Below are 57671 nucleotides of genomic sequence, written 5' to 3' on the forward strand. Positions count from 1 at the left end.
CCCTGAAGCGTTGACGATTGCAGATGAGCCCACAGTCAGCGATACACCGCTCAGGGTTTGAATGCCGCCGGTTTCGCCGCCGCTGCTATCGAGCTTGCCTTGAATGTCCAGTGCGCCATCTTCAGCTGCAACGGTCAGATTGCCTCCTGTCTCGCCCCCTGAAACGTCTACGGTGGCAGACGGGCCCACAGTCAGCGATAAACCGACCAGGGTTTGAAAGCCGCCGGTTACGCCGCCGCTGCTATCGAGTTTGCCTTGAATGTCTAGTGCGCCATCTTCAGCCAAAACGGTCAGAGTGCCTCCGGTCTCGCCCCCTGAAATGTCTACGGTGGCAATCGGGCCCACAATCAGCGATAAACCGCTCAGGGTTTGAATGCCGCCCGTTACGCCGCCGCTGCTATCGAGTTTGCCTTGAATGTCCAGTGCGCCATCTTCAGCCACAACGGTCAGGGTGCCTCCGGTCTTGCCCGCCGAAGCGTCTACGGTGGCAGAGGAGCCCACAGTCAGCGATAAACCGGTCAGGTTTTGAATGCCGCCGGTTAAGCCGCCGCTGCTATCGAGTTTGCCTTGAATGCCCAGTGCGCCATCTTCAGCCCAAACGAACAGAATGCCTCCGGTCTCGCCCCCTGAAGCGTCTACGGTGGCAGACGGCCCCACAGTCAGCGATGAACCGCTCAGGCTTTGAAAGCCGCCGGTTACACCGCCGCTGCTATCGAGTTTGCCTTGAATGTCCAGTGCGCCATCGCCCGCACCCACTGTTAAGGTTCCGCCATCTCTGCCCCGAGCCGACATGGAACCTGCTATTAGCACGTCACCACTTTCCGACCGAATATTGATATCGCCGCCGATATTAGTGGCTGGCTCAACTGCATTGGTACTGGTTTCACTGCCAGTCTCGAGGGTCACATTTCCTTTACTTACGATATTGACTGTGCCGAGTGCATTCAGACTTTCGGCCCGCACGATTCCCCGCTGATTAACGATCCCGCCGTGCAGATCGATCTTTCCGTCTACGGCCAGCAAGGTGCCGGAATTTTCAGTCGTCTCTCCCGTCGCGCTAACTCGAAGAGTAATGTTCGGCAGCCCCGAATCAACGATCTCGACACTGTTCCCTGCAGCCATCACGACGCTGCCTTCCGGCGCGCTAATCGTTCCTGTATTGCGGACGGCGTTCCCCACCAGCCAGACGCGGCCACCGAAGGTCGTACTAATATTGCCTTCATTGCGTACCTCGCCATTGCGGCCACCTGCGCCATCGAACCGCGCCCGTCCAGCCTCGAAATCCGCATTCGATAATGCCATCGTAGAGGCCACAAGCCCTCCAACATCAATCCGGGCGCCATGGCTGAAGAGGACGCCGTTCGGATTGATCAGCCACACGCTGCCGTTCGACGACAGTGCGCCCAGGATTTGGGACGGATCGTTCCCAACTACCCTGTTAAGCACTTTGCTCGCCGCGCTGGCTTGTTCAAATCGCACGGTATTCTGTGATCCGATTGAAAAGCTCTGCCAGTTCAGCACGGCGTTTGGCGAGTTCACAATAGTCATCTGGCTGCCGTTGGTATTAATGCTTGCCTGGCCGCTCACGACCTGTGCCCCAGTCGGTAACTGGGCCCAGGACGGAATCGCGCAGGTGCCGAAGGCGGCGGCGAGCGATGCGGCAATGGCATGCAGCGCGAAGCGGGCGCATGGTGCAGGACGTGCGGCACGCGAAACTGAAAGCTGTGTCATGGTTTGGCCTCGTAGGATCGGTGGCGTAAATAGGGCGTTACTTAAAACGAGAGGTTGATGGCGACATGGCCGCGGACGTCGCCCGATGACGTCGACGAGCCGCGCCGCAGTGCTCGCCCGATGTCGACGCTGGCGCTGAGTTTGCGGTTCCAGCCGAAGCGGGAGCCCAATCCAACGCTGCTCAGTGCGCAGGAAGAGTTGCCCAGGAGGTCGCACGATGCCCCTCCGTGGTTGCGCGTGTTCCCGTAATCGACAAAGAGATAGGGCCGGATGCGCAGCTTGTCTGCCAGTTCGGGCACGCTCGCGGATAGCTCAAGCCGGGCCAGCAGGCCAAGGTCACCACTGACTTCACGCTCGCGGTAGCCACGAACGCTGTTCACGCCGCCCACTCCGTAGGTTTCGGCTGGAATGAGCCGATGCGGGCTGTACTGCAGCTCCATGCGGCCGTTGATCGAAAACGTCTCGCCCAGGCGCTTCTCGGCAAAAGCAATGAGGCGCGTAATGACGTAGTGACGCTTGCCACCAGCGCGCGCCGCCTCATACGCGGCGCGTCCGCTGCCACCAGCGTTGACCGTTGCGGACACGTTTAGGCCGTAAGCCAGGTCAGAACCCTGTTTGTGGCCTACGTAGGCAAGGCTGAGCGGCATCGTCGTAACGTCCACCTGACTCCTGGAGCAGTCCGCGCCTGGAAGTTCAAGGAGCGCACATTGGTCCTTGTAGTCGCGCCAGTCGGCGCCCAGCGTCACCTGGTGATCGTATTCGCCGATCCGGTCCAGGTAGCGGTTCAATCGCACGCCGGCCATCGTTCCACGGCCATTGAAGTCCAGCGGTCCAAGTGCCAATACGGTAGTCGCAACGTTCACGCTCGAATGCGCGACATACGCATCGACCGACGCCGCCTGCGCATACAGTGGCACCCGGTAGCTGGCGCTGAAGATCTTGACCTTGTCCGGATCCTCGGGCGAGGTCTGGAATTGCAGGGTCCCTACGTGATCCCGCCCGAACAGGTTGGCGTGCTGGACCCCGAGGCTGAGCCGGTGGCGCCCGGTGAGCGGCGTGCCGGTATTGTTGTAGCCGACCAGGTACTGCAGCGGATCGACGTCGGTCACGTCCACGCTGGCGTCGATCTCGCCGCTGCGCGCGCCGGCGGCCAGCGTCACCTTCAGGTGCTTGGCCGGATTGTCGTTGGCCAGCTGGATGTCGCGGTCGATCGCGCGCACCATCGGCGTCGTGCCCTCGCGCAGGTGGGGCAGGCCGGCGCGCACGTTGGCGGTGTCGAAGTGCTGGTTGCCTGTCACCCGCACATTGGCCAGCTTGCCCTCGACCACGCGCATGACGATCCGGCCGTCGCCGCCCTGCTGCGGCGGGATGAACACCACCACGCCGCCATAGCCCGCATCGCGGTAGGCCTGCTGGATGCGCGCCGCCGCCGCGTTCAGCTCGTCGAGCGAACGCGGGGTACCGGCCAGGTCGGCGGTCAGGGCATTGACGGTCTGCTCGGGCAGCAGGGTATTGCCTTCGACCCGCACGCTGGCCACCGCCATCTTCTGCGGCTCCTGCGCCGCCGCGCCACCTAATGGGCATAGCAGCAGCATGGCGCAGGTGGCGCCGCGCAGCAGGCCGGGAGAATGTGCGGGAACAGGGGGAGGGGAGGAACTGGCCGGGCGGAAGGCATGGGCGAGCAGCGACACAAGCGTGCGCAGGCGTTGAGTCATCGTTATCCCCTTCAGAGCGTACTGGACATATGGCCGGGCCGGCCCGGCAAGCCGGACGCCCGCTATGCGCATCGCATGCCCCGCGCCCACACGAACCCCATGGCCGGACGTGGCCATCGAAAAACTTGAGTGCAGGAAAGAAGCAGTTGAGCGCTATTGCCGCGATTAAACTATTATTTAGAGCTATTTATCGCAAGACTCAGAAGCTGGATAAATACTACTCCTTCATTGCGCTTTGATAAAAAAATTTTAACTTGTGGTGTGCATACAACCACAACCGTAACGCAGGCGCGGCCTGCGGCCGCAGCCGCCTGCGGCAAGGCGTCGGCCTCGCTGCTGCAGCGGGCGCACACACCGGTTATGATTGGCGTTCATTCAACACAGGAACCGACGCTCCATGACGACTTCCAGCTATCCCGATACCCGCCTCCTCATCGCCAACGAATGGCGCGACGCCACGGGCGGCAAGACGATCCCGGTGCTGAACCCCGCCACCGGCCAGGCCATCGGCACCGTCGCCCATGCGTCCATCGCCGACCTCGATCGCGCGCTGGCCGCGGCCCAGCAGGGCTTCGAGGCCTGGCGTGCGGTCAGTGCCGCGGAACGCGCCGCGACCATGCGCCGCGCCGCCAGCCTGCTGCGCGAGCGCGCCGCCGACATCGCGCGCCTGCTCACCCAGGAGCAGGGCAAGCCGCTGGCCGAAGCCAAGGTGGAAACCATGGCCGGCGCCGAGATCATCGACTGGTTCGCGGCCGAGGGCATGCGCGTGTACGGCCGCATCGTCCCGGCGCGCAATCCCGCCGCGCAGCAACTGGTGTTGAAGGAACCGGTCGGTCCGGTGGCCGCCTTCACCCCCTGGAACTTCCCGATCAACCAGATCGTGCGCAAGCTGTCGGCCGCGCTGGCCACCGGCTGCTCCTTCCTGTGCAAGGCGCCGGAGGAGACGCCCGCGTCGCCGGCCGCCCTGCTGCAGTGCTTCGTCGACGCCGGCGTGCCGCCGGGCGTGGTGGGCCTGGTGTTCGGCGACCCGGCCGAGATCTCGGGCTACCTGATTCCGCATCCGGTCATCCGCAAGGTCACCTTCACCGGTTCGACCCCGGTCGGCAAGCAGCTGGCGGCGCTGGCCGGCGCTCACATGAAGCGCGCCACCATGGAGCTGGGTGGCCACGCGCCGGTGATCGTGGCCGAGGATGCCGATGTCGCGCTGGCCGTGAAGGCCGCTGGCGCCGCCAAGTTCCGCAATGCCGGCCAGGTGTGCATCTCGCCGACCCGCTTCCTGGTCCACAAGGCGATCAAGGACGAATTCACGCGCGCCATGGTCAAGCATGCCGAAGGCCTGAAGCTCGGTGACGGCCTGCAGGAGGGCATCACCCTCGGGCCCTTGGCCAATGCGCGCCGGCTGACCGCGATGGCGAAGGTGGTCGAGGACGCGCAGGCCAAAGGCGCCACCGTCGCCCATGGCGGCCAGCGGGTGGGCGAGGCGGGCAACTTCTTCGCGCCCACCATCCTGGCCGACGTGCCGCTCGAGGCCAGCGTGTTCAACGACGAGCCCTTCGGACCGGTGGCGGCGATCCGCGGCTTCGACACGCTGGAGGAAGCGATCCAGGAAGCGAACCGCCTGCCTTACGGGCTGGCCGGCTATGCCTTCACGCGCTCGATCAAGAATGCGCAACTGCTGATGAACCGGATGGAGGTGGGCATGCTGTGGATTAACCAGCCGGCCACGCCGAGCGCGGAGCTGCCGTTCGGCGGCATCAAGGATTCCGGCTATGGGTCGGAGGGCGGGCCGGAAGCGCTGGAAGCCTATCTGAACACCAAGGCGGTGTCGATGATGGGGGGGTAGGCGGCCCGCGCTACCGGGTTGCCCCTTCCCGCGCCGCGCCGGGCCGCATGGGCGCCGGCGAACGCCGATTCAGGGCACACTGGCGCCTGATTCCACAAGCTTGAAGGAGCGGGGATGGCGGCACAGGGCGCGACGGTCGAACAGGGCATACGCCTGGCGGGTGTGGGCAGGTTCCAGTACCGGCTGTTCGCGATCTTCGGCCTGGTCTGGATGGCCGATGCGATGCAGGTCCTGTCGATCGGTTTCACTGCGCCCTCGATCGCCCGGACCTTCGGCATCGGCGTGCCGCAGGCGCTCGAAACGGGCACCGCCTTCTTCATCGGAATGTTGCTCGGGGCCTTCGGCTTCGGGCGCCTGGCCGACCGCATCGGGCGCCGGCCGGTGCTGATGGCGGCGGTGCTGGTCGACGCCTGCTTCGGCGTGGCCTCCGCCTTCGCGCCCGATTTCCACTGGCTGCTGGCCTTGCGCTTCCTGACCGGCATCGGCGTGGGTGGCACGCTACCGGTCGACTACACCATGATGGCGGAATTCCTGCCCAGCGACCGGCGCGGACGCTGGCTGGTGATGCTCGAATCGTTCTGGGCGGTGGGCACCATCGCGCTGGCGGTGCTGGCCCTGGTGGCGCTGCGCTGGGGTGCCGATGCGTGGCGCCTGATCTTCTTCGTGACCGGACTGCCGGCCCTGGTGGGCGTGGTGCTGCGCCTGTACGTGCCCGAGTCGCCCATGTACCTGAACCGCAACGGCAAGGCGCAGCAGGCGCGCAGCGTGCTGGAACGGGTGGCGCGCACGAATGGCAGCGCGCAGGCGATTCCGCCGCTGCTGCCGGAAGCCCCGGTGCGCGGCGCACTGAAGGCCCTGTTCGCGGGCGCGCTGCGGCGCCGCAGCCTGGCCCTGTTCGCGGCATGGGGCTTGATCTCGATCGCCTACTACGGCGTGTTCGTCTACCTGCCGGTGCGTTTGAGCGCGCAGGGCTTCGGTTTCATGCGCGGCCAGGAATTCCTGATCGTGCTGGCACTGGTGCAGCTGCCCGGCTTCGCGCTGTCGGCCTATGGCGTGGAGCGCTGGGGCAGGAAGCCCACCCTGGTCGGCTTCCTGCTGCTGAGCGCCGCAGGCTGCATGGCCTACAGCTTCGGCAGCGCCACCGCGCTGGTGGTGGGCTCGACCCTCCTGATGAGCTTTGCCCTGCTCGGCACCTGGGGAGCGCTGTACGCGTTTACTCCTGAAGTCTATCCGACCGAGCTGCGCGCCAGCGGCATGGGCATGGCGGGCGCGGTGGCGCGCTTCGGCGGCCTGTTCGCGCCGGCCATCGTGGCGCCGGTGATGGCAACCCATTTCACGCTGGCGCTGGGAATGCTGGCGGCCTTCCTGGCGCTGGGCGCCGCGGCGGTCGGGATGGTGGACGTCGAATCGCGCCGGCGCGCGCTCGACTAGTCCGGGATCAGCGGAACTCGCCGCGCCCGCCGCCCTTGCCGTCCTCGTCCGGCCCGTCGGGGGTGCGCGCGGTGGGCAGGTGCCAGCCGTAGCGGATCGCGGCCACGCGCAGGCCGAAGCACAGGGCGGCCCCGGCGCAGGCAGTGGCCGTGGTGGGCAGCTGCAGGGCGTCGCCCAGCACCACCACGCTGGCCCCGGCCAGGGCGGCGACCGCGTAGATATCCGAGCGCAGCACGGCCGGCACGTCGGACAGCAGCACGTCGCGCGCGATGCCGCCGCCGATTCCGGTCAGCATGCCGAGCAGGGCCGCCATCACGGGTTCCAGTCCGAACACCAGCGCCTTCTGGGCGCCGGCCACGCAGAACAGGGCCAGGCCGGCGCCGTCGAAGATCAGCACCGCGTTGCGCAGGCGGTTGACGAGCGGATACCAGAACAGGATCGCGAGGCCGGCCAGCAGGGAGACCGCCAGGTAGCGCCAGTCGCTGATCGCGGCCGGCGGCGTGGCGCCGATCAGGAGGTCGCGCACGATGCCGCCCGAGTTGGCGGCGACGAAGGACAGCACCAGCACGCCGAAGACGTCGAGCCGGCGGCGCGCGCCGGCGGTGGCGCCGCTGAGGGCGAATACGAAGGTGCCGATCAGGTCGAGGGTCAGCACCAGGGTTTTCATGGCGGCTCCCATGTCGAGAGCGAGTACGGCAAACACGTGGGTCCTTGCGTCGGGGTGGCGGAGAATGCCCGGCATGGTAACGCAGAATCGCGTTGCGCCGCCGGGCGGGCGCTGCTTTGCGCCCCGAAGCAGGAATGCGCGCGCCCGGATCTCAGACGCGGTGCGCGTCGAGCCAGCGGAAGATCGCCGGCCACAGTTCGCCATGGGCGCTGGCGCCGACCAGTACGCCCACATGCTGCAGGTTGACCCCGACGTCTCCGCCATAGTGCAGCAGGCACTTGTGCGTGCTGGCTGCCGCGTCGTGGAAGCGTGCCTGGGCCGCTTCCGGAATCAGCCTGCTGCGCGGGTCGACCACGCCCAGCAGCGGCGCGCGCAAGGACTGCGGGCCGATGCGGCGGCCATCGATCTCCAGCTCGCCGCGCATGAAGGCGTCCTTGCGGTACAGGGATTCCACGAGCTCGGTGAACAGGCGCCCCGGCAGCGCGAATTCGTCGTGGGTCCAGCGCTCCACGCGCAGGTGGGTGGCGAGCCGCTCCGCACTGCCGAGGGACAGCCAGCGGTCGGCCATGCGTTCCCACTGGAAGGCACGGGGCTCGGCGAGTGCGCTCATCAGGTTGAGGAAGACGCCCGGCACCTGGCCGAAGGCGGCGGCCACCCGGCCGGCGTCGGGCGTCGCTTCCACCAGCGCGCGGAACGGGCTGGCGTCGCCGCCGAAATGCAGGGGCGACTCGAGCAGGACGGCGGCGCGCACCCGGTCGGGATGCAGGCAGCCGTAGATGGCCGCCAGGATGCCGCCCAGCGAATGGCCGGCGACGGTCAGCGTGCCTTCCGCGCTGTCGGCCTCGATGGCCTGCTGGCAGGCGGCCAGCAGGCGGCTGCCGTAGTCGGCCAGGCCCAAGTCGGGGCCGTCTTCGGGCAGCGGCGTCCATTCGGCCAGGTAGACCCGGTAGCCGGCATCGATCCAGCGCCGCACGACGCTGACCTCGGGCGCCAGGTCCCAGATATAGGAACGCTTGATCGGGGCTGGCACCAGCAGCGCGGCCGGTGCGCCGGCGCCGGCCTGCCCGTCGTAGCGGCGCAGGTTCAGGCCGGGTTCGCGGTGCAGGACCGTATGCGGGCTCTCGCGCGGGCCATAGCCGGCCTGCTCGAACAGCCTGCCGCGCGCCTGGCGACTGCGGTCCATGTGCTTGAGGGCGGCGGCGCCGGCGGCGGTGTAGTCCGGCAGCCCGAAGGGGGAGGTGGTCGGTGCGTACATGGGGCTCTCTTGGTGGTCATCGTTGACGGGACCTGCCACTCTACGCCGCCCGCACCGCGCCCACAATCGCGCGCGCCGGCGCGCGCGCGGGCCCTTGCGGCGTATTAAACTGACGCGACGCCCCGCTTTCCGGAAATCTCGACATGGGTTACCGATTCCTCGCCGATGCCGTGCTCCTGCTGCACCTCGGCTTCATCCTGTTCGTCGTGTTCGGCGCCTTGCTGCTGGCGCGCTGGCCGCGCCTGCTCCCGCTGCACCTGGCCGCCGCGGCCTGGGGCTTCGGGATCGAGATGCTGGGCGCGGTCTGCCCGCTCACCTACCTTGAAAACCGCCTGCGCGCGCTGGCGGGCGTGGCCGGCTACGCGGACGGCTTCATCGAGCACTACCTGCTGCCGCTGGTGTATCCGGGCGCGATGAGCCGCGGCCTGCAGCTGGCGCTGGCCGCCGGGGTGCTCGCGATCAACGCGGCGCTGTATGCCTGGCTCTGGCGGCGCCGCGCCCGGGTGCCTTACTCGACCCAGGCGAAACCGTCGCGCGCCATCAGCGCGAAGGATTCGGCCGGGCCCCAGGACCCGGCCGGGTAGGGGTGGGGCTTCTCGCCCAGCGTGCCCCAGCCTTCGATGATCGGGTCGGCCCATTCCCATGCGGCCTCGAGTTCGTCGCGCCGCATGAAGTGGGTCAGGCGCCCGCGCACCACGTCGATCAGGAGGCGCTCGTAGGCTTCGGCGCGGCGCTGCTGGAAAGCCGACTGTAAATCGAGGTTGAGGGCCACCTGCTGCATCTGCATGCCGCTGCCGGGCTGCTTGGCCATGATCTGCAGCTTGATCGCTTCTTCCGGCTGCAGTTCGATCACCAGGCGGTTGGCAACGCCGCCCGGCATGTCGGGGAACAGCGGGAAGGGAGGATTCGCGAACTCGATTACGATCTTCGACGAGCGCCGCGCCATGCGCTTGCCGGTGCGCAGGTAGAACGGCACCTTCGACCAGCGCCAGGTGTCGATGTGGGCGCGCAGGGCGACGAAGGTCTCGGTGCGGCTGCCCGGCGGCACGTTCTGTTCCTCGAGGTAGCCGTCCACCTCCTGGTTGCCGCTGACGCCATGGGTGTACTGGCCGCGCACGGTGTCGCGCGCGATGTCCGCCAGCTTCATGCGGCGCAGCGAGCGCAGCACCTTCAGCTTCTCGTCGCGCACCGCGTCCGGCGCCAGCGAGGTGGGCGGCTCCATCGCGACGATGCACAGCAGTTGCAGCAGGTGGTTCTGCACCATGTCGCGCATGGCGCCGGTGCCGTCATAGAAGCCGGCGCGGCTGCCCACGCCCACTTCCTCGGCTACCGTGATCTGCACGCTCGAGATGTTCGGCGCGCGCCATAGCGGTTCCAGGATCGAGTTCCCGAAGCGCAGCACCATCAGGTTCTGCACCGTCTCCTTGCCCAGGTAGTGGTCGATGCGGTAGATCTGGGATTCGGCGAAATGGCGGCCGACCGCCTCGTTGATCTCGATGGCGGAGGCGAGGTCGTGGCCCAGCGGCTTCTCGAGCACCACGCGGGCATGGGCGTCGACCAGGCCGGCCGCGGCCAGTTTTTCGCAGATGGTGGTAAACAGCGCGGGGGCCGTGGAAAGATAGAACACGCGCTGGGCGCCGGCATTCGTGGCGCGCGCCAGGGCGCCGAAGTCGGGCGCCTGCTGGACGTCGAGGCGCACGTAATCGAGCAGCTGCAGGAAGCCGTCCCAGGTCTTGTCGTTGTAGTTCGCGTCGGCGATGAAGGGACGCGAATGCGTGGCGATGTGGGCCAGGTAGGCATCGCGCTCGAACTCCTGGCGCCCGGTCGAGATGATGCGGGTCGAGGAGGGCAGGTTGCCGTGCAGGTAGGCCATGTAGAGCGCGGGCAGCAGCTTGCGCATGGCCAGGTCGCCCATGCCGCCGAAGATGATCATGTCGAGGGGAAGGCCGGAATCGGTGTCGTTCACAGGGGTCATGTCGGATAGCCAAACGGTGAATGGAGGCGGCGCGCGCGGGCGCCGGCCCTGTAGCTTACATCCTGGGAAACAATAAGGAAATGGCAAACGTCGTCGGAGACCTTATCCCGGTTTCACTTTCTGCATATAAAAATCGGTCAAAATGGAAATCATGCAAATATTGTTGGCACTGAGGAGGCTCTGGGTAAACATCATGCGGCGCAATGCGACCGGTACCGGTATGATTGCCGGGCCAGGATAATGCTGTACGCCGCCCGGCGCCCGTCCGAATGTCTGCTGATTCGCTTCGCTCAGCCGCCCGGAGGCGCGTCCAGGCGCAGGAACGGCAGTACCCGCCGCACCAGGGCGTGCGGCGCCTCTTCCGGAATGTAGTGGCCGCAATCGATGGGTTCGCCGTCCACCTCGGTGCCGAGCCGGCGCCATTCCGCAAGCGGATCGAAGCAGCGCCCGACCACGCCCTGCGCCCCCCACAGCACCAGCAGAGGAGTGGCGAAACGCCGGCCGGCCGCGCGCTCGGCGCGCTCGTGCTCGAGGTCGATGCCGGCCGCGGCCCGGTAGTCTTCGCAGATGGCGTGGGCGGCGCCGGGACGGGCCAGGCAGCGCGCGTACTCGGCCAGCGCGCGCGGGTCGAACGGGGCCAGGCCGGCGCTGCGGCGGCCCATCACGTCGCGCAGGTAGGCGGCCGGATCGGCCTCGATCAGGCGTTCCGGCAGCGGCGCCGGCTGGATCAGGAAGAACCAGTGCCAGTAGGCGCGCGCGAACGCCTCGTTGGCGCCCTCGTACATGGCGAGCGTGGGCGCGATGTCGAGCAGCACGGCGCGGGTGACGGTATTTGGGTGGTCGGCCAGCAGGCGGTGCGCGACGCGCGCGCCGCGGTCGTGTCCGATCACGGCGAAGCGCCCGAAGCCGAGCGCGCCCATCACGGCCGGGAGGTCGGCCGCCATGCTGCGCTTGCTGTAGCCGGCATGGTCGGCCGTGTCGGCGGGCCGGGACGAGTCGCCATAGCCACGCAGGTCGCAGGCGACGACGGTGAACTCCGCGGCCAGCAGGGGCGCGACGCGGTGCCAGATCGCATGCGTCTGCGGGTGGCCATGCAGCAGCAGGAGCGGCGGCCCGGCGCCGCCCAGCACCCCCGCGATGGCGACGCCGTCCGTGCCGGGAAGAATGAAGCGGCGAAAGCCCGGAAACAGTGCTTCGGTTGGATGCGTCATGGGGAGCATCATGCACCAGCCGGGCCGCGGACGGCGTCCAGGTGCCGCAGGCTCAGCCGCCGGTCGCGCCGGCGCCGGCGCTGAGCAGCCAGCTCACCAGCAGCAGGAACAGCATCCACAGGGCCACCAGCTTGCCCAGCCGGCGGATGTCGCCGGCGTGCTCGAACAGGGTGGGGCGGCTGTAGTTCACCCCGGCGAAATAGGCGGCGAACACGGTCGCCAGGTAGTGCACGGCGCCGAACATCTCGCCCAGCTCGCCCTTGCGCGGATGGTCGATCAGCGCGTGCGACAGCGCCACCAGCACCAGGTAGGGAATCGAGGCCGCCAGCGGCGGCAGGTACAGCCCGAGCGACTCGACCCAGCGCTGCAGACCCGGCTTGACGCGCGCCACCAGCGGCAACACCAGGTTGTGGGCCAGGCCGACGATCACGATCAGCTTCAGGATCACGTTCTTGTGCAGGCTGCCGCTGCCCACCGCCATGTTGTGCAGGTTGGTCTCGGCCTGGCGGTTATTCTGCAGGAAGAACTCGGGCGACTGGATGTCGAGGATGCGCTGGAACCAGCTGATCTCTTCCAGCGCCGCCAGCGCGCACAGCAGGCTGAGGCCGCCCAGGGCCAGCAGTTCCAGCACGCTGCGCTCCTTGCGCTTCAGGCGCTCGCTGAAGGCGAAGCCGAGCAGCAGGGCGATCACGGTGAAGCACAGGAACTGCATCCACTCGACGATGCCGTCCTCGCCCAGCAGGCGCCACAGCTTGGCGCTGTCGCCGGACCAGGCCACGGCCAGCAGCAGGACAAAGACGTTGATGAGGATCCCGGTGGCGAGCACGGGATGCAGGATCGGATTCCGGTTGGTCAAGATGACTCCTTGAGGGAAGTAAACGGTTCGGTGCCGCCAGCCTGCATGGCGGGCAGCTGTTGCTCGACGGGCAGGCGCCGGCGCATGCCGCGGCGCCGTACGACATGCAGTCCGGCCAGGCCCAGGGTCGACAGGGCCCAGATCCATAGCAGCGGGTCGAGCAGCGCGTCCCACAGGTTCCCGGTCGGCAGGCGCGCGCCGGAGAACAGCAGGATGGCGCCGAGCAGCGCGCCGGCCTGGGCGCGGGCCTGGCCGCGCCCGATGCAGGCTGCGCAGGCCGCCGCCAGCAGCACCGCGAGCAGGGCCGCGCCGGCGCCGAAGCCGGCGTGGTAATAGCCGTGCGCGAACAGGCCGAAAGCATCGAGGTAGAGCAGGGCGCCGGCTGCCGCCAGCGCGGCGGCGAGGGGCAGCGGCAGGCGCGGCCCGCTGCGCGCCACGCCATGCCAGCGCGCCAGCAGGCTGGCCGCGCACAGGCTGGCCAGCAGGGCGCTTGGTGACTGGAAGGCCAGTCCCAGGTGCCAGGCCGGCGAGGCCTCGCCCGGCAGCGCCATCCAGGCCAGGCTCAGCAGGACGATCGCGGCCAGCGGCTTGCGCGGCAAGCGCCAGGACTGCGGCTGGGTGCGCGCCAGCAGCAGTTCGAGCAGGCCGGCCACCAGGGCCGCCAGCACCAGGGCCCAGCCCAGGCGGGCATAGGCGAATTGCCAGGACAGTTCAGGCAGGCTCATTCAGATGTTCTCTCCAATGCTGATCCGGTAGCGGTGGTGCGCGATCGCCTGGCGCTGGTGGGTGTAGGTCACGTGCAGCTCCCTGCCGACCAGCTGCATGGTGGGGTAGGAAAATTCGGCGCCAGCGCCACCGCTGGCGACATCGGCCACGGTGCGCCAGGTCTGCCCGTCGCGCGAGAGCGACAGGCGCAGCAGGCTGCGCGCGGAACCGCCGTCCCGGATGTGGTTGTGCAGCATGAGGAAGTCGCCGTTTTCCAGGCGCAGCACCGCCATCGAGGTGTTTTCGTTGTTCAGCGCCAGCGGCGGCAGGTCTTCCCAGCTGGCGCCGCCGTCGCGGCTGTAGGCATGCTGTACCCGGCGCTCGTCGCTGGCGTCGCGCATCCAGGCCCGCGCCTCGGTGCCCGAGACCGGCACGATGGCCGGCTGCAGGGTCGTGGTGCGGGCGCCGATGCGCGCCATCCCGGTCGGCTCGCCGTCCGGACCGAAGGCCATCAGCATCGGGTACTTGATGCCGAGTTCGAAATACACGGGCAGCCACCAGCCGCCGTCGACCAGGCCGACCGCATTCGTGCGCACCAGCACGCTGGTATTGAACAGGGGCGACATCGGCAGCACGCGCTTCATCGCGAAGCTGGCGCCCTCGTCGGGCGAGACCAGGTGCGCCACGCGCGACGCCGCCCAGCCGCCCAGGCCGGTCGCCACGACGTACAGGTGGATGCGGCCGTCGGGCCCGGTCCAGGCCACCGGGTTGCCGATGCGGCGCACGCCGAAGCCCAGCGCCTTGCCGAGCGAATCGCGGCTGGCGACTTCCCAGGGTTCGCCCCACTTGCCGTTATGCCACTGAGACGCATAGACCTTGACGTCCGGGCCGCTCTCGCGGCTGCCGGCCCACCAGAAGGCGAGCATGCGGTCGCCCGGCAGGGGCGCCATCGCGCTGGCGTGGGCCGAGGGCGTGTTGCGCGGCATCGGTATCAGGGACTGCGACAGCTCGGACAGGGTCACGCGCCCTGGCACGAGCGAGGGCAGGGCGGAAGGCGCGGCGGCCGCGCGGGCGCTGCGGGTCCAGCGCGCGCTTTCCGCGGCGCCGATGACCAGCACCACGGTCATGCAGGCAAGGGCAATGCGGCGGCGCGCGGCGGCGCGCGATGGCAGGGGACGCTCCATACACTCCCGGCGGACCGGGATGCCCGGGTCCGCGACACTCTGACTGTTATAGGTTTGAAAATTGCAGGGTTCGCGTCCAGGCGGAACGGGCGTTCCGCGGTCTCTTTCGGGGAGGCGGCTGGCTGAGCGATGACCTGGCAAAGGCGCTATCCTACAGGAAAGAGCACCGGATGTGACACGGAACTTTCGTAATTACAAGATTGCCAAGCCCCGACGCAGCGATCCTGCGCGCGCCGCCTGCCGCGCGACTTGCCCTTCGGCTTTGTGATGTTAGCGCACCATGCGCAGTACGGTTCCCAGCAGCAGGTGGAACGCGAACGAGCAGGCTGCGATGACCGACGCGATCAGCATCGGCAGCACCGCCCCGAACGTGAACGTCATGCCGAGTGCGAAGCCGAGTACGTATTCGGCGCGGTAGGCATGCACGAGCAGGCCGGCGGCGAAGGCGCCGAAGAAGATGGCGGTAACGGCCGGGTGGCCGAGCGTAAAGGCGAAGGCCAGCGCCGCACCCCACAGCAGGGCGGCGCCGAAGCGCAGGCGCACGTGACGATGGAAGCGTTCGCGGCTGCCGTCCTGGGTCAGGCCGGCGGCGCGGCGCTGGACGCGGCCGAGCATGAACCAGACCAGCAGGGGAACCACCAGCAGGCCCCACCAGTTGGAAATGGCGGGCAGATCGGGATTATTCAGCAAGTGGTGGGCCGGCACGCCGCCATGGGTGTACTCCCAGCCCAGGTGGCAGATCTCGGCGGCGAGGGCGGCGACCGTGAGGATGAGGCGGGACTGCGGGGCGGGACGGTCGGGCATGGCGCGCTTCCTTCGCGAGGGGCGGGGGAGGATGAGGATGATCGGTCGGTCGTAGCCGCCTCGGTCTTTTGCGACAATTCGCCATGGATAAAATGGCGCGTCGTTCAATCCAGCATGGAGAGGATATCGTTTGTCGCCTCCACCTTGGCATATTCGGCCGCCAGGTTGGCCAGCGACATTGCATGCACCTCGTCCGCGCTGCGCAGCGCGCCCGCGTAATCGCGGCGGACAAAGGCGAAGCAGGCGTCGGCGGCAACCGTCACCTGAAAGCCCAGGTTGCCGGCGCTGCGCACGCTGCACTCCACCGAGATATTCGTGCTCACGCCCGCCACCACCAGCCGCTCGATCCCGCGCACCCGCAGCCAGCGCTCCAGGGTGGACTGGATGAAGGCGTCCGGGACGTTCTTCTCGACCACGTGCTCGCCCGGGCGCGGCGCGAACACCGGCTGGAATCCGGCGCCCGGCTGGCCAGGCGCAAAGCCGGAATCCGGGGAGCGCGAGATGTGGCGCACGTGGACCACCGGCGCGCGCCGCCCGCGCCAGGCCTCCAGCAGCAGGTCGATGTTGGCTTCCGCCTGCGGGTTGTTGCGCGCGCCGGCATTCGGGCCGGCCATGCACTGCTGCATGTCGATGACGAGGAGGGCGGGCTGGTCGCGCTGCATGGGCATGGTTGATTGCGGATGGTCGGGTTCCCATGGTAGCGCAGTCTTGCAGCCAGGCGCACTTTGGTACACTAGCGCTTTCGTCCGACTCTCGAACCATCATGGCGCAACCGCTGGAGCTTCGCGCATGCGCTCTGCAATCCCTGCTCGCCCCCAACCCCGCCGCCAAGACGGCGGGCGTGGCGGCGCTGGTGGCGGCGCATCGGCGCGGCGAGACCACCCTTGACCTCGAGGCGGCGCCCTGCGCACCGGAAGGCATCCCCGGACGGCCCGCGCGGCCGGAACTGGTGCCGCCGCGCCTGGTCGGGCGGCGTTCGATGGCGACCGTGGAGGGCCGCGCCATGCTGATCCACGCCCTGGCCCATATCGAATTCAACGCCGTCAACCTGGCGCTCGACGCCCTGTGGCGCTTTCCCGGCATGCCGCCGGACTACTACAGCGACTGGCTGCGGGTGGCCGGCGAAGAGGCGCTGCACTTCGACATGCTGTGCGCGCACCTGAAAACGCTCGGCTATGCCTACGGTGACTTCCCCGGCCACGACAGCCTGTGGGAGATGGTGGAAAAGACCCGAGGCGACGTACTGGCGCGCATGGCCCTGGTGCCGCGCACGCTGGAGGCGCGCGGGCTGGACGCGATTCCGCCGCTGCGCGCCAAGCTGGCCCAGGCCGGCGACCTGGAGGCGGCGGCGATCCTCGACGTCCTGCTGCGCGACGAGGTCGGGCACGTCGAGATCGGCAACCGCTGGTACCTGTACCTGTGCGGCCTGCGCGGCCTGGAGCCGGTCGCCACCTACGGCGAGCTGACGCTGCGCTATGGCGCGCCGGTGCTGAAGGGCCCCTTCAACATCGAAGCGCGGCGCCAGGCTGGCTTTTCGGAAGCGGAGCTGGCGCGCTTCGCCTAGACGCATGGACACCACGCCGCTGCAGGGCTTCCTCCTGACGCGCCACTGGCGCGATACCGACGCTGGGGTTGAGGTGGACTTCTGGATCGCCACCGAAGGGGGCGCGCGCCGGGTGCGGCTGCCGCTCCAGACGCCGGTCGCCTTCCTGCCGCTGGAACAGCGCAAGGCCGCCGAACTGGTGCTGGGCACGGAGCGCGGCTGGGAGCTGCGTGAATTGAACCTGTGCGACTTTCACCACCGGCCCGTGCTGGGCCTGTACTGCCGCCAGTACCGCCAGCTGCTGCGCCTGGAAAAGCGCCTGCGCGAGTTCGGCGTGGACGTCTACGAAGCCGACGTGCGCCCGCCCGAGCGCTACCTGATGGAGCGCTTCATCACCGCGCCGGTGCTGGTGCATGGTCTGCCGGACGCGCGGGACCCGAACCTGATCGTCGACGCCGGGTTGAAACCGGACCGCGACTACCGCCCGCAGCTGCGCCTGGTCTCGCTCGACATCGAAACCAACCAGCACGGCGAGCTGTATTGCATCGGCCTGCAGGGCTGCGGCCAGCGCCAGGTCTACATGCTGGGCGAGCCCAATGGCCAAGAGCGTGACCTCGGCCTGGACCTCGCGTACTGTGAAAGCCGCGCCGCGCTGCTGGACGCTTTTGAAGCATGGATGCGCCGCCATGATCCGGACGCGATCATTGGCTGGAACGTGATCCAGTTCGACCTGCGCATGCTGGTGCAGGCGGCCGAACGCGCCGGGCGGCCGCTCAGGCTGGGACGGGATGGCAGCGCCATCGAGACCCGCGAGCACGGGCGCTCGGAGCATTTCTTCATCTCGATCGCGGGTCGCCTGGTCATCGACGGCATCGAGGCGCTGCGCTCGGCCACCTACAGCTTCCCCTCGTTCAGCCTGGAGTCGGTGTCGCAAACCCTGCTGGGCGAAGGCAAGGCGATCGACAATCCCTACAGCCGGATGGACGAGATCAACCGCATGTTCACGGAAGACAAGCCGGCGCTGGCTTTCTACAACCTGAAGGACTGCGAACTCGTCACCCGCATCTTCGAGAAAACGCAGCTGTGCCGCTTCCTGCTGGAGCGCGCCAGCGTGACCGGGCTGGCGGTGGACCGCAGCGGCGGTTCGGTCGCCGCTTTCGAGCACCGCTACATGCCGCTGATGCACCGCCAGGGTTTCGTCGCGCCGAACATCGGCGACGTCGCGGCCGGCGACAGCCCGGGCGGCTTCGTGATGGATTCGCGCTCCGGGCTGTACGACTCCGTCGTGGTACTTGACTACAAAAGCCTGTACCCCTCGATCATCCGCACCTTCCTGATCGATCCGGTCGGCCTGGTGGCCGGGCTGGCCGAGCCGGAAGACCAGACCGTGCCGGGCTTTCGCGGTGCCCGCTTTTCGCGCACGCGCCACTGCCTGCCCGGCATCGTGCGCCAGGTGTGGGAAGGGCGCGAAGCGGCCAAGCGCGAACGCAATGCGCCGCTGTCGCAGTCGCTGAAGATCATCATGAATGCCTTCTACGGCGTGCTGGGCACTACCGCCTGCCGTTTCTTCGATCCGCGCCTGGCCTCCTCGATCACGCTGCGCGGCCACGAGATCATGCACCGCACCCGCGCGCTGATCGAGGAGCAGGGCTACGGCGTGATCTACGGCGACACGGATTCCACCTTCGTCTGGCTGGGCGGACCGCATGGGCAGGAAGAGGCCGAGCGCATCGGCCACGCCCTGGTGGAGCACGTCAACGGCTGGTGGCGCACGCACCTGCAGTCCGAGTACGGGCTCGCGTCGAGCCTGGAGCTGGAATTCGACACCCACTACGCGCGCTTCCTGATGCCCACCGTGCGCGGCTCGGACGAAGGCAGCAAGAAGCGCTACGCCGGCCTGGTGCTGCACGCGGACGGCGGCGAGGACGTGGTGTACAAGGGACTGGAGACGGTGCGCACCGACTGGTCGCCGCTGGCCCAGCAGTTCCAGCAGGAGCTGTACCTGCGCGTCTTCAAGCGCCAGCCCTACGAAGCCTGGGTGCTTGAGTACGTGGCACGCACCCTGCGCGGGGAACTCGACGAGCTGCTGGTGTACCGCAAGCGCCTGCGCCGCCCGCTCGACGACTACGAGCGCAACGTCCCGCCGCACGTGCGCGCGGCGCGCATGGCCGACGACTTCCATACCGGCCAGGGCCGCCCGCCCCAGTACCGCAGGGGCGGCTGGATCCGGTACGTGATGACGACCAGCGGCCCGGAACCGCTGGAGCTGCGCCGTTCGCCGATCGACTACGAGCACTACCTGAGCAAGCAGCTCGAACCGATCGCCGACGCCATCCTGCCTTTTCTCGGCGACAGCTTCGCGCGGCTGACCAGCCCGCAAGGCGCCTTGTTCTGAGAAAACGCCGCCCGGGTGGGCGGCGTTGCGGGTGCTTCGCGATCACTCGTCTTCGTGGAAGGCCTCTTCCCGTTTCTTGCGCAGCGCAGGCAGCATCACCACGACCAGGCACAGTGCCGCCATGCCCAGCAGGGTGGCGCTGATCGGACGGGTGACGAACACGCTCGGGTCGCTGTGCGACAGCAGCAGCGCGCGGCGCAGGTGCTCTTCCATCATCGGGCCGATGATGTAGCCGAGCAGCATCGGCGCCGGTTCCGCGCCCAGCTTGGCGCAGATGTAGCCGAACAGCCCGAACAGCGCCATCAGGTAGACGTCGAACTGGTTGTTGTTCAGGCTGAACACCCCGATCGCGCAGAACATCAGGATCGCCGGGTACAGGCGGTGGTAGGGCACCATGATCATCTTGATCCACAGGCCGATCATCGGCAGGTTCAGGACTACCAGGAACAGGTTGCCGAACCACATCGACACGATCAAGCCCCAGAACAGGGCCGGCTGCTCGGTCATCACGGCCGGGCCTGGCTGGATGCCCTGGATGATCATGGCGCCGATCATCAGGGCCATCACCGGGTTCGACGGAATACCCAGGGTGAGCATCGGGATGAACGAGGTCTGGGCGCCGGCATTGTTGGCAGCCTCCGGCGCCGCCACGCCTTCGATCGCGCCCTTGCCGAACTCCTTGGCGTTCGGCGAGATCTTCTTCTCGATCGAATAGGCCGAGAACGAGGCCAGCATGGCGCCGCCGCCCGGCAGGATGCCCAGCGCCGAGCCGAGCCCGGTGCCGCGCAGGACCGGCCCCACGATGCGCTTGAGGTCGCTCAGGGAGGGCATCAGCCCGGTGACCTTCTTCATCATCAGGCTGCGGTCTTCGTCATGCTCCAGGTTGCGGATGATCTCGCCGATGCCGAACATGCCCATGGCGACGATCACGAAATTGATTCCGTCCGCCAGTTCGGGCAGGTCGAAGGTGTAGCGCTGGGCGCCCGAGTTGACGTCGGTGCCGATCAGGCCGAGCAGCAGGCCGAGGAGCACCATGCCAATCGCGTTGAGCAGCGAGCCGCTGGCCAGGACCACCGCGGCGACCAGGCCGAGCACCATCAGCGAAAAGTATTCCGCCGAGCCGAACTTGAGCGCCAGCTCGGCCAGCGGCGGCGCGAACAGGGCCAGCAGGATGGTGGCGACGGTGCCGGCGAAGAAGGACGCGAGCGCGGCGGTGGCGAGCGCCTTGCCGGCATTGCCCTGGCGCGCCATCTGGTGGCCGTCGAGGGCTGTGACGACCGACGAGGATTCGCCCGGCAGGTTGACCAGGATCGCCGTGGTCGAGCCGCCGTACTGGGCGCCGTAATAGATGCCGGCCAACATGATCAGCGCCGAGATCGGCGGCAGGCCGAAGGTGGCCGGCAGCAGCATTGCGATGGTGGCGATCGGGCCCAGGCCGGGCAGGACGCCGACGGCGGTGCCGACGAAGACGCCGACCAGGCAGTAGAACAGGTTATTGAGGGTAAAGGCCGTTTCCAGGCCCAGCCCGAGGTTGGCGATGATTTCCATGTACTCAGTCTCCGGTCAGCCAGGGGCCGGCGATCGGCATCGGCAAGCCGAGCAGCTTGACGAAGAGGACTACGGCGAACAGGGACAGCCCGACGGCCAGCAGCACGGTGCTGCCGAGACGGAACTTGCGGCTGGCATACGCGCTCAGCATGACCAGCACGAAGGCGGACAGGGCCAGGCCGGCGCCGCGTACCAGCACGCCGAACAGCAGCACCGCCCCCAGGATGATGGCGATGTCCCTGAGGTGGAAGCTGCTGATCGCGTCATGCGCCTCGGAACGGCGGCCGACGAAGGCGCGCACGATGCCGAGCAGGCCGACAAAGGCCAGCAGCCAGCCGAGCACGGTCGGGAAATAGCCGGGACCCATGCGCCCGGCGGTACCCATGCCGAGTTCGCGGCCGAAGTACACGGCGGCGAGCCCGAAGATGACGAAGATGATGCCGATCCAGAAATTTTTCGGATGGCGGATGGTGGAAGCCACTGCGAACCCCTTGTTGCCCGTTGTTGCCCGTTGTTGTCAGGTAGTGGTGTGGCTGCGCCTGCCCGCGGGCCGCGCAGCCTGGCGCATCGCTGTTGCCCGGATCAGTCGGCGTACTGGCCGGCCTTGGTGATGATCGGACCCCAGCGGTCGATTTCCGCCTTCAGGTGCGCGCGCAGGGCTTCCGGGCGGGCGCGGCTGTCAGCCACCGGTTCAGTGCCGAGGTCGGCGAAGCGCTGCTTGACGGTCGGGTCCTTCAGGGCCGCGCGCAGCGCGTTCGACAGGGTATCGATCACCGGTTTCGGGGTGCCCTTCGGCGCATACATGCCATGCCAGACCGCGACTTCGAAGCCCGGCAGGCCGGCCTCGCTCATGGTCGGCACGTTCGGCATCGCCGCCAGGCGCTGCCTGGTCGTTACCCCGTACACCTTGACCTTGCCGCTCTTGATCTGGCTGGTGGTATTCGTGGTCTGGTCGCACATCAGGTCGACCTGGCCGCCCAGCATGTCGTTCATGGCGGGACCGGTGCCCTTGTACGGAACGGTGGTCAGGTCGACCCCGATCGCGGTCTGGAACAGCATGCCGCACAGGTGCGAGGCCGAGCCCAGGCCGGCGTTGGCATAGGTGACCTTTTCCTTGTTGGCCTTCACGTAGGCGAGCAGCTCCTTGAAATCCTTCGCGGGGAAATCCTTCTTGGCGATCAGGGTCATCGGCACGTCGGTGACCAGGCCGATCGGCTCGAAGCTGTCGATCGCGTGGTAGTTCAGCTTGCGGTACAGGCCGGGCGCGGTCGAGTGGCCGATGTGGTGCAGGAACAGGGTATAGCCGTCTGGCGCGGCCTTGGCCACGCGCCCGGCGCCGATGGTGCCGCCGGCGCCGCCCACGTTCTCGATGATGATCTGCTGCTTCAGGGTGTTGCCCATCGACTGGGCGACCAGGCGCGCAACGGTGTCGGTCGGTCCGCCGGCGGCGAAAGGCACGATCATCGTGATGGTCTTGGTCGGATAATTCTGGGCATGGCTGCCGGATGCCGCGGCCACCAGGGCAATGGCTGCGACGGTGCGCAGGAACGTTGTTTTCATCGGTGTCTCCTCCAGGGCTCGGTTTGGCTCGGTGTATTCGATCGATCGGTTGGCAACGCAAGAACGCGCAAGACATCAGAAGCAGGCCACGACACCAGCCGGGAGGCATCCGGCCGGCGGGCATGGAGCGCGTGCATACGCACGCTTTGTTGTACCAGCAAATTGATTGATATGCAACTACGCGTCCATGCGGGACGCATGCGTGCCCCGCGTGGGCGAGGCTCGATTCTGTTGACAGAATCCTACGCGCCAGACACACTCGTCTTACTGTTGAGCAGTGCCAAGCCCGCGCCGGGCGTGCCGGCTTAACTTGGCAGTTTTGTTCCCGGAGGGAAAATGCTTGCCTTGACCAGACTGGCGCCGCTCGCGGCCATCGCCGCGCTGCTGCTGGGATACCCGCATGGCGCCTCGGCGCAAGCAGCGGCCCCGACCACCGTCGACGCCTTCAGTCCGGAGGGCCAGGCAAAGGCGGTGCGCCAGGTAACGGCGCGCTTCAGCGCACCCGTGGCGCCCTTCGGCGACCTGCGCGCCGAGGCGCCCTTCGCAGTCGACTGCCGCGCCGGGGACGAGCGCCTGGACGGCAGCGGGCGCTGGATCGACGCCAGCACCTGGAGCTACGATTTCGCGCGCGACCTGCCCGGCGCCACCGCCTGCCGCTTCACGCTGCGCGACGGTCTGCGCGACCTGGCCGGCCGGCCGCTGGGCGGCCAGCGCAGCTTTTCCTTCAGTACTGGCGGCCCGGCGGTCCTGCGCATGCAGCCGCACGCGGGCAGCCAGATCGACGAGAACCAGGTCTTCCTGCTGGCGCTCGACGCGCCGGCCACGCCCGCCTCGATCGCGGCGCATGCCTGGTGCCGCGCCGATGGTATCAACGAGAAGATCGGCGTGCGCCAGCTGCTGGGTGACGAGCGCGACCGCCTGCTGGCCCTGCGCCGCGACTTCCTGGAACGCCACCTGGCGGCCTATGGCAAGGCGCGCGGCAAGCAGGCCCGGTCGGGAAGCGAACCGCTTCCCGTGGCGGTGGTGCAGTGCAAGCGCAGCCTGCCGGCCGATGCCCGCGTGAGCCTGGTGTGGGGCGCGGGCGTGGCGGCACCGAACGGCATCGCCAGCGCGCAGGACCAGGAACTGGCCTACCGCACCCGGCCCGACTTCCGCCTCTGGCTCAGTTGCGAGCGCACCAATGCGCGCGCCGGCTGCGTGCCCTTCCTCCCGCTGCGGGTGGCCTTCAGCGCGCCGGTGCCGGTGGAAGCATTGCGCAAGCTGGTGCTGGAAGAAACCGGCGGCAAGCGCCACGCGCCCCAGCTGGGCGAGGAGGCGAAGGGTGGCTTTGCCAGCGCCGTGCAGTTCCCCGGCCCGTTCGGCGAACTGGCCACGCTGCGGCTGCGGGTGCCGGACTCGCTGCGCGACGACGCCGGGCGCGCGCTGGCCGTGCCGGCGCGCGCGCTGTCCGTGAAAGTCGACCGCCAGCCGCCTTTGGTGAAGTTCGCCGCGCCTTTCGGCATCCTCGAGGCGCGTGGCGACCGCCTGCTGCCGGTCACGGTACGCAACGTCGAAGCCCCGCTGGTGACCGCCGTGCGCAGCGGCGCCAGCCTGCGCGTGGAGCGCGAGGCTGACGTGCTGGACTGGCTGGGCCGCATGAATCCCTGGGGGCGCGACCCCTGGACCCAGGAGGAGGGCAAGCTGACCCGGCAGCTGCTGGGACCGAAGGCCACGGGCCGGATAGAGCGCTTCGCGCTGCCGCGCGCCGGCGGGCGGCGCCCCTTCGAGGTGATCGGCATCCCGTTGAAGAAGCCAGGCTTCTACGTGGTGGAGGTGGCCAGTCCGCTGCTGGGCAAGGCGCTCAACGCAAAAGGCGGTACCGCCTACGTGCGCACCGCTGCCCTGGTCACCAACATGGCGGCCCACCTCAAGCGTGGTGCGGAGTCCTCGCTGGTGTGGGTCACTTCGCTCGACAAGGGCCGTCCGGTGGCCGGCGCCCGGGTGGCGCTGCGCGACTGCGCCGGGCGCCAGCTGTGGCAGGGCCATACCGGCACCGACGGCGTGGCCCATATCCGCGAAGCGCTGCCGCGCGCCCGGTGCGGCGACCAGCTGTTCGTCAGCGCGCGCAGCGGCGAGGATTTTACCTTTACCCTGTCGAGCTGGCAGAAGGGCATCGAGCCGTGGCGCTTCCAGCTGCCGCAGGGCAGCCTGGATGAGGACAGCCGCATCGTCGCCACCGTGTTCGATCGCAGCCTGCTGCGCGCCGGCGAAACCCTGCACATGAAGCACTTCCTGCGGCGCCGGGTCGGCACTGGCCTGGCGCTGGTGGCGGCGGGCGAGCCCACGCCGGTGCCCGGCTATGCGCCCCTGGGCGAAGAGACGGTCGAGCGCGGCGCGCTGCCGGCCAAGGCCTGGATCGCGCACCAGGGCAGTGGCGACAAGATCGCGCTGCCGCTGGTCTGGGACGCAGCCGGTCAGGCCCACGGCGAGTGGAAGATACCCGAGGCGGCGAAGCTGGGCGCCTACCAGGTCGTGATCGGGAACCAGGTGGCGGGCGAATTCCGGGTCGAGCAGTTCCGGGTGCCGACCATGAAGGCGGTGCTCAAGGGACCGGCCCGGCCGGTGGTGGGTGCGGGCACGCTGGCCCTCGACGCCCAGGTGCATTACCTGAACGGCGGACCGGCCGGCAGGACGCCGGTCACGCTGCGCACGGTAGTCGAGCAAACTCCGGGAAGTTTCGACGGCTTCGACGGCTTCAATTTCGGCGGTGGCGACGTCAAGGAAGGCATCGCGCAGCGCGGCGAAGAGGACGAGGACGGCTGGTACGAGGAGGGCGGGGAGGGCGACCAGGCGGTAGGCGATGCCGAGGACGCCGGCGCGCCCGCGCAGGAAGGCACGCGCCAGGGCGAGACGGCGCGCACCCAGCGCCTGGTCCTGGACCGCAACGGCGGCGCGCGCATCGAGGTCGCGCAGCTTCCCGCGGTCGACCGGCCACGCAGCCTGCTTGCCGAACTGAGCTGGCAGGACGCGAGCGGCGAGATCCTCACCGCCTCCACCCGCGTGCCCCTGTGGCCGGCGGCGCTCGCGGTCGGCATCAAGCCGGACGACTGGATGAACCGCGAGCGCCTGAAGTTCCAGGTGGCCGTGCTGGGCCTGGATGGCAAGCCGGCGCCGGGCGTGGAGGCCAGCGTCGACTTCTTCCAGCGCGCCTCCTGGTCGCACCGGCGCCGCCTGGTGGGCGGCTTCTATGCCTACGAGTCGAGCAGTGAGATCCGGCGCATCGCGGGCGGCTGCCGCGGCCGCACCAATGCCCAGGGCCTGCTGTCGTGCGACGTGCCGGCGCCGGGCGAAGGCGAGATCATCCTGCGCGCCCGCGCCGAGGATGCGCAGGGGCGCGCCGCCATCAGCCAGCAGGAAGTGTATGTGGCCGGCAAGCGCGAATCGTGGTTCGAGGTCGCCGACAGCGACCGCATCGACCTGCTGCCGGCCAGGCCGCGCTTCGAACCGGGCGAAGAGGCGCGCTTCCAGGTGCGTTCGCCCTTCCGCGAAGCCACGGTACTGGTGACCGTGGAGCGCGAAGGCATCCTCGACACCTATGTGCGCCAGCTGTCGGCGCTCGAGCCGACGATCGCGATTCCGATCAAGGCGCACTATGCGCCGAATGTCTACGTGTCGGCGCTGGTGGTGCGCGGCCGGGTGGCGGAAAGCAGGCCGACCGCGCTGGTCGACCTTGGCAAGCCCGCCTATAAACTGGGTATCGCGCCGGTGAAGGTAGGCTGGGCGGCGCACGAACTGCGGGTGCAGGTGCTGCCCGCGCGCCAGGTGTACAAGGTGCGCGAGCGCGCCAGCGTACGGGTGAAAGTCACGCGCGCCGACGGCAAGCCCTTGCCGCCCGGCGCCGAGGTGGCGCTGGCGGCGGTCGACACCGGCCTGCTCGAACTGAAGCCGAACGACAGCTGGCAGCTGCTCGAGGCGATGATGCGTCCGCGCAGCCAGCAGGTCGAGACCGCGACCGCGCAGATGCAGGTGATCGGCAAGCGCCACTTCGGCCGCAAGTCGGTCGCCCACGGCGGCGGTGGCGGGCGCACCGCCAGCCGCGAGCTGTTCGACACCCTGCTGCTCTGGAAGGGCAAGCTGGTGCTGGACGCGAACGGCGAAGCCGAGGTCGAGGTGCCGCTCAACGACGCGCTGACCGGCTTCCGGATCGTGGCCATCGCCAGCGCCGGCAGCGGCATGTTCGGCACCGGCGCGGCCGAGATCCGCAGCACCCAGGACCTGATGCTGCTTTCCGGCCTGCCGCCGCTGGTGCGCGAGGGCGACCGCCTGCGCGCCGGCTTCACGGTGCGCAATGCGGCGCAGGCTGCGCTCGACATACGGCTGGCGGCCAGCATGGCAACCGACGGCGGCGCGGCCCAGGCACTCCCGGCCCAGACCCTGCGCCTGGACGCGGGGGCGGCGCGCGAACTGTTCTGGGACGTGACGGTGCCGCAGGGCGCCAGCCTGCGCTGGCAGGTCGACGCCAGCGCCGGGGCGGCGCGCGACAGCCTGCGCGTGAACCAGGCGGTCGCGCCCGCGGTGCCGGTACGCACCCTGCAGGCCACCCTGGTCCAGCTCGACGGACCGAAGACGGTGCCGGTCCAGCGCCCGGCCGATGCGCTGCCTGGCAAGGGCGGCGTGCGCACCAGCCTCAGCCCGCAGCTGGCCGGCGGCCTGGACGGGGTGCGCGACTACATGGCCCGCTATCCCTACACCTGCTTCGAGCAGCGCACCTCGCAGGCGGTGGCGCTGGGCGACCCGAAGCGCTGGAGCGCCGTGGCGGCGACGCTTCCGGCCCACCTCGACGGCGACGGCCTGCTGAAATATTTCGCCCCCATGCGCGAGGGCGACGATGCGCTGACCGCCTATGTGCTGTCGGTCAGCGCCGAGGCGGACTACCCGATCGCGCCGGAACAGCGCGAGCGCATGGAAGCCGCGCTGCTGGCCTTCGTCGAAGGCCGCATCGTGCGTGGCAGCGGCCTGCGCACCGGCGAGCTGGCGGTGCGCAAGCTGGCCGCGCTGGAAGCGCTGTCGCGGCGCCAGCCGGTGCGCGCGGCCTGGCTGCAGTCCTTTCGCATCGAACCGAACCTGTGGCCGACCTCGGCCGTGCTCGACTGGTACCTGGTGCTGCAGCGCTCGCCGGAGCTGCCGGAGCGCACGTCCCTGCTGGCCCAGGCCCAGCAGATCCTGCGGGCGCGCCTGAACCTGCAGGGCACCAGCATGGGCTTTTCCACCGAGCGCAGCGACAACTGGTGGTGGCTGATGGCCTCGCCGGACGTGAACGCGAACCGCCTGCTGCTCGCCATGCTCGACAACCCCGGCTGGCAGGCCGACATCGGACGCATGGCGCGCGGCGCGCTGGGACGCCAGCAGCGCGGCCACTGGGGCACGACCCTGGCCAATGCCTGGGGCGTGCTGGCGATGCGCAAGTTCTCGGACAAGTACGAGGCGGTGCCGGTGAGCGGCAGCAGCAGCGTGACGCTGGCCGGCAACACCTGGCGCGGCGGCGTGCCGTCCAGCGTGCTGCAGGCATGGCCCGCGGGTCCCGCCCGGCTCGAGATCCGGCACGAGGGCGCCGGCAAGCCCTGGGCGACGGTGCAAAGCCTGGCCGCCATTCCGCTCAAGGCACCGCTCGCGAGCGGCTACCGGATCGCGCGCACGGTGACGCCGGTGGAACAGGCGCGACCGAACGCCTGGAGCCGTGGCGACATCTACCGCGTGCGCCTGGTGCTGGAGGCGCAGGCCGACATGAACTGGGTGGTGGTGGACGACCCGGTCCCGGCCGGCGCCAGCATCCTCGGCACCGGCCTGGGTGGCGATTCGCGCATCGCCACCGGCGGCGAAGCCCGCCGCGGCTGGGTCCAGCCCGATTTCGAGGAACGCAGCAGCGCGGCCTTTCGCGCCTATTATTCCTTCGTCCCGAAAGGCAGCTGGAGCATCGACTACACGGTGCGCCTGAACAGCGAAGGGCGTTTCAGCCTGCCGCCGACCCGGGTCGAGGCGATGTACAGCCCCGAGATGTTCGGCGAAGCGCCGAACCCGCCGGTGCTGGTGGGACGCTGATGCGGCGCCCGGCGCTCTCGGCGCTCTCGGCGCTGTCGGTGCGAAGGGCGCTGTGGGCACTGTGCGCGCTGCTGGCGGCACCGGCGCATGCCGCCGTCCCGACCCCGGCCCAGGTGCGCGCCGCCTGGCAGCCGTCCGAGGCGCGCCTGCTCGACCGCCATGGAGTGGCCCTGGAGAGCTTGCGGGTCGACCTGCACGGCCGGCGTGCGGACTGGGTGGCGCTGGCCGACATCTCGCCGGCGCTGGGCGCGGCGGTGCTGCAGGCCGAGGACGCACGCTTCATGGAGCACGGCGGCGTCGACCTGCGGGCGGCCGCACAGGCGGCCTGGGACAACCTGCTGCGCCAGCGCCCGCGCGGCGCCTCCACCATCACGATGCAGCTGGCGGGCCTGCTCGACCCCGCGCTGCGCGCTGCGCGCGAGGGGCGCAGCTGGACGCAGAAGCTGGACCAGGCGCTGGCGGCGCGCGCGCTCGAAGCCGGCTGGAGCAAGGCGCAGATCCTCGAAGCCTACCTGAATCTGGCCAGATATCGCGGCGAGCTGCAGGGCATCGGCGCCGCGGCGCGGGCGCTATTCGGCAAGGCGCCCTCGGGCCTGGACGGGGCGGAAAGCGCGATCCTGGCGGCGCTGCTGCGCGCCCCCGGGGCAGCGCCCACGGCGGTGGCGCGCCGCGCCTGCCAGCTGGCGGCGGAGCTGGCATGGCCCGGGACGTGCACCGCCATCACGTGGCGCGCCAGGGTGGCGCTGGCGCGGCCGGCGCCTGCCGCCAGGCCAGCGACCCCGGCTGCCTTGCGCCGGCTGCTGGGCGGGGCGGGCAGCAGCGTGCGCACCACGATCGACGCCGGGGTGCAGCGCGTGGCGCGGGACGCCTTGCGGCGCCACGTGCGCGAGCTGGCCGGGCGCAACGTCGGCGACGGCGCGGCCGTCGTGATCGACAATGCCAGCGGCGAACTGCTGGCCTATGTCGCGAACACCGGCGCCAGCGAAGTCGACGGCGTGGCGGCGCCGCGCCAGGCCGGCTCCACCCTGAAGCCCTTCCTGTACGCGCTGGCGCTCGAGCGGCGCGTGCTGAGCGCGGCCTCGCTGCTGGACGACAGTCCGGTCGGCATCGCCCAGGACGACGGCGCCTATGTCCCGCAGAACTACGACCGGTCCTTCCGCGGCTACGCCAGCGTGCGCACCAGCCTGGCCAGTTCGCTCAATGTGCCGGCCGTGCGCAGCCTGTTGCTGGTGGGCGTCGAGCGCTTCCATGCGCGCCTGCGCGCCCTGGGCCTGAGCACCCTGGTCGAGGATGCCGATTTCTACGGCCCGGCGCTGGCGCTCGGCGCGGGCGAGGTGACGCTGCTGGAGCTGGCCAATGCCTACCGCACGCTGGCCAACGGCGGGCGCCACGGCGTGCCGACGCTGCGCCTCGGGCCGGGCGCGAAGTCGCCTTCCCTGGCGCAGGTGCTGGACCCGGCGGCGAGCTTCGTGGTGGGCGACATCCTGGCCGACCGCGCCGCGCGCAGTCCGACCTTCGGCCTGCGCAGCGACCTGGCCACCGCCTACTGGAGCGCGGTCAAGACCGGCACCAGCAAGGACATGCGCGACAACTGGTGCCTCGGCTACAGCGAGCGCTACACGGTCGGGGTCTGGGTCGGCAACTTCGATGGCCAGCCGATGTGGGACGTGTCCGGAGTCTCGGGCGCGGCGCCGGTCTGGCGCGAGGTGATGGACCACCTCCACCGCGAGCGCCCGGGCCGCCAGCCGGCGGCGCCGCCCGGGCTGGTGCGCACCCGGGTCGCGTATGCACCGGCCTACGAGCCGGCGCGCGATGAATGGTTCCTGCGCGGGACCGAAACCGCCCTGGTCGAAGCGGTGCCGGCGGGCCGCCGTGCGCCGCAGATCCTGTATCCGGCCGACGGCAGTATCCTGGCGCTGGATCCCGACATGCCGGACCGGATCGAGCGCGTGCTGTTCCGGGCCCAGGGGGCAAGCGGACAGCGCTGGCGCCTGGACGGCACCGAACTCGGCCCGGCGAGCGAACCCGTGGCCTGGCAACCGCGCGTCGGGACGCACCGGCTGGAACTGGTCGATGGCGAAGGCGCAGTGGTGTCCAGCAGCCGCTTCGAGGTGCGCGGGATCGCAGGCCCGGGGGACTAGCGGCACGTTGTGGCGTGGTGCCGACGGCCCCGCCGCTAGCGCTCCCGCACCGGAACGTCGTGCTCGCCCAGCAGGATCTTGTCCGGCGTGATGGGCGTGCCGCGCAGGCGCCGCCCGGTGGCATGGAAGATCGCATTGCTGATCGCCGCCGATACCCCCACGATCCCGATCTCGCCCACCCCCTTGGCCCCCAGCTGCTCGCTGACGACACGATCCTCCTCGTTGGCGAAGATGACCTGGATGTCATGCACGTCGGCGTTCACCGCCACGTGGTACTCGGCGAAATTGTGGTTCATGAACCGGCCGAACCGGTGGTCGGTGACGCTTTCCTCGTGCAGCGCCTGGCTGATGCCCCACACCACGCCGCCGATCACCTGGCTGGCGGCGGTCTTGGCGCTGATGATGCGTCCGGCCGCGACCGCATTGACCACCCGCGTCACCCGCACGATGCCCAGCTTCTCGTTGACCCGCACCTCGCAGAATACCGCCGAGTGCACCGCACGCGTGTACTTGCGCTGCTTGAGCAGCGAGGGCTTCATGAAGAACTTCTCTTCCACGCAGTCGACCCCGGCGGCGGCCAATACGTCCCGTAGCGCGACCGCGGTCTCGGGCCGGTTCCGCAGCTGCACCTTGCCGTCGGCAAACTCCAGGTCCTGCGGTCGGGCCTTCGCCAGCTTCGAACCCGGCATCGACTTCGTCAACTTGACCAGGCGCTTCTTGAGCTTGTCACAGGCGCCGTGCACGCCGCCGCCCACGGTCGTCACGTGCGAGGAGCCGCCTTCGACCGGCGCGAAGGGCAGGGTCGAGTCGCCCAGCTGGAAGGTCACCCGCTCCAGCGGCAGGCCCAGGCTTTCGGCGGCGATCATCGACATCACGGTATAGGTGCCGGTGCCGATGTCGGAGGCTGCGCTGCTTACCACCAGGCGCCCGTCCGCATGGAACACGGCGCTCACGCGCGCCAGCATCACCAGCGAGTCCCACATGCCGCTGGCCATGCCCCATCCGACCAGTTCTTCGCCGTCGCGCATCGAGCGTGGCTCCAGCGGCCGGTCTTTCCAGCCGAAGCGCGCCGCGCCCTTGTCGTAGCACTGGCTCAGCTCCTTGGACGAATAGGGCTTGTCTTCCAGCGGGTTGCGGTCGGCGTAGTTGATGCGCCGGAATGCGAGTGGATCGATGCGCAGGCGGTAGGCCAGTTCGTCCATCGCCACTTCGAGCGCATGCATGCCGTGCGCGGCCCCGGGCGCGCGCATGTCGATCGGCGAGTGGCGGTCGTGCGCCACCAGCTTGTAGCCGAGCTTGATGTTCTTGCAGGCGTACAGCTGCCCCGACCAGTTGACCACCACCTCGACGTAGTCTTCGAGGCGCGAGGTTTCCTGGATCGCCTCGTGCACGATCGCGGTCAGCTTGCCGTCCCTGGTTGCGGCCAGCTTCACCTTCTGCCAGGTCTCGGGCCGGTGGCCGAAGCTGAACATCTGCTGGCGGGTGAGCACCACCCGCACCGGGCACGCCAGCCTGAGCGCCGCCATCACGGCCAGGGTCAGCTGGTACTGCGGGCGCAGGCCGGAACCGAAGGCGCCGCCCACATAGGGATTGCGCACCGTGACCTTTTCCTTCGGCAGGCCGAACACGCGCGAGACGTACCAGCGGTTGTTCTGCGAGCTCTGCGTCTTGTCATAGATGGTCAGGTGGCCGTCCTCGCCATACAGCACCGTGGTGGCGTGCATCTCCATCGGGTTGTGGTGCTCGACGCCGTGGTAGAACTGCGACTCGATCTTCACCGGCGCCTCGTTCCAGGCCTTGTCGGCGTCGCCGGTGGAGCTGGGCGGCGTGAAGCCGGCCTTCAGCGGGCGCGGCTTGTAGGCTTGATCGAGGCTGGCGAGCAGATCGGTTTCATGCGCTTCCCGCTCGTAGCGCACCTCGACCAGCCGGGCCGCGTGGCGCGCCGCTTCGAAGCTGTCGGCCAGCACCAGCGCCACCGGCTGGCCGCTGTAGAAGATGCGGTCCGAGAACAGGGGGCGGAAGGGCGAGCCGCCCGGCGCCGTCATGTCCTTGTAGGCCAGGTCCCAGGAGCGGACCTTGGGTCGGTTCAGGTGGGTGAGCACCTCCACCACGCCCGGCACGGCCAGCGCGGCGCCGGTCTCGATGGCCGTGATGCGGCCGCGCGCGATGGTGCCGCTCACCACCACGCCGTAGCGCAGGCCGGGCGCCTCGTGCTCGGCGGCGTACCGCGCTTCGCCGGTCACCTTGGCGCGGCCGTCCACGCGCGACACCGGCATGCCGCTGCGCACCCGGCCGGTGCCTTCGGGCGCGGTCGGGGTGCGCAGTTCCGGAATCAGGTCGGTCATCGTGCTTCTCCCTTCGCATGGTCGGTGCCGCGCGCGGCGGTGCCGAGCGCCTGTTCGATGGCGTTGCGCGCCAGTGTCAGCTTGAAATCGTTCTGGCCAAACCCGCGCGCGCCGCGCAGCACGATGTCGGCGGCCACGCCAAAGGCGTCGTGGCCGGGCGCCATGCCCTCCAGCGCGGCCTCGGCCTCCTCGACCCGCCAGGGCTTGTGCGCCACGCCGCCCAGCGCGATGCGGGCGGCGCGGATGCGGCCGTCTTCGATGTCGAGGGCGGCCGCCACCGACACCAGTGCAAACGCATAGGACAGGCGCTCGCGCACCTTCAGGTAAGTCGAATGGCGGGAGAAGCGGCCGGCATCCGGCAGCGTGATGTGGGTGACCAGTTCGCCCGGTTCCAGCGTCGTGTCGCGCTCGGGCTGGTCGCCCGGCAGCCGGTGGAAGTCGGCGAAGGGAATGCTGCGTTCCTGCTGTCCGGTGCCTTGCGTGCGCACGTGCACCACCGCGTCCAGCGCGCGCAGGGCCACGCACATGTCGGACGGGTGGGTGGCGATGCAGTGCTCGCTGGTACCGAGGATGGCGTGCAGGCGGTTCAGTCCTTCGCGCGCTGAACAGCCGCTGCCGGGCGCGCGCTTGTTGCACGGGGTGCCCAGGTCGTAGAAGTAGTAGCAGCGGGTGCGCTGCAGCAGGTTGCCGCCGTTGGTCGCCATGTTGCGCAGCTGGGGCGAGGCGCCGGCCAGGATCGCGGCGCTCAGCAGCGGATAGCGTTCGCGTACCAGCGGGTGGTAGGCCGTGTCGGCGTTGCGCGCCAGTGCGCCCAGGCGCAGGCCGCCGCCTTCCGCAGGCTCGATGCGGTCCAGGCCCAGGCGGTTGATGTCGACCAGTTCGCCCGGCTGCAGCACGCCTTCCTTGACCAGGTCGAGCAGGTTGGTGCCGCCGGCGATCGGGCGCGCGCCAGCCGCCAGGCGCGCCAGCGCGGCGTCCACGTCGCTGGCCTGGCTGAAGATGAACGGGTTCATGCGAGCACCGGACCGGTCGTGAACGGCTTGCCGGGCCCGCTCGATGCTCCCGGCTGCGCGTCATCGATGCCCATCACCTGCGCCACGGCGCGGGTGATCTGGGGATAGGCGCCACAGCGGCACAGGTTGCCGCTCATGAGTTCGCGCACGTCGTCGACCGTGTGCGCCTGGGCTTCGGCGATCAGCCCGGCGGCCGAGCACAGCTGGCCGGGCGTGCAATAGCCGCACTGGAAGGCGTCGCAGTCGATGAAGGCCTGCTGCAGCGGATGCAGCGCTTCGCCATCGGCCAGGCCTTCGACCGTGGTGACGTCCTGGCCGTCGTGCATCACCGCCAGGGTGAGGCAGGCGTTGATGCGCCTGCCGTCGAGCAGAACGGTGCAGGCACCGCACTGGCCGTGGTCGCATCCCTTCTTGGTGCCGGTAAGGCCTGCGCGCTCGCGCAGGAGGTCGAGCAGCGTCACCCAGGATTCGACGGAAAACCGCCGTTCTTCTCCGTTGATGCGCAGCCGGATCGGGGTTGCCTCGTGCGGGTCCATGGGCGTCCTTTCGTGAGCGAAGCCCCTACCTTACTCCTTCGGTCCCGGCCCTTCGGTTAGTTCGCACACCCAGCGCAGCGCTTCGGCCGTCATTGCATCTGCAGCAGCGCGACCTGCGGGTCGACCATGCGCAGCATGCGCAGCACGGCATCGGTCGAGACGGTGTCGATCTGCCCGGCCATGCGGCGTTCGAAGGGGTGGTCGTCGAAGGCCACGTTGGCGCGGAACATGCGCGCCCCGAGGCGCACGGCGGCCGGGATCTCGATTGTCGGCGGCTGGTAGCCGATCGAACGCAGCCAGGCCTGGGCCTCCTGGCGCGTCTCGACCCGTCCCGCCGGGGCCAGCCCGGCCGCCAGGGTTTCCAGCACCCACTGGTTGGAGTTCTGGTACCTGGTCGAGTACACATAGGACAGCATGTTGTAGCGCGGCTCGTGCAGGCGCAGCGGGGTGCGGCTGGCCAGCAGCGCGGCCAGCCTGTCCTGGAGCTGCGGGCCCGGGATCAGCAGCTGGGCGTCGTGCCGCACCAGGTCGGTCAGGAAGAAGTTGCCCATGCCTTCGTTGTACAAGCCTGACACCGCCGAGCCGCAGTCGTTCAGCGCGTGGACCACGGTCCAGCGGCCGGCCGGATGCTCGCGTACCGCGATGCCCATGTGCGAATAGCGCAGGCCATACTTGCCGAGGTCCTGGCCGGCGCGCGCCACCAGCGCCACCCGGGCGCCGCTGGCCTCCAGTGCCCCCACGGTGCGCTGGGCCAGGTCCATCGACAGTACCACCTCGTGCGGGGCCAGCGGGCGCTCTTCGCAGGGCTGGCCGGCGCGGGCCGGCAGGCTGGCGGCAAGCAGGGCGGGGAGCAGCAGGGCCGCTGCCAGCAGGGTGCGCGGCGTCATGCCGCCCTCGCGTGGTGCAGCAGCGCCTTGCCCGCTTCGTTCGGCAGGAAGGCGAGGGCCTTGCCCGACATGACCAGCACGTAGCCGGTGGAGGCGCCGACGACCTCCAGCATGGTGCCGGCCGCGAGCGAGAGCCCGCCCAGCGCGCGGCCGGACAGGCGCACCGTGGCGCGGCTGGCGTCGATCGTACTTTGCAGCACCAGTTCGATGCCTTCCGCGACGGCGCTGGCGCTGGCCACCACCACGCTGCCGCCGGCGGCGACGGCCAGTATCGAGCCGCCGACGACCACGCCGGACAGGTTGGCGCTGGCGTGCGAGGCGTGCGAAGCGTGCGAGGCGGCCGAGTGGCCGGCGGCCTGGCCGGCATGGCAGGTGAAACCGAGCAGGGCAAGGAGGAGGGCAGGCAGGATGCGTTTCATGGTGTACTCCGTGTCGTCGATGGAGTCATGATCCCGCTCAAGCTGCCCCCCGGCAAGCAGGCGCCGCGCGGTAGCATCCGCTTGCCGCCCGGGTAGCGCAAAACGATACCGCGGACGGCCTGCGCGCGGGTGGCTCAGGGCCCGCGGAACACGATCGTCTTGTTCCCGTGCAGGAAGACCCGGCGCTCGATATGGAACTTGACCGCCGCCGCCAGCGCCATGCACTCGTTGTCGCGCCCCACCCGCACCAGCTGCTCGGGACGGAAATTATGGTCGACCCGGGTCACCATCTGTTCGATGATCGGCCCTTCGTCCAGGTCCGGCGTCACGTAGTGGGCGGTGGCGCCGATCAGCTTGACGCCGCGGTCGTAGGCCTGGTGGTAGGGCTTGGCGCCCTTGAAGCCGGGCAGGAAGGAATGGTGGATGTTGATGCAGCGTCCCGCCAGGCGCCTTGCCAGCTCGTCCGACAGGATCTGCATGTAGCGCGCCAGGATCACCAGCCCGGCGCCGGTCTCCTCGACCACTTCCAGCAGGCGCGCCTCCTGCTGCGCCTTGTTGTCCGGGTTCACCGGCAGGAAGATGAAGCGGATGCCCTCGCGCTCGACCATCGGGCGCAGGTCCAGGTGGTTCGACACCACCGCCGTGACAGCCATGTTCAGTTCGCCGTTGCGGCGGCGGTACAGCAGGTCGTCCAGGCAATGGTCGTCCTTCGACACCATGATCACGGCGCGCACCGCTTCCAGCGGGTCGTGGATCTTCCAGTCCATGTCGAAGCGGTGTGCCACGCCATCCCCGAACTGGGCGCGGATGGCGCCGATGGCCGGCGAGCCGGCCTGCAGGCGGAACACGGCGCGCAGGTAGAAACGCGCGGTGGAGTCGTCGTCGAACTGCTCCAGCGCGCAGATGTAGCACTCGCGCTCGGCGAGGAAGGTGGCGACGGCGGCCACGATGCCGATGCCGGCGCGGCAGCTGGCGTTGAGGATGTATTCGGTCGGGGCCTGCGGCGCCCGCGCCTGGTCATTGGGTGTCATGCGTTCGTCCTGTCGGGTGGTATCGAAAATGCCTGCGCTGCCGCGGCCACGCCCCGGAAGCGGCGGCGGGTAGCCGCGGGCCTTGGGGCGGCGCCGGACAAGCCTCGTGGACGAAGCAGACCCCGCCATGCTGGCGGTCGCCTAGCATGGCGGATGCGGGCGGGCGCGTCAAGGCGCGCCCGGACGGATCAGTCGCGGAACAGGTAAGTGAAGCTGCGGCTGACCGGCAGCTTTTCCTCGCTGCCGCGCAGCAGCACCTGCATGCGCTCGGCATCGACCCGCTCGACGGCGGCGATGGCATTCACATTGACCAGGGTGGCGCGGTGGATCTGCCAGAAGCGGTCGCGGTCCAGGCCGCCAAGCAAGTCCTTCAGGGGAATGCGCACCAGGGCTTCCGAACCGGGCAGCACCACCCGCGTGTACTTGGTGTCGGACTGGAAGAACAGCACCTCGTCGACGTCGATCAGGCGGATCTGCTTGCCGACGGTGGCCTTGATCCACTTCATTTTCTCGGCGCGCACGCCAGGCAGGGCGCTCTTCAGGTGGCGCAGCAGGTCGCCCAGGTCGGCCGGGGACTCCTTCAGCTTGGCGCGGATGCGCGCTACCGCGCGTTCCATGCGCTCGGCCTGCACCGGCTTGAGCAGGTAGTCGACCGCGCCTGCGTCGAAGGCGTCGACCGCGTACTGGTCGTAGGCGGTGACGAACACCACGTGCGCGCTGCTGCCGATGCGCTCGGCCACTTCGAGCCCGGACAGGCCCGGCATGCGGATGTCGAGGAACACCACCTCCGGCTCGTGCTCGAGGAAGCCGTCCCAGGCATCGTTGCCGTTCTCGGCCTCCAGGACGACCTCGGCCTCGGGCCAGCAGCTGGCGAGCAGCCCGGTCAGGCGCTCGCGCATCAGGGGTTCGTCTTCGGCGATCAGAATGCGGGTCATGCGTTTTCCTTGTCGGCGTTGCGTGGAAGGTGCAGTTCGGCCACCAGGCCAGGATCGGCTTCGTGCAGTGCGAGGCGCGCGTCCTCGCCATAGGCCAGCTGCAGGCGGCGGCGCACGTTGTCCAGGCCCGCCCCGCTGCCGGGCGTGGCGGCCATGCCGACGCCGGTGTCGTGGACGCGGATGCGCACGGCGCCGTCCAGGGCCGCGGCCGAGACGCGGATCTCGCCGCCGCGCAGCGACGGTTCGATGCCGTGCTTGATCGCGTTCTCTACCAGGGTCAGCACCAGCATGCTGGGCACGTCGACGTCGGCCACGTCGTCGGGCAGCGCAAGCTCGAAGCGCAGCCGCGCGCCCATGCGGGCCTGCATGACCCGCAGGTAGGCGGCGACGGTCGCGAACTCGCTTCTCAGGGTCAGCTGCTCGCAGCGCAGGTCGCTGAAACTGGCGCGCAGGAAGGCGATCAGGTCGGCGGTGAGCGCGGCGGCGCGCGGGGCGCCGTCGGCGGCCAGCTGCTGCACCGCGCCCAGGGTGTTGAACAGGAAATGCGGCTCGATCTGGGCGCGCAGCACGCGCAGCTGCGCTTCGCTCAGTTCGCGCGCCAGGCGGTCGCGCTCGGCGTCGCGCTGGAGCTGCTCCATCAGGGCGGCGTGCTGGCGCCGGCGGTAGCTGCCCAGGACCAGTAGCGGCGTCGTGGCCAGCAGGCCGACTACCGCGGCGGTCGGCATGACCTGCATGAGGCGCGGCAGCTGTTCGGCCAGTGGCCTGCCGTCGTTCAGGAACACGCCGACGCCGGCGCCGACGCCGCCGCAGACCAGGCCGAGCAGAAACTTGCGGCGGTTCTGGAAGGCCTGGCTGGCGTTGAACCAGACGCCGATGCCGCCGAACAGCAGCCCGAAGCCGAGCAGGTTGGCGGCGAAGATGGGCACGTGCCAGTTGCCCTTGCCGGTGAGCAGGGCCAGCCCGACGCCCGCGAGCGTGAAGCAGAGGGCCAGCTTGGCCAGCGCGATCCACAGGCGCCGGCCCCTGTAGGCCAGCGAAAACGCGCGCAACTGCTGGCGCTCGACCGGCGACATGGCCGCGAGATTGTCCGCCATCCTGCGCCGGTAGCCGGGCGCGACGGAGGCCGCCAGTTCGGGCCGTTCCAGCACGGCCAGCTGTTCGCGTTCGAGTTCCTCATACCAGTCGGTGATCCTGCGCCACATCGTGCTCTCCTTGCTGTTCAATATAAAGGGTAATGCGGGCAGTCTAGGAAAGGGCGCGGCGGCCGCCAAGCACATGGCGACGAAGGACGAATCCGGGGCGGCGAATGACGAGGCGAGCCCGGCGCATGTCGCGCGTGTTAACATCTCGGGCTTGTTTCCCGCTTTCCCGACGACGTTCATGCATTTTCCAAGCCCTTGCCACGTGCGCGCGCTGCGCCCCGCCGACCTCGACGCCGTGCTGGCGGTGCAGGCCGCCTGTTATCCGCCGGCGATGCAGGAAGCGGCCGGCGTGCTGCGGGCGCGCATCGTCGCCGCCGGCGGCACCTGCGCCGTGGCCGAGGACGAACACGGACTATGCGGCTACCTGTTCGCCTATCCAAGCAGGTTGGGCGCCGTGACGCCGCTCGGCGCGGCCTTCGATCCCGCGCCCGATGCCGATACGCTCTATGTGCACGACCTGGCGGTGGCGCCGCGCGCGCACGGCCGCGGCCTGGCGCGCCGGCTGGTCGCGCAGCTCCTGGAACAGCCGGCCGGCTGGCGCTGGTCGGCGCTGGTCTCGGTGCAGGACAGCGAAGCCTTCTGGCGCGCGCTCGGCTATGCCACGGACACGGTGCACGACGCGGCGGCGCGCGCCGCCCTCGCCAGCTACCCGCCAGGCGCACGCTACATGCGGCGCGCCCTCGCCGGCACTTACTGAACCCGGCGCACCTTCGCCGAGTTATTGGTTCCCTCGACCTTGAGGAACAGGGTGCCGAACAGGTTGCGTTCGATACGCACCTTCGGGTCGCGCATGCGCGGCAGTACCGCTTCGCTACCGTCGATCACGCGCCACACCTGGCCGTTTGCCAGGCGGATCTGCGCACCCGGCCCCCAGCCCTGGAACTCGCCGGGGATGGTGCTGGCGATCGCGTCCGGCTCGCGTTCGCGGCGCTTGGCGGCTTCCAGGCCGAAGCTGGCCTCGTGGCTGGCAGCCGGGGCGGGCGCCATGGCCGGAGCAGGGGCCGCGGCAGCACTCCGTGCGGCCGTGCCGCCGGGGCGCGCCGCGACCTGGATCGCGTCGTAGCAGGCCAGTCGCGCGCCGCCGTCGGGCAGGGCGCGGCAGGCCAGGATCGCCTGGTCGTCCGCCAGCGCGGCACCGCATACCAGTAGCAGGGAGAGGGGCAGGGCTTTCATCGTCATCCTTCGCCTTTTGTCATCGATACAATTGAACCAGCGAAAGATTATATCGGCAAGCCAGGCGCCTGGGGTGTCGTCAGCCGGCCCGCGCCATCCGCCGCGTACTGGCGGATGAAGTCGGCGCAATCGGCTGCGGCCAGCGGCCTGGAATAATAGAAACCCCGGATCTGGTCGCATTCGGCCCTGCGCAGCGCCGCCACCTGGTCGGCGCTCTCGACCCCTTCGGCGATCACCGCCAGCTTCAGGCGGTGCGCCATCGCCACGATGGCCTGCACGATGGCGGACGATTCGGCGCTGTGCGCCATGTCCTGCACAAAGGACTTGTCGATCTTGAGCTTGTCCAGCGGTAGCCGGCGCAGGTAGCTGAAGCTGGAAAAGCCGGTGCCGAAGTCGTCGATGCTGAGCATGACTCCCAGCTCGCCGAGGCCGCGCATCACCACCACGCTGCGCTCCGGATCAGCCATCGAGACGCTTTCCGTCAGTTCCAGTTCCAGCAGGCCAGGTGCGAGGCCGGATTCGGCCAGCAGTTTGCGCACCGTCTCGACCACTTCGCTTTGCAGGAACTGGCGCGCCGACAGGTTCACCGCGACCGGCGCCAGCGGCAGGCCCGCGTCGCGCCACGCGGCCAGCTGCGCCACCGCCCTGCGCAGCACCCATTCGCCGATCGGGACGATCATCCCGCTCTCCTCGGCGATCGGAATGAATTCATCGGGCGCAATGACGCCGTATTCCGGATGGCGCCAGCGCACCAGGGCCTCGAAGCCGGCCAGGGTGTCCGAGCGCAGCTCGACCTTGGGCTGGTATTCGACGAACAGCTCGTCCTGGGCGATGGCACGCCGCAGGTGGCTTTCCAGGGTCAGGCGGCGGCCCTGCTCGGTGCGCAGGTCGGGCGCGTAGCGCACCATCGCGCCGCGGCCCTGGGCCTTCGCATGGCGCAGCGCGGTGACGGCGTTGTTGAGCAGGGCGTCGGCATCCATGCCGTCGCGCGGCAGCAGGGCGCTGCCGATGCAGCAGGTGAGGGCGATCTCGCCGCCGGGGGTGGGCACGGCGCGGTTGGTAGCGGCCATCAGGCGTTCCAGCGCCCGCTCCGGTTCCGGATGCTCGCCATTTGCGTGCAGCAGCACCAGGAATTCGTCGCTGCCGGCGCGTGCCAGCAGGTCGCCTTCGCGCAACAAGGCCTGCAGGCTGGTGGCAATCGCCATCAGGATCTCGTCGCCGGCGCGGTGCCCGAGCAGTTCGTTGAAATGCTTGAAGCGGTCGATGTTGATGCAGGCCACCAGCGCAGGCGTGCGTTGGGCGCGCCAGTTGGCGATGCTGCGGCCGATCGCGCGCAGCATGGCCTGGCGGTTCGGCAGCCCGGTCAGCAGGTCGTGCGCCACCAGCCACGCCAGCTCGCCGCCCGGCGTGCCCCTGGTGTCGCCATCCGGAGCGCTCAGGTCCTGCAGGCGCTCGCTCAGCGACTGCGCCGCCATAGCCAGCTGGCGGTGGTAGATCAGCCCCTCCACCATGCGCGCCAGGTCGCGCAGCGCGTCGAGCTGGCCCGCGTCGAGCCGGCGCGGGCGGCGGTCGATGATGCACAGGGTGCCGATCTTCCTGCGTTCCACCGAGTACAGCGGCACCCCGGCATAGAAGCGCAGGTGTGGCTCACCGGTGACCAGCGGGTTGTCGGAGAAGCGCGGGTCGCGCGCGGCGTCGGGCACCACCAGCCCGCCGTCGGCCAGGATCGCATGGGCGCAGAACGAGATGTCGCGCGGGGTTTCCGAGGCCTCCAGTCCGGTGCGCGACTTGAACCACTGGCGGTCGCGGTCGACCAGCGAGACCAGCGCGATCGGCACGCCGAACAGCCGGGTGGCGGTGCGGGTGACGCGGTCGTAGCTTTCCTCCGGCGCGCTGCCGAGCAGGCGGGTCGCGTGCAGGGCCGCCAGGCGCTGCGCTTCATCGACGGGGAGCCGGGGCCGTTCCATGCCGCCCCGCTCAGGCCAGTCCGGCCAGCAGGGCGGCGGTATCCTGCGCCCCCATGCGGCGCGCCGCCTCCAGTGCGGACACGCCGTCCGCATCGCGCGTGCCCGGGTCGGCACCGCGCGCCAGCAGCAGGCGGGCGATCCCGACCCGGTTGAACATGGCGGCGAACATCAGCGCGTCCTTGCCGCCCGGCCCGGCGGTGTCCGGGCGCGCGCCATGCTCGAGCAGCAGCGAGGCCAGCGCCAGGTCGCCCTTGAAGGCCACGCCCGCGAGCGGGGTCTGGCCGGCGTCGTTCATCAGTTCCGGATCGGCGCCGTGGGCGAGCAGCGCGCGCGCGGTAGCGTGGTGGCCGTGGTAGCAGGCCAGCATCAGCAGGCTGTCGCCGCGCTCGTTGCGCAGGTTCGGCGGCAGGCCCTGGTCCAGCAGGCCGGCCAGGCCCGCCGTGTCGCCGCTGCGCGCGTACTGGAACACGCGGCGCACGAAGGCCAGCGTGTCCTCGTCCAGGCTGTGCGCGTCGGGTGGCTGGCGGTCGGGCGGGGCGGGCTGCATGGCATCTCCGTGGCGTGGCGGTGACCCATTAAAGCACAGGGGGCGGCGGCGCAGACGCACGCTTATCCCGCGCCAGGCCGGCATGTCCTTGCTGATTGGCAATGCCCTGCCAAGCGGGCGCGAGTATTCTGGCCGGGATGCTATCGTCGGTCCCGACACCTTACCCAAACGTCAACATGTTCAAGTTCATCACCGACTTCCTGGATAGCACGCACTACTTTGGCGTGTTCCTCTTGATGGCGCTGGAAAATATTTTCCCGCCAATACCTTCCGAATTGATCATGCCTTTCGCCGGCTTCGTCGTCGCACGCGGCGACCTCAACCTGGCAGGGGTGCTGGCGGCCGGCACGGCCGGGTCGATCGCGGGCGCCATGCCCTGGTACTACGCGGCCCGCGTATACGGCAAGGAGCGCCTGAAGCGCTTCGCCGACCGCCATGCGCGCTGGATGACGGTGGGCGCGTCCGATATCGACAAGGCGATCGCGGCCTTCGACCGGCACGGCCGCTCGGTGGTGCTGTTCGGACGCCTGATTCCGGCCATCCGGACCCTGATCTCGGTGCCGGCCGGTCTTGCCTGCATGTCGCTCGGGCAGTTCCTGCTGTATTCGACGATCGGGTCGCTGGCCTGGACCGGGGTGCTGACCGGCGCCGGATTCATCCTCGAGAGTAACTACGAACAGGTTGGCAAGTACGTCGATCCGGTCTCGAAGGCGGTCTTCGGCATCCTGCTGGCCTGGTACCTCTACCGCGTGATCACGCACCGCCCGGCCAGGTCCGACGCCGCCTAGGCCTGGGAGCGCGCCGGGGCCACCGCCAGGTCGGCGCCCGCGGCCGGCTCCGGCCCGCGCGGCGCCTGGCGCGCTTCCCGTCCGGGGGCGTGCGCACGCACCGACCAGGTCACGCCCGCCACCAGCAGCGCCACCGCCGCCACTTCCAGCGGGCGCGGACCGTAGCCACGGTGCAGGAAACCGTACAGCAGTGCGAACAGGGTCTCGAACAGGATCAGCTGGCCGGACAGCGTCACCGGCACCCGGCGGCTGGCCACGTTCCACAGGCCGTTGCCGATCACCGAGGCACCCAGGGCCAGCAGGGCGTTGCAGGTCCAGAACAGGGCCAGGTCGCGCCCCGGCCCGGCCGCGCCGTCCGCCAGCGGCCAGGCCCAGGCCAGTAGTCCGAGCGGCAGTGCCACCACGCCGGTGGCCAGCCCGTACAGGGCCGACCACTGGGTACTGGAAAACTGTGGATTGCGCTTCAGGTAGCGCGCATTGTCGAGCGCATACCAGCTCCAGCACAGCAGGGCGCCGGCGGCGCAGGCCAGTCCGAAGGCGATCTCGCCGGCGGACCGCGACGGACCGGCATGCAGGAAGCTGTCGACATTGATGCAGGCGATGCCGGCGCCCACCAGCAGCAGCGGCAGCGCCAGGCGCCGCAGCGGCACCGCGCCATGGTCCTTGCGGCCCAGCAGGGTGACCAGCACCGGCAGCATGCCGACGATCAGGGAGGTCGGGGCCACTCCGGCGTACTTCACGCCGGTGGCCAGCAGCATGTAGTAGACCAGGTTGCCGGCCAGCGCGTGACGCAGCAGCGCCAGGTAGTCGGGACCGGCGAGGCTGGCCAGCAGGGATGTCAGGCGCGGGAGCAGCAGGACGAAGGCCATCGCGCCGTAGGCCAGGTAACGCCCCACCGCCAGTTCCAGCGCCGAAAATCCGGCCAGCAGTTCAGGCACCACGAATACCAGGCCCCATACCGCGCCTGCCAGCAAGCCGCACAACACACCGATCCACATACCGCCACCCAGCCCAGCACGAGCAAAACGGTGATTGTACCGCGCCTACAAAAATGCCATCAGGACACGCCGACACAGAAATGTTTGCTATATTAGCAAGCATCACCGACCCCAGGAGACAGGCTTGTTCCCTTTCATGCTCCGCCTTGCCGGTCCGGCGGCAACGCTGGCCGCGGGCTTGCCGTGCACGGCCGCGCGCGCCCCGCGCTACTAGGAGCCGCGCATGGCCGATTTCCCGACTGGTCCCGGCAGTGCAAGGCGCGGCGAAGGCTTGCCGGCGGCGCTGCTGCTGGCGCCGTTCGTGCTCGCCTTCCTGCTGTTCTTCCTGCTGCCGGCGCTCGCGACCTTCCACATGAGCCTGACGGAGAGCAGCCCGACCCGCACCGGTGCCTTCGTCGGCATCGCCAATTACCTGGCGCTGGCCGAGGATCCGTCGTTCTGGGCGGCGCTTGGCAACACCTTCTATTTCGCCCTGCTGACGGTGCTGCCGCTGGCCGCGCTCGGATTGCTGATGGCCCTGCTGGTACACCGCTTCACGCGCGCCGCCGGCTGGCTGCAGGGTGCCTTCTTCCTGCCCTACCTGCTGCCGATCTCGGTGATGACCCTGATCGCCGGCTGGATGCTGCAGCCTTCCTCCGGCGTGGTGAACCACCTGCTGGGCGTCCAGCGCGCCTGGCTGGCGGACCTGACCTGGGCCATGCCTTCGGTGGCGATCGCCACCATCTGGTGGACGGTGGGTTTCAACATGCTGATCTTCCTGGCCGGGCTGCGCAACATTCCGCGTGAGCTATACGAGGCGGCCGCGCTGGACGGGGCGCGCGGCCTCGCCCTGTTCCGCCACATTACCTGGCCGGCCCTGCGTCCGGTCGCCGGCATGGCCCTGGTGTTGCAGCTGATCGCCTCGATGAAGATCTTCGGCCAGACCTACCTCCTGACCGCGGGAGGACCCTTCAACACCACCCGCGTGACCCTGCATTACATGGTCGAGACGGCCTTTACCCAGAGCGATGCCGGCTATGCCGCTGCGATCGCGATGGCGTTCATGGCGATCGTGGCGGCGCTGTCGCTGGCCCAGGCCGGCCTGGTGCGCTGGCTGGGCAGGAGGCAGGCATGACGCGCCGTGCGGGCGCCGCCTGGACCGCCACTGGCGCGCTGGCCGCGCTGCTGCTGGCGGCGTTGTGGGTCGCGCCCCTGCTGTGGGCGCTCGGCACGGCCCTGCGGCCCGAGCACGAAACCGTGTCCGCCGTGTTCCACTGGCTGCCGCGCGACTGGACCGTGGATGCCTTCGTGCAGGTGCTGGGCGCCGGCAGCGTGGGACGCTGGCTGTTTAACAGCGCGCTGGTGGCCCTCCTGGTGACGGTATTGACCATGGCGCTGTCCCTGATGGCCGGGTACGCGTTTTCCCAGCTGCGTTTCCGCGGCCGGCGGCTGGCGTTCGGGCTGGCCATGCTGGCTTTCCTGCTGCCCTTCGAGGCGCTGCTGGTACCCCTGTTCCGGATGATGAACGGGCTCGGCCTGGTCGACAGCTATGCCGGCATCGTGCTGCCCCAGTTGGTGGCGCCGGTGGCGATCTACGTCTTCAAGCGCTTCTTCGACGCGGTGCCGGCCGAGTTCCGCGAAGCGGCCGTGATGGATGGCGCGGGGCCGCTGCGCATCCTGTGGAGTGTCTACCTGCCGCTATCTAGCAATATCGCGTGGGCGATGGCCATCGTCAGCTTCATCGGCGCCTGGAACAACTTCCTGTGGCCTTACATCATCGTTACCTCGACCGACATGATGACCATCCCGCTCGGCCTGGCCCAGGTCCAGGACGCGTTCGGCGTGCGCTACGCGCGGATGATGGCGGCGGCGCTGGTGGGCGCACTGCCGGTGGCGCTGGCCTATGTACTGTTCCAGCGCCGGGTGACGCGCGGCTTCCTCGCCGCCACCGGCCTGAAAGGATAAACGGAGACTTTATGGCATCTGTGCGCCTGCACGGCATTACCAAGCATTACGGGGACCAGCCGGTCATCCGGGACATCGAGCTCGCGATTGCGGACGGCGAATTCGTGGTGCTGGTTGGGCCGTCCGGCTGCGGCAAGTCGACCCTGCTGCGCATCGTCGCCGGGCTCGAGGACGCCGATGCCGGTACGGTGCTGATCGGGGGGCAGCCGTGCAACGAAGTCGCGCCGGCGCGGCGCGGGATCGCAATGGTGTTCCAGAACCATGCGCTGTACCCGCACATGACGGTGGCCGGCAACATGGGCTTCGCCCTGCGCCTGGCCGGGGTGCCGCGCGCCGAGATCGCACAGCGGGTCGAGCGCGCCGCCGCGGCGCTGCAGATCGGCCACCTGCTCGGACGCCGCCCGGCGGAGCTGTCCGGCGGCCAGCGCCAGCGGGTGGCGATCGGGCGCGCCATCGTGCGCAAGCCCGAGGTCTTCCTGTTCGACGAGCCGCTGTCGAACCTGGACGCGGCCCTGCGCGGCCAGGCCCGGGTCGAGCTGGCACGCCTGCACCGCGAGCTGGGCGCCACCATGCTCTACGTGACGCACGACCAGGTCGAGGCCATGGCCCTGGGCCAGAAGATCGTGGTGCTCAATGGTGGCCGCGTCGAGCAGGCCGGCACCCCGCTGGAACTCTACGAGCGGCCGGTGAACCGCTTCGTGGCCGGCTTTCTCGGCGCGCCACGCATGAATTTCCTGCCCGGGATGCTGGCCGGGGAGGAGGGCGCGACCACCCATGTGCGCCTGCCCGGCGGCCCGGTGGTGCAGGTGGCGGCCGACGCGACCCGCGCCGCGCCGGGCGCCGCGGTGAGCCTGGGCATCCGGCCGGAACACCTGTGCATCGTGGCGGATGCCAGGACCGTGGATGGCGGCGCCACGATCGCCGCCACGGTGTCCCTGGTTGAATACCTGGGCGAGGCCAGCATCGTCCATGTGCAGGTGGACGGGGTGCCGGAGATGCTGGCGCTGAAGTGCCGCGCCGGCGTCGCCTGGCCGGAACCCGGCGCGCGGGTGGCGCTCGGCTTCGACCCGGCCCACGGCCACCTGTTCGACGCCGCAGGCCTGGCGCTGCCACGCGTGCTCCCGGACGGGGGAGCCGGCGCGCCCGGTGTACAGTAGCGGCCACAAGGGAGGTCCCATGCTCAATACCTACTGCAACCCGGTCTATCCGGAGATCATGGCCGATCCCTTCGTGCTGCGGCACGAGGGACGCTACTACGCCTACGGCACTGCGCCCGCGGGCCCGGGTGGTGCGCGCTTCCCGGTACTGGTGTCGAACGACCTGGTCGACTGGCACCGCGCCGGCTACGCCATGGCCGCCCCGGGCACCGACGAATTCTGGGCGCCGGAAGTGGCCCATGCCGATGGCCGGTTCTGGCTGTACTATTCGCGCGGCGACAGCCAAGGCCACGGCCACCGGCTGCGGGTGGCCGTGGCCGACCATCCGGCCGGGCCTTTCAGCGACTGCGCTACCCTGCTGGTGCCGGACCAGCCCTTCTCGATCGACGCCCACCCGTTCCGCGACCATGACGGCCAGTGGTACCTGTACTACTGCGTGGACTTCCTGGCGCTGGAGGACGAGCACCGGATCGGCACCGGCATCGTGGTCGACCGCATGCTGGCGATGGACCGGCTGGCCGGGCAGCCGCGCACGGTGGCGCGCCCGCATGCCGACTGGCAGCTGTTCAAGAAAGGGCGCGCCATGTACGACGCGGTCTACGACTGGCATACGGTGGAAGGCGCCTCGGTCCTGGTGCATGGGGGCCGCTATTACTGCTTCTACAGCGGCGGGGCCTGGGAACAGGAGAACTACGGCGTCAGCTGGGTGGTGGCCGAACATCCGCTCGGACCGTTCACGCGGCCTGAAGGCAGCGAGCACGCGCTCCTGATGCGCACCCGGCCCGGCAACGTGATCGGGCCCGGCCATAATTCCTTCACTACCTCGCCCGACGGCAGCCAGGACTGGATCGTGTACCACGCCTGGGACCCGGCCATGACGGGCCGGCGCATGTGCATCGACCGCCTGGTGTGGGACAGCGGCCGGCCCTCGACGGCGGGGCCGAGCTTCACGCGCCAGCCGGCACCGGCCGGGCTGCTGCTGTAGGCCGGCAATGCGGGGCGATGCGATGTCCACCATGGCGCCGAGGCTGCTGCGCAGCGCGCTGCTGGCCTGTGCCGCCCTTGCGGGCGCGGCCTGCACGCTCAATGCCGCCAGGCCGCTGCCCGCCGGCGGCCGGCCTGCGGCGCAGCGCGCCGTGATCGTGTACGGGGTACAGGTCGCGGGCCACTGGCCGCATGCGGGCTATACCGTGCAGCTGGCCGAATATGACGTCGGGCGCCAGAACATCACGGGAGATTGCTGGCGCTTCACCCGCACCGAGGCGCGTGTCGCTCCGGAGCCGGGCGGGGTCAGCTATTTCGCCTTCGACGTGCCGCCGGGCCATTACGTATACAGCCCTTTCCACGGCGCTCCGCTGGCCGGCCCGGTGCTCGCGTTCGCGGCCCCGGCCGGACGCAGCGTGTACATCGGCCACTTTACCTACGGACAGGACGGACGGGTCTCCCTGGATCGTCAGCTGGGGCCGGCGCAGGATGGCATCCGCCGTGCGCTCCCTGGCCTGGATGGACGCCTGGAACTGGCGCAGGCCGGTCCCGCGGCGCGGCCCCGCCCCTTCCTGTGCGCGCCTTGAAGTCGGCTGCGGGGCCGGTGCCCGGCATGCATATTGACGGAATTGCTTCTTTTCCTTCCTGTTACCTTTACCGCTCCGCATTTATAATCGGGAATTAAGGAAAACGCCGGAAGGAAGCACCATGAACGACAGGAGTCGCAGCGCCCAGCAACTGGCGGACGACGCCGCCGCGATCCTGGAAGGCATGTCCGACGGCTTCTTTTCTGTCGACAGCGCGTGGAAGTTCGTTTATCTGAACGGGCGCGCGGAAAGCCTGCTCGGTATGTCGCGCGCCGACCTCGTAGGCAAGATCTTGTGGGAAGCCTTCCCGGCGCTGGCCGGCACCGCGACTGGTTCGGCACCCCGACCGACATCCACGAGGAAAAATTGTCCAAGCTGGCGCTCGAGATGGCCGAGCGGCGCCATGCCTTCCAGCAGGCGCTCGCGGACCGCATCCGTCCGCTGCTCGACCCGGAGGAAGTCGCCGCCGCGGCCTGCGCAGTGCTCGGCCAGTACCTGGGCGCCGGGCGCGTGGTCTATGGCGAAGCGGACGACAGCGGCATGCTGCTCGACCTGAAGTCCGACTGGACCGACGGCAGCCTGGCGTCGATGGGCGGCCGCCGCCTGCGGCTCGAGGACTTCGGGACCCCGGTTTCCGATATCCTGCGCGCCGGCGGCAAGCTCGTCATCGAAGACGTGCTGCGGGTCGACGCGGCCCGGCCGCACCTGCCGAACTACATGGAGGCGGGGATCCGGGCGGTGCTGGCGGTCCCGCTGATCCAGGCCCGGCGCCACCAGCTGCGTGCCGAGATCGCGCAGGAATGCGCCATGGTCGTGGGCGACAAGAAGCGCCTGGTACAGGTGTTCGCGAATATCCTCAACAACGCGGCCAAGTACACGCCGGAGGGGGGCAGCATCGAGCTGTCACTGTTGCCGCGGGCGGACAGCGTGTGCATCGACGTCGCCGACAACGGCATCGGCATGGCCCCGCAGCTGGTGAACCACGTGTTCGAACTGTTCGCGCAGGCCGAACGCAGCTCCGACCGTTCCGCGGGCGGCCTGGGCCTGGGCCTGGCGCTGGTGCGTAGCCTGGTCGAGCTGCACGGCGGCACGGTCAGCTGCCACAGCGCCGGCCCGGGCCTCGGCAGCCGGTTCACGGTCTGGCTGCCGCGTCTGGCGCAGGCCCCGGCCGGCGCCGGACTGGACGCGGCGGCGCCCGCCATGGCGACAGGGGAAGGCGGCCTGCGGGTGCTGGTGGTAGATGACAATGCCGATGCCGCGGAAACCCTGGGCATGGTCCTTGAAAGCATGGGCCACCAGGTGGCGGTGGAATACGGCTCGCACGCGGCGCTGGAGCGCGCGCGCGTCGCACCGCCCCAGGTCTGCCTGCTCGACATCGGACTTCCCGACATCGATGGCAACGAACTCGCACGCCGCCTGCATGACCGGCCGGAGACGGCGGACGCGGTCCTGATCGCGGTGACCGGCTATGGCCAGGAAAGCGACCGCCAGGCGCTTCACCCGGCCTTCGCCCACCACCTGGTCAAGCCGGCGGACATCGGCCGCCTGGTCGCGATCCTCGACGAAATCACCCGCGCCGCGCGGTCCTGACGCGGCCTCAGACTGCGGGGGCGGAGGGCGTTGCCAGCAACGCCTCGAGCTTCTCCAGCACCATCGGCCGCGCCAGGTAGTAGCCTTGCGCCTCGTCGCAGCGTGCCGCGCGCAGGAAATCCAGCACGTCGCCGGTTTCCACGCCTTCCGCCACCACCGCCATGCCCAGCGCATGGGCCAGGTCCACGAAGGCCTTCACGAAGTCGAAGGTGGAACCGTTGCCATCGTCCTGCAACACGAAGGATCGGTCGAGTTTCAACACGTCGATCGGGAAGCGGCGCAGGTAGGCCAGGCCCGAGTAGCCGGTGCCGAAGTCGTCCACCGCCAGCCGGATGCCGAGCAGTTTCAGCTCGCGCAGCATCGAGGCGGTGCGCTCGATGTCCTCGATCAGGGCGCTCTCGGTCAGCTCCAGTTCCAGGCAGCCGGGCGGCAGGCCGGTGCGTGCCAGCGCCGCGCGCACCTCGTCGGCGAAGCCGGCCTGGGCCAGCTGGCGCGCCGACACGTTCACCGACACCACCATCGTGCGCCCGTGCTGGTCGATCAGGCGGCGGGTGCGGCCGCAGGCTTCCTCCAGCACCCAGCGCCCGATCGCGACGATCAGGCCGGTCTCCTCGGCGATGCCGATGAACTGCTGGGGCGAGACCTGGCCGCGCTGCGGATGGTTCCAGCGGATCAGTGCCTCCATGCCGACCAGGCGCATGCCGTCCAGGGCGTAGCGCGGCTGGTAGTGCAGTTCGAACTCGCCGCGCGCCAGCGCCGGGCGCAGCGATACCTCGAGCGCCATGCGCTCCTGGGTGGCCACCGTCATGGCCGGCTCGAACAGGCGATAGCGGTTGCGGCCGGCGTCCTTGGCGCGGTACATCGCGGTGTCGGCGGTCTGAAACAGCAGCTCGCGGGTCTGGGCGTCCTGCGGATACATGCTGATGCCGATCGAGGCGCCCACGATCACGTCGCTGCCGCCGACCTTGACCGGGGCGGTGAGGACATCAAGCAGCTTGTCGGCGATACGGGCGGCGGCTGGCTGGCCGCTGGCGCAGTGGGCAGCCACCACGAATTCGTCGCCCCCCAGGCGGGCGATGATGTCGGTCGGGCGGACCACCCGGCGCAGGCGCGCCGCCACCTCGCACAGCAGCGCGTCGCCCATCTCGTGGCCGAAGGAATCGTTGACTTCCTTGAAGCGGTCGAGGTCGAGGAACATGATGGCGACGCTGTTGCCGGGCGGGCAGGCGTCGAGCATCTGCTGCACCCGCTCGCCCAGCAGGGCGCGATTCGGCAGGCCGGTCAGGGTATCGTGCGTGGCCAGTTCGTGCAGCCGGCTTTCGGCCGCCTTGCGGCCCGTGATGTCGGTCATCAGGCCGGTCAGGGACAGCGGCTGGCCGCCGGCGTCGCGCTTGATGCTGGCATTGAGCAGCACGTGGATGTGGTGGCCATGGCGGTGGCGCAGGACCGCCTCTGCGCCCTGCAGCACGGTCGCGCCCTCGCTGCCGCCGGTGTCGCCGATGCCGGGCGCCAGCGGCGAGGACACGAACAGGTCATCCAGGCGCAGCGCCAGCAGCATCGCGCGCGGATAGCCCGACAGCGCGCACAGGGCCGGGTTCACGTCCTGCAGCGCGCCCTCGCGGCCGGCCAGCAGGTAGCCGGCCGGCGTCATCTCGATCACTTCGCGCAAGCGCTGCTCGCTCGCGCGCAGCTGCTGCTCGGCGCGTTCGCGTTCGCTGACGTCGCGGATCACGGCCAAAAAGAACTCCTCGCCCTCGTCGTCGAAGCGCGAGACCTGCACCTCGGCCGGGAAGGTACTGCCGTCCTTGCAGCGCTTGAGCAGGCGCAGCAGCTGGGCCTGGCCGGCGCGCAAACCGTCCAGCAGCGCCTGCGTCTCGGGATAGCCGAAATTGATGTCGGCCGCCTGCATGCGTGCGAACTCCTCGCGGCTGTAGCCGAAGCGGGCGCAGGCCTGGTCGTTGACCGACACGATGCGCAGCGCCTCGTCGACGATCATGATGCTGTCGCCGGCCTGGTTGAGCAGTTTGCGGAAGCGCTGCTCGCTCTTGCGCAGGGCCTGCTCGGCGGCGCGCTTGGCGGTGACCTCGTGGAAGTACACCGACAGCCCATCGCCGTTCGGGTAGGTGCGGGTCTCGACCCACACCTGGCGTGGCTCCCACAGCGTCTCGAAGGTGTCCGCTTCACGGGTTTCCATCGCCCGCCGGTAGCGCGGCAGCGCGCTCGATTGCAGCAGGTCGGGCACGAGCTCCATCAACGGGCGGCCGATCGCGGCGGCCGCGTCGAGACCGACGAAGTCGCCCGCCTTCTGGTTGGCATAGGTCAGGCGCCAGTCGCCATCGACGGCGAAGAAGGCGTCGCCAATACTCTCCAGCATGCTGTTGAGCGCCATTTCGGAGCGCACCAGGGCCTGGCGCGCGCGCTGGCGCTCGGTGGCATCGCGCGCGCTCAGGAAGATGCGCTGGTGCGAGGCCGACCAGCGCACCGCCGCCGCCATCAGGATCACCTGGCCATCGCGGCGCCGTACCTGCATTGGGAAATCGGGACGCTCGGGGTGGCCGTTTCGCAGGCTGGCCTGGACCTCGAGCGCCTCGGCGTGCTGTTCGGGCGGAAGCAGGGCGGTGTAATGCTTGCCGAGCAGCTCGCCCGGCTCATAGCCGAGCAGCACCCGCGCGGCGCCATTCGCGCGCAAGATCACGCCGTCGGCACCGAGCACAAGCATCAGGTCGAGGGCGTTTTCAATCATGGCCGCGTTTTCTTCGGCAAGCGCCGCGGCTCCGTTGTGCAAAGGATTGGAAATTTCCAAGGTATTCACTTAAGTCGCGGCCCGTTGCCGCTGCTGGTGGAAGCCGCGCCGGATGGCGGCAACGCTGAGGTCGCCCAGTATAGCGTTTCCATGTGGAAACTGGCGGTGTGGGCAATTTAACGACATACTTTCACGACACTGGCCAGTCGCGAGAGCAACACTGTGTCGTGCGACACCTTGTTTTGTCACATAGATGTATCAATGTTTGCGTCTGGATATTACAATTGCCGATTCCACGACAACGCGATTCCAGCATGGCGCACCCGGCAGTTGCATTACCCCGACCCTTCGCCTCCGGCGCAGGCGCGATTGGCAAGCTCATCGACGACTTCGACTGGAGCGCCACCAGCCTGGGTCCCATCTCCGGCTGGCCGGGCGTGGTGCGCCACACGGTCGACCTGATCCTGCGTTCGCCGCTACCCATGGTCACCATGTGGGGCGCGGACGGGATCATGATCTACAACGAGGGCTACGCCCGGATCGCGGCCGGGCGCCATCCGCAGCAGCTGGGGGCGCCCGTGCGCGCCAGTTGGCCGGATGAAGCGGCCTTCAACGACAATGTGATGCGGGTCTGCATGGGCGGCGACAGCCTGTCCTACCGCGATGCCGAGCTGACGCTCGGCCGCCACGGCGCACCCGAGCAGGTCTGGATGGACCTGGACTACTCCCCCATCGTCGCCGAGGACGGCAGCGTGGCCGGGGTGCTGGCGCTGGTGGTGGAAACCACCGACAAGGTGCGCGCCCAGCGCTACCTGGCCGGCGAGCAGGACCGCCTGCGCGCGATGTTCGGCCAGGCGCCCGGCTTCATGGCCATGCTCGCCGGTCCCCAGCACCGCTACGAGCTGGTCAACGATGCCTACCTGGGACTGGTTGAACGCGGCGACGTCATCGGCCGCAGCGTGCGCGAGGTGCTGCCCGAGGTCGCGGCCCAGGGCTTCATCGCGCTGCTCGACGGGGTCTATGCCAGCGGCGAACCCTACAGCGGCGCGGCAAGCGAGGTCTGGCTCACCGCCGCCGACGGCGCGAGCCGCCTGCACTACCTCGACTTCGTGTTCCAGCCGGTGCGCGACCCGTCCGGCGCCGTGTTCGGCATCTTCGTGCAGGGCAACGACGTCACCGAGCGGGTACAGGCCGAGCGTGCGGTGCGCGCCAGCGAGGCGCGCTTCCGCAGCTTCGCCCAGGCCATGCCGAGCCAGGTCTGGGCCGCCGACGCGCGCGGCCAGCTGAACTGGGTCAACGAACGCATCCTGGCCTACACCGGCCTGGCGCACGAAGACCTGCTGGGCGATGGCTGGGGCCGCGTCGTCCATCCGGGCGACCTGCAGATGGTGCGCAGCCGCTGGAACGAGGCGGTGGCGACCGGCACCGTGTTCGAGGCCGAGGTGCGGCTGCGGCGCGCTGACGGCAGCTACCGCTGGCACCTGAACCGGGCGCTGCCCCTGCACGCAGGCGCAGGCGCGGCGGGCGTGACGGACGGCTGGGTCGGCACCAATACCGATATCGAGGAACAGAAGAACACCGCCCAGCGCTACGCGGCGCTGAGCGCCGACCTGCAGGGCCAGGTGGCGCTGCGCACGGCCGAGCGCGACCGCATGTGGCGGCTGTCCAAGGACATCTTGCTGGTGTGCGGCTTCGATGGCCGGGTGGCGGCGGTCAGCCCGGCCTTCGGCACGCTGCTGGGCTGGCAGGAGACCGACATCCTCGGCAAGAACTTCATGGAGCTGGTGCACCAGGAAGACCGCGGCGCCACCGTGGCGCAGATGGCCGCGCTGGCGCGCGGCGTCTACGTCTACAAGTTCGAGAACCGGTTCCGGCGCAAGGACGGCGGCTGGTGCCTGCTGTCCTGGAACGCGGCCGGCGACGAAGGCCAGGTACATGCGATCGGGCGTGACGTCACCGCCGACCGCGAGCAGCTCGAGACCATTCGCCGTACCGAACTGGCGCTGCAGCAGTCGCAGAAGATGGAAACCATCGGCAAGCTGACCGGCGGCGTGGCGCACGACTTCAACAACCTGTTGCAGATCATCTCCGGCAACCTGCAGCTGCTGCAGATGTCGGACCTGGCCCGGCGAGGATCGGGCGACGCCGCGCGCTGGATCGACAGCGCGCGCTTGGCGGTGGACAAGGGCGCCAAGCTGGCCAGCTACCTGCTGGCCTTCGGCCGCCGCCAGCCGCTCGAGCCGAGGGTGGTGCGCATCGGCCGCCTGGTGTCGGGCATGGAAGACATGCTGCGCCGTTCGCTGGGAGAAGAGATCGCGATCGAAATGGTGATCTCGGGCGGGCTGTGGAACACCGCGGTGGACGTGACCCAGGTCGAGAGCGCGCTGCTCAACCTCGCCATCAATGCGCGTGACGCGATGGCCGGCAGCGGGGATGGACAGCGCCGCCTGACGATCGAGGCCACCAACGCCGTGCTCGACGACCTGTACTGCCGGTCCCACGGCGACGTGATGCCCGGCCAGTACGTGATGCTGGCGGTGAGCGACACCGGTTGCGGCATGCCGCCGGAAGTGGTGGCGCGTGCGTTCGAGCCCTTCTTCTCGACCAAGGAGGAAGGCAAGGGCACCGGCCTGGGCCTGTCGATGGTCTACGGCTTCGTCAAGCAGAGCGGCGGCCACGTCAAGATCTACAGCGAGCCCGGACGCGGAACCACGGTCAAGCTCTACCTGCCGCGCTCGACCGCGGCCGAGGACCCGGTCGGGCCGATCGAGACCGGACAGGCGGAAACGGGCAGCGAGACCATCCTGGTGGCCGAGGACGACGAAGCGGTACGCGCCACCGTGGTCGAGATGCTGCGCGGCCTCGGCTACCGCGTGCTGAAGGCGCCGGACGCCGCCAGCGCCTTGGCCGTGATCGATAGCGGGGTGCCGATCGACCTGCTGTTCACCGACGTGGTAATGCCCGGCACCCTGCGCAGCACCGAACTGGCGCGCATGGCGCGCGAGCGCCTGCCGGGGCTGGCGGTGCTGTTCACCTCCGGGTACACCGAGAACGCGATCGTGCACGGTGGCCGGCTCGATCAAGGGGTCGAGCTGCTGGGCAAGCCATATACCCGCGAACGCCTCAGCCGGCGCATCCGCCAGGTGCTGGCCGGCCAGAAGCAGGGCGTGGTGACACCCGTCCCGGTGCCGGGCCCGGGCGCGATGCCGGGCGCGGCCAGCCCCCTGTCCATCGTCCTGGTCGAGGACGAGGACAGTATCCGTGCCAGCACCGCGGCCCTGCTGGCCCACCTCGGGCACCGGGTACAGGCCGCGGCCGACGCCGAAGCGGCACTGGCGCTGATCGGCGCCGACACCGACGTCCTGGTTACCGACGTGCATCTGCCGGGGATGTCGGGCGACGCGCTCGCGGCCCAGGCCCACGCCAGGGCGCCCGGCATGCGCATCGTGTTCGCGACCGGAAGCGGGGAAGTGGCGAACTGGCCCGATGCCGTGGTGCTGCGCAAGCCCTACAGCCTCGACGCCCTGCTGCGGGTGCTGGGCCGCCCGGCGGCACTGGCCTGAGCGGGGAGTGCATCGCGCGTCCGCTCTTTCCTACAGAGAGCGCCGGCCTGGGCCTATTCATGCACCGCCCGCGCGGCGCTATCATGGGACCTCCAACCGTGAACAGGAGTGCATTATGTCGATGCAGAGCGAAGGCAAGGACGCCAAGGGACGCAACTTCCACCAGAGCACGCACGACGGCACCGGCAGCGCCGCCAGCGTGGGTACCGGCGGCACCGGCGACCTCGGCGCCATGGGCGGCGGGAACACCGGGGGCAGCCGCCAGTCGGCCAGCCGCAGCGACGACCTGCTGGCCGGCGACACCAGCGAGCAGGAAGCAGAGCAGGCCTTTGGCGGCGCCAGTCAGGGTGGCGCCCTGCGCACCGGCATGGAGGGTATCGACAGTGGGGGCAAGGGCGGCAGGGGCGACAGCCGCCAGGCGGGACAGCCCGGAACCCGGCAGGCAGCGGACACGCAGCGCCAGGGCGGCACGCCGGCGAGCCAGACCGACGACGACCAGTACGACCAGGGTACGGCAGCAAAGGAGCGCTGATCCTGCTTGAGCGTGGCGGCGGACGATGGACCCGGTACCGCCGGCGCGGCGCGGTTTTTCCTACACGTAACATTGTCAGGCTGATGAC

Annotated in this window: 44 protein-coding genes and 1 pseudogene; 18 read left to right on the plus strand and 27 right to left on the minus strand. The window is 69.4% G+C overall.

The window, feature by feature from the left end; translation table 11 throughout:
- The coding region (locus LCI23_RS07620; protein WP_224945842.1) for a filamentous hemagglutinin N-terminal domain-containing protein at positions 1-1731 on the minus strand (1731 nt) is incomplete at its 3' end.
- Positions 1732-1772: 41 nt separating this feature from the next.
- Positions 1773-3446 carry a ShlB/FhaC/HecB family hemolysin secretion/activation protein gene (locus LCI23_RS07625; RefSeq protein WP_224945844.1) on the minus strand — a complete coding sequence of 558 codons (1674 nt, stop codon included), beginning with the start codon at positions 3444-3446 and terminating at the stop codon, positions 1773-1775.
- Positions 3447-3843: 397 nt separating this feature from the next.
- Here LCI23_RS07625 and LCI23_RS07630 point away from each other — a divergent pair, with 397 nt between their 5' ends.
- Both LCI23_RS07630 and LCI23_RS07635 read left to right on the plus strand, forming a co-directional pair.
- Positions 3844-5289, plus strand: coding sequence for an NAD-dependent succinate-semialdehyde dehydrogenase (locus tag LCI23_RS07630; RefSeq protein WP_224945846.1), 1446 nt, complete (start codon positions 3844-3846; stop codon positions 5287-5289).
- A gap of 114 nt (positions 5290-5403) precedes the next feature.
- Positions 5404-6720: an MFS transporter gene (locus LCI23_RS07635; RefSeq protein WP_224945847.1), complete on the plus strand. Its 1317-nt coding sequence runs from the start codon at positions 5404-5406 to the stop codon at positions 6718-6720.
- Positions 6721-6727: 7 nt separating this feature from the next.
- Here LCI23_RS07635 and LCI23_RS07640 read toward each other — a convergent pair whose 3' ends face one another.
- Complete coding sequence (locus LCI23_RS07640; protein WP_224945848.1) at positions 6728-7387, minus strand: trimeric intracellular cation channel family protein; 660 nt, start codon at positions 7385-7387, stop codon at positions 6728-6730.
- 151 nt (positions 7388-7538) lie between these two features.
- A complete protein-coding gene (locus LCI23_RS07645; protein WP_224945849.1) occupies positions 7539-8642 on the minus strand; it encodes an alpha/beta fold hydrolase in 1104 nt (367 codons plus the stop codon).
- Positions 8643-8785: 143 nt separating this feature from the next.
- Between LCI23_RS07645 and LCI23_RS07650 the strand changes: the two genes are divergently transcribed.
- Positions 8786-9226, plus strand: coding sequence for a DUF2784 domain-containing protein (locus LCI23_RS07650; protein WP_224945850.1), 441 nt, complete (start codon positions 8786-8788; stop codon positions 9224-9226).
- Here the strand turns inward: LCI23_RS07650 and zwf are convergent.
- From zwf to LCI23_RS07685, 7 genes are all read right to left on the minus strand, one after another.
- Entirely contained in the window at positions 9151-10617 is a 1467-nt protein-coding gene (gene zwf / locus LCI23_RS07655; RefSeq protein WP_224945851.1) for a glucose-6-phosphate dehydrogenase, read from the minus strand. The genes LCI23_RS07650 and zwf overlap by 76 nt on opposite strands.
- Positions 10618-10907: 290 nt before the next feature.
- Positions 10908-11828: an alpha/beta fold hydrolase gene (locus LCI23_RS07660; RefSeq protein ID WP_224945852.1), complete on the minus strand. Its 921-nt coding sequence runs from the start codon at positions 11826-11828 to the stop codon at positions 10908-10910.
- A 52-nt stretch (positions 11829-11880) separates the two neighbouring features.
- Positions 11881-12684: a hypothetical protein gene (locus tag LCI23_RS07665; protein WP_224945853.1), complete on the minus strand. Its 804-nt coding sequence runs from the start codon at positions 12682-12684 to the stop codon at positions 11881-11883.
- Positions 12681-13409: a hypothetical protein gene (locus tag LCI23_RS07670; protein ID WP_224945854.1), complete on the minus strand. Its 729-nt coding sequence runs from the start codon at positions 13407-13409 to the stop codon at positions 12681-12683. The genes LCI23_RS07665 and LCI23_RS07670 overlap by 4 nt, the downstream gene beginning before the upstream one ends.
- Entirely contained in the window at positions 13410-14573 is a 1164-nt protein-coding gene (locus tag LCI23_RS07675; RefSeq protein ID WP_224945855.1) for a sialidase family protein, read from the minus strand. It abuts the gene before it with no gap.
- A 270-nt stretch (positions 14574-14843) separates the two neighbouring features.
- Complete coding sequence (locus LCI23_RS07680; RefSeq protein WP_224945856.1) at positions 14844-15377, minus strand: hypothetical protein; 534 nt, start codon at positions 15375-15377, stop codon at positions 14844-14846.
- A 104-nt stretch (positions 15378-15481) separates the two neighbouring features.
- Positions 15482-16039: a cysteine hydrolase family protein gene (locus tag LCI23_RS07685; protein ID WP_224946032.1), complete on the minus strand. Its 558-nt coding sequence runs from the start codon at positions 16037-16039 to the stop codon at positions 15482-15484.
- Positions 16040-16140: 101 nt separating this feature from the next.
- Here LCI23_RS07685 and LCI23_RS07690 point away from each other — a divergent pair, with 101 nt between their 5' ends.
- Together LCI23_RS07690 and LCI23_RS07695 are read left to right on the plus strand one after the other, a co-directional pair.
- Complete coding sequence (locus LCI23_RS07690) at positions 16141-16941, plus strand: ferritin-like domain-containing protein (RefSeq protein ID WP_224945857.1); 801 nt, start codon at positions 16141-16143, stop codon at positions 16939-16941.
- A gap of 4 nt (positions 16942-16945) precedes the next feature.
- Positions 16946-19315 carry a DNA polymerase II gene (locus LCI23_RS07695; RefSeq protein ID WP_224945858.1) on the plus strand — a complete coding sequence of 790 codons (2370 nt, stop codon included), beginning with the start codon at positions 16946-16948 and terminating at the stop codon, positions 19313-19315.
- Positions 19316-19357: 42 nt separating this feature from the next.
- Here the strand turns inward: LCI23_RS07695 and LCI23_RS07700 are convergent, their stop codons facing one another.
- From LCI23_RS07700 to LCI23_RS07710, 3 genes are all read right to left on the minus strand, one after another.
- Positions 19358-20863 (minus strand): tripartite tricarboxylate transporter permease, encoded by a 1506-nt coding sequence (locus LCI23_RS07700; RefSeq protein ID WP_224945859.1) that lies wholly within the window; start codon positions 20861-20863, stop codon positions 19358-19360.
- A gap of 4 nt (positions 20864-20867) precedes the next feature.
- Positions 20868-21344: a tripartite tricarboxylate transporter TctB family protein gene (locus LCI23_RS07705; RefSeq protein ID WP_224945860.1), complete on the minus strand. Its 477-nt coding sequence runs from the start codon at positions 21342-21344 to the stop codon at positions 20868-20870.
- A 101-nt stretch (positions 21345-21445) separates the two neighbouring features.
- Positions 21446-22423 carry a tripartite tricarboxylate transporter substrate binding protein BugD gene (locus LCI23_RS07710; protein ID WP_224945862.1) on the minus strand — a complete coding sequence of 326 codons (978 nt, stop codon included), beginning with the start codon at positions 22421-22423 and terminating at the stop codon, positions 21446-21448.
- 336 nt (positions 22424-22759) lie between these two features.
- Here LCI23_RS07710 and LCI23_RS07715 point away from each other — a divergent pair, with 336 nt between their 5' ends.
- Positions 22760-28501 (plus strand): MG2 domain-containing protein, encoded by a 5742-nt coding sequence (locus tag LCI23_RS07715; protein WP_224945863.1) that lies wholly within the window; start codon positions 22760-22762, stop codon positions 28499-28501.
- Positions 28501-30642, plus strand: a complete 2142-nt coding sequence (pbpC, locus tag LCI23_RS07720; protein ID WP_224945864.1) for a penicillin-binding protein 1C — start codon at positions 28501-28503, stop codon at positions 30640-30642. Before LCI23_RS07715 ends, pbpC begins: the two co-directional genes overlap by 1 nt.
- 35 nt (positions 30643-30677) lie before the next feature.
- On the opposite strand, the gene LCI23_RS07725 is transcribed toward pbpC, so the two are convergent.
- From LCI23_RS07725 to LCI23_RS07760, 8 genes are all read right to left on the minus strand, one after another.
- On the minus strand, positions 30678-32987 hold the full coding sequence (locus LCI23_RS07725) for a xanthine dehydrogenase family protein molybdopterin-binding subunit (protein WP_224945865.1): 2310 nt from the start codon (positions 32985-32987) through the stop codon (positions 30678-30680).
- A complete protein-coding gene (locus LCI23_RS07730; protein WP_224945867.1) occupies positions 32984-34000 on the minus strand; it encodes a xanthine dehydrogenase family protein subunit M in 1017 nt (338 codons plus the stop codon). Before LCI23_RS07730 ends, LCI23_RS07725 begins: the two co-directional genes overlap by 4 nt.
- Positions 33997-34536 carry a (2Fe-2S)-binding protein gene (locus tag LCI23_RS07735; protein ID WP_224945868.1) on the minus strand — a complete coding sequence of 180 codons (540 nt, stop codon included), beginning with the start codon at positions 34534-34536 and terminating at the stop codon, positions 33997-33999. The genes LCI23_RS07730 and LCI23_RS07735 overlap by 4 nt, the downstream gene beginning before the upstream one ends.
- A gap of 89 nt (positions 34537-34625) precedes the next feature.
- A complete protein-coding gene (locus tag LCI23_RS07740) occupies positions 34626-35423 on the minus strand; it encodes a DUF2145 domain-containing protein (RefSeq protein WP_224945869.1) in 798 nt (265 codons plus the stop codon).
- Entirely contained in the window at positions 35420-35842 is a 423-nt protein-coding gene (locus tag LCI23_RS07745; RefSeq protein WP_224945870.1) for a hypothetical protein, read from the minus strand. Before LCI23_RS07745 ends, LCI23_RS07740 begins: the two co-directional genes overlap by 4 nt.
- A 134-nt stretch (positions 35843-35976) precedes the next feature.
- Entirely contained in the window at positions 35977-36873 is an 897-nt protein-coding gene (gene purU / locus LCI23_RS07750) for a formyltetrahydrofolate deformylase (protein WP_224945871.1), read from the minus strand.
- A 188-nt stretch (positions 36874-37061) separates the two neighbouring features.
- On the minus strand, positions 37062-37808 hold the full coding sequence (locus LCI23_RS07755) for a LytTR family DNA-binding domain-containing protein (RefSeq protein WP_224945872.1): 747 nt from the start codon (positions 37806-37808) through the stop codon (positions 37062-37064).
- On the minus strand, positions 37805-39010 hold the full coding sequence (locus tag LCI23_RS07760) for a sensor histidine kinase (protein WP_224945873.1): 1206 nt from the start codon (positions 39008-39010) through the stop codon (positions 37805-37807). Before LCI23_RS07760 ends, LCI23_RS07755 begins: the two co-directional genes overlap by 4 nt.
- A gap of 178 nt (positions 39011-39188) precedes the next feature.
- Here LCI23_RS07760 and LCI23_RS07765 point away from each other — a divergent pair, with 178 nt between their 5' ends.
- Positions 39189-39707, plus strand: coding sequence for a GNAT family N-acetyltransferase (locus LCI23_RS07765; protein ID WP_224945874.1), 519 nt, complete (start codon positions 39189-39191; stop codon positions 39705-39707).
- Here LCI23_RS07765 and LCI23_RS07770 read toward each other — a convergent pair.
- From LCI23_RS07770 to LCI23_RS07780, 3 genes are read right to left on the minus strand one after another with little or no spacing between them, the layout of a single operon-like run.
- Positions 39701-40183 carry a hypothetical protein gene (locus LCI23_RS07770; protein WP_224945875.1) on the minus strand — a complete coding sequence of 161 codons (483 nt, stop codon included), beginning with the start codon at positions 40181-40183 and terminating at the stop codon, positions 39701-39703. The genes LCI23_RS07765 and LCI23_RS07770 overlap by 7 nt on opposite strands.
- A gap of 47 nt (positions 40184-40230) precedes the next feature.
- Positions 40231-42150, minus strand: a complete 1920-nt coding sequence (locus LCI23_RS07775) for a bifunctional diguanylate cyclase/phosphodiesterase (RefSeq protein WP_224945876.1) — start codon at positions 42148-42150, stop codon at positions 40231-40233.
- A gap of 10 nt (positions 42151-42160) precedes the next feature.
- The gene (locus LCI23_RS07780; protein ID WP_224945877.1) at positions 42161-42697 is read right to left on the minus strand and encodes an ankyrin repeat domain-containing protein; all 537 of its coding nucleotides are present in this window, start codon (positions 42695-42697) and stop codon (positions 42161-42163) included.
- A gap of 176 nt (positions 42698-42873) precedes the next feature.
- Here LCI23_RS07780 and LCI23_RS07785 point away from each other — a divergent pair, with 176 nt between their 5' ends.
- Positions 42874-43485, plus strand: coding sequence for a DedA family protein (locus LCI23_RS07785; RefSeq protein WP_224945883.1), 612 nt, complete (start codon positions 42874-42876; stop codon positions 43483-43485).
- Here LCI23_RS07785 and LCI23_RS07790 read toward each other — a convergent pair.
- Positions 43482-44483 carry a DMT family transporter gene (locus LCI23_RS07790; RefSeq protein ID WP_224945885.1) on the minus strand — a complete coding sequence of 334 codons (1002 nt, stop codon included), beginning with the start codon at positions 44481-44483 and terminating at the stop codon, positions 43482-43484. The genes LCI23_RS07785 and LCI23_RS07790 overlap by 4 nt on opposite strands.
- Positions 44484-44706: 223 nt before the next feature.
- Between LCI23_RS07790 and LCI23_RS07795 the strand changes: the two genes are divergently transcribed.
- The 7 genes and pseudogenes from LCI23_RS07795 to LCI23_RS20670 all read left to right on the plus strand — a co-directional run bounded on the left by LCI23_RS07795 (position 44707) and on the right by LCI23_RS20670 (position 50745).
- Positions 44707-45597: a carbohydrate ABC transporter permease gene (locus LCI23_RS07795; protein ID WP_224945888.1), complete on the plus strand. Its 891-nt coding sequence runs from the start codon at positions 44707-44709 to the stop codon at positions 45595-45597.
- Entirely contained in the window at positions 45594-46427 is an 834-nt protein-coding gene (locus LCI23_RS07800; RefSeq protein WP_224945890.1) for a carbohydrate ABC transporter permease, read from the plus strand. The genes LCI23_RS07795 and LCI23_RS07800 overlap by 4 nt, the downstream gene beginning before the upstream one ends.
- 11 nt (positions 46428-46438) lie before the next feature.
- Positions 46439-47584 carry an ABC transporter ATP-binding protein gene (locus tag LCI23_RS07805; protein WP_224945892.1) on the plus strand — a complete coding sequence of 382 codons (1146 nt, stop codon included), beginning with the start codon at positions 46439-46441 and terminating at the stop codon, positions 47582-47584.
- Positions 47585-47603: 19 nt separating this feature from the next.
- Entirely contained in the window at positions 47604-48569 is a 966-nt protein-coding gene (locus LCI23_RS07810; RefSeq protein ID WP_224945894.1) for a glycoside hydrolase family 43 protein, read from the plus strand.
- Between the two features lie 22 nt (positions 48570-48591).
- Complete coding sequence (locus tag LCI23_RS07815; RefSeq protein WP_224945896.1) at positions 48592-49155, plus strand: hypothetical protein; 564 nt, start codon at positions 48592-48594, stop codon at positions 49153-49155.
- A gap of 184 nt (positions 49156-49339) precedes the next feature.
- Positions 49340-49414: pseudogene (locus tag LCI23_RS20665) on the plus strand (hypothetical protein); the annotation flags it as partial.
- 35 nt (positions 49415-49449) lie between these two features.
- Positions 49450-50745, plus strand: a complete 1296-nt coding sequence (locus tag LCI23_RS20670) for a hybrid sensor histidine kinase/response regulator (protein ID WP_224945897.1) — start codon at positions 49450-49452, stop codon at positions 50743-50745.
- Between the two features lie 7 nt (positions 50746-50752).
- Here LCI23_RS20670 and LCI23_RS07830 read toward each other — a convergent pair whose 3' ends face one another.
- Complete coding sequence (locus LCI23_RS07830; protein WP_224945898.1) at positions 50753-53488, minus strand: EAL domain-containing protein; 2736 nt, start codon at positions 53486-53488, stop codon at positions 50753-50755.
- 314 nt (positions 53489-53802) lie between these two features.
- On the opposite strand from LCI23_RS07830, the gene LCI23_RS07835 reads away from it, so the two are divergent.
- Together LCI23_RS07835 and LCI23_RS07840 are read left to right on the plus strand one after the other, a co-directional pair.
- Positions 53803-57051 carry a PAS domain-containing protein gene (locus LCI23_RS07835; protein WP_224945899.1) on the plus strand — a complete coding sequence of 1083 codons (3249 nt, stop codon included), beginning with the start codon at positions 53803-53805 and terminating at the stop codon, positions 57049-57051.
- Between the two features lie 115 nt (positions 57052-57166).
- Positions 57167-57583, plus strand: coding sequence for a hypothetical protein (locus LCI23_RS07840; protein ID WP_224945900.1), 417 nt, complete (start codon positions 57167-57169; stop codon positions 57581-57583).
- Positions 57584-57671: the final 88 nt, after the last annotated feature.

It is taken from the genome of Massilia sp. MS-15 (assembly GCF_020176695.1).
Classification (GTDB): domain Bacteria; phylum Pseudomonadota; class Gammaproteobacteria; order Burkholderiales; family Burkholderiaceae_D; genus Telluria; species Telluria hydrophila.

Coding starts and splice junctions, on each gene's coding strand:
- LCI23_RS07625 (WP_224945844.1), bottom strand. CDS start 3,446: ATGACTCAACGCCTGCGCACGCTTGTGTCGCTGCTCGCCCATGCCTTC.
- LCI23_RS07630 (WP_224945846.1), top strand. CDS start 3,844: ATGACGACTTCCAGCTATCCCGATACCCGCCTCCTCATCGCCAACGAA.
- LCI23_RS07635 (WP_224945847.1), top strand. CDS start 5,404: ATGGCGGCACAGGGCGCGACGGTCGAACAGGGCATACGCCTGGCGGGT.
- LCI23_RS07640 (WP_224945848.1), bottom strand. CDS start 7,387: ATGAAAACCCTGGTGCTGACCCTCGACCTGATCGGCACCTTCGTATTC.
- LCI23_RS07645 (WP_224945849.1), bottom strand. CDS start 8,642: ATGTACGCACCGACCACCTCCCCCTTCGGGCTGCCGGACTACACCGCC.
- LCI23_RS07650 (WP_224945850.1), top strand. CDS start 8,786: ATGGGTTACCGATTCCTCGCCGATGCCGTGCTCCTGCTGCACCTCGGC.
- zwf (WP_224945851.1), bottom strand. CDS start 10,617: ATGACCCCTGTGAACGACACCGATTCCGGCCTTCCCCTCGACATGATC.
- LCI23_RS07660 (WP_224945852.1), bottom strand. CDS start 11,828: ATGACGCATCCAACCGAAGCACTGTTTCCGGGCTTTCGCCGCTTCATT.
- LCI23_RS07670 (WP_224945854.1), bottom strand. CDS start 13,409: ATGAGCCTGCCTGAACTGTCCTGGCAATTCGCCTATGCCCGCCTGGGC.
- LCI23_RS07675 (WP_224945855.1), bottom strand. CDS start 14,573: ATGGAGCGTCCCCTGCCATCGCGCGCCGCCGCGCGCCGCCGCATTGCC.
- LCI23_RS07680 (WP_224945856.1), bottom strand. CDS start 15,377: ATGCCCGACCGTCCCGCCCCGCAGTCCCGCCTCATCCTCACGGTCGCC.
- LCI23_RS07685 (WP_224946032.1), bottom strand. CDS start 16,039: ATGCAGCGCGACCAGCCCGCCCTCCTCGTCATCGACATGCAGCAGTGC.
- LCI23_RS07690 (WP_224945857.1), top strand. CDS start 16,141: ATGGCGCAACCGCTGGAGCTTCGCGCATGCGCTCTGCAATCCCTGCTC.
- LCI23_RS07695 (WP_224945858.1), top strand. CDS start 16,946: ATGGACACCACGCCGCTGCAGGGCTTCCTCCTGACGCGCCACTGGCGC.
- LCI23_RS07700 (WP_224945859.1), bottom strand. CDS start 20,863: ATGGAAATCATCGCCAACCTCGGGCTGGGCCTGGAAACGGCCTTTACC.
- LCI23_RS07710 (WP_224945862.1), bottom strand. CDS start 22,423: ATGAAAACAACGTTCCTGCGCACCGTCGCAGCCATTGCCCTGGTGGCC.
- LCI23_RS07715 (WP_224945863.1), top strand. CDS start 22,760: ATGCTTGCCTTGACCAGACTGGCGCCGCTCGCGGCCATCGCCGCGCTG.
- pbpC (WP_224945864.1), top strand. CDS start 28,501: ATGCGGCGCCCGGCGCTCTCGGCGCTCTCGGCGCTGTCGGTGCGAAGG.
- LCI23_RS07725 (WP_224945865.1), bottom strand. CDS start 32,987: ATGACCGACCTGATTCCGGAACTGCGCACCCCGACCGCGCCCGAAGGC.
- LCI23_RS07730 (WP_224945867.1), bottom strand. CDS start 34,000: ATGAACCCGTTCATCTTCAGCCAGGCCAGCGACGTGGACGCCGCGCTG.
- LCI23_RS07735 (WP_224945868.1), bottom strand. CDS start 34,536: ATGGACCCGCACGAGGCAACCCCGATCCGGCTGCGCATCAACGGAGAA.
- LCI23_RS07740 (WP_224945869.1), bottom strand. CDS start 35,423: ATGACGCCGCGCACCCTGCTGGCAGCGGCCCTGCTGCTCCCCGCCCTG.
- LCI23_RS07745 (WP_224945870.1), bottom strand. CDS start 35,842: ATGAAACGCATCCTGCCTGCCCTCCTCCTTGCCCTGCTCGGTTTCACC.
- purU (WP_224945871.1), bottom strand. CDS start 36,873: ATGACACCCAATGACCAGGCGCGGGCGCCGCAGGCCCCGACCGAATAC.
- LCI23_RS07755 (WP_224945872.1), bottom strand. CDS start 37,808: ATGACCCGCATTCTGATCGCCGAAGACGAACCCCTGATGCGCGAGCGC.
- LCI23_RS07760 (WP_224945873.1), bottom strand. CDS start 39,010: ATGTGGCGCAGGATCACCGACTGGTATGAGGAACTCGAACGCGAACAG.
- LCI23_RS07765 (WP_224945874.1), top strand. CDS start 39,189: ATGCATTTTCCAAGCCCTTGCCACGTGCGCGCGCTGCGCCCCGCCGAC.
- LCI23_RS07770 (WP_224945875.1), bottom strand. CDS start 40,183: ATGAAAGCCCTGCCCCTCTCCCTGCTACTGGTATGCGGTGCCGCGCTG.
- LCI23_RS07775 (WP_224945876.1), bottom strand. CDS start 42,150: ATGGAACGGCCCCGGCTCCCCGTCGATGAAGCGCAGCGCCTGGCGGCC.
- LCI23_RS07780 (WP_224945877.1), bottom strand. CDS start 42,697: ATGCAGCCCGCCCCGCCCGACCGCCAGCCACCCGACGCGCACAGCCTG.
- LCI23_RS07785 (WP_224945883.1), top strand. CDS start 42,874: ATGTTCAAGTTCATCACCGACTTCCTGGATAGCACGCACTACTTTGGC.
- LCI23_RS07790 (WP_224945885.1), bottom strand. CDS start 44,483: ATGTGGATCGGTGTGTTGTGCGGCTTGCTGGCAGGCGCGGTATGGGGC.
- LCI23_RS07795 (WP_224945888.1), top strand. CDS start 44,707: ATGGCCGATTTCCCGACTGGTCCCGGCAGTGCAAGGCGCGGCGAAGGC.
- LCI23_RS07800 (WP_224945890.1), top strand. CDS start 45,594: ATGACGCGCCGTGCGGGCGCCGCCTGGACCGCCACTGGCGCGCTGGCC.
- LCI23_RS07805 (WP_224945892.1), top strand. CDS start 46,439: ATGGCATCTGTGCGCCTGCACGGCATTACCAAGCATTACGGGGACCAG.
- LCI23_RS07810 (WP_224945894.1), top strand. CDS start 47,604: ATGCTCAATACCTACTGCAACCCGGTCTATCCGGAGATCATGGCCGAT.
- LCI23_RS07815 (WP_224945896.1), top strand. CDS start 48,592: ATGTCCACCATGGCGCCGAGGCTGCTGCGCAGCGCGCTGCTGGCCTGT.
- LCI23_RS07830 (WP_224945898.1), bottom strand. CDS start 53,488: ATGATTGAAAACGCCCTCGACCTGATGCTTGTGCTCGGTGCCGACGGC.
- LCI23_RS07835 (WP_224945899.1), top strand. CDS start 53,803: ATGGCGCACCCGGCAGTTGCATTACCCCGACCCTTCGCCTCCGGCGCA.
- LCI23_RS07840 (WP_224945900.1), top strand. CDS start 57,167: ATGTCGATGCAGAGCGAAGGCAAGGACGCCAAGGGACGCAACTTCCAC.